We start from the raw sequence: 50,999 nt of genomic DNA on the forward strand, positions 1-50,999 counted from the left end.
TTAAAAAGAAATCTCCCCATCCAGTTTCGCCTTGCCTTCCAGGATATCCAGCATCGAATTTTCAACCGTTACTGTGTTGCCGTCGATTTTGGCATTGGCAATTTTGGTTTTTTTGACGCGGTTGGGCAGGTTGTAAATGGTTTTATATTTGGCGGTGCCCAAAAACATTTTCATCATTTCGAGGTCTTCTGCACCAGGAGCATTCTCAGCTTTTACGGCAGGCAAGCGGGTCAGCGATTTTTTGGCCAACTTGAAAGCAACCGAAGTAGGAGCGAGGCCGTCGGTGGGCATGCCGCCCATGCTTCCAGCGCCTTCTTTCATTACTTTGCTCATGTTTTTGAAGAAAAACTCGATGTCTTCAATTTTGTCAAAGTTGAGCTTCATTTGCACCAGGAGCTTTTTGTCCTTATCGCTCATCTTCATGTTCATTTGCGCTTTTTTCCAAAAATCAGGGTTCCCTGTTTCGGCTTTCAGTTCAGCGGGCATATCTTTGAAGTAAATGGTGGTGTCTTTTTCCATTTTGTCCATGCCCAACTTTTTCTGGGCCTCTGCGTCAGCACCAGCTTGGTTCATCAAGTCCTTGAGTGAACCCAATTGTAGAATGGAACTCATATCGATGGTAAAAGTGTAAATTCCCGAGCCGTTTTTGTTCAGGGTCATTTCTTCTACGATGTCGATGCAACCCGTGAGCAAAACGCAAGAGGACAAGAGCAATCCAAAAATCAGTTTTTTCATGTTGTTTGGTTTGTAGTAGGTGCTTTTTTGTGCAACACCATTTTAATTTCTGCCAATAACGCTTAAAAATAATGTTTTTGATACAGAAATGCCGTTTGTTTAGACCGGAGTCAAAACTATATCGATTTTCATTCGTTTTCTTTTCTTCAAAACGCTTCCACACAGATGAATTCCATTACTACTTTAGGGGCTTTAAAAGCCAGTAATTATCAGCCAAAATCGGTAAAAGAAGAACTCCGCGCCAATTTGATCGACAAAATCAAAAACCGCGAAACCGTTTTTGAAGGAGTATTGGGGTTTGAAGACACTGTTTTGCCCGACATCGAGCGAGCAGTACTTTCCCGTCACAATATCTTGCTTTTGGGTTTGCGCGGTCAGGCCAAAACCCGAATCGCTCGTTTGTTGGTCAATTTATTGGATGAGTACATTCCCGTAGTTGCCGGCAGTGAACTCAACGATGATCCACTCAATCCGATCTCTCGTTTTGCCAAAGACCTGATTGCCGAAATGGGCGATGACACGCCTGTTGAATGGATGCACCGCAGCGAGCGCTACGTTGAAAAACTGGCCACGCCCGATGTAAGTGTTGCCGACTTGATTGGCGATGTTGACCCCATCAAGGCTGCCACCCTCAAGATGGCTTACTCTGATGAGCGCGTGATCCACTTTGGCTTGGTGCCGCGGGCACACCGCAGCATTTTTGTGATCAACGAATTGCCCGACTTACAGGCGCGGATTCAGGTATCGCTGTTCAATATCTTGCAGGAAGGTGACATCCAGATTCGGGGTTTCAAACTGCGCTTGCCGCTCGACATCCAATTCATGTTTACTGCCAACCCAGAAGATTACACCAACCGGGGCAGCATTATCACGCCGCTGAAAGACCGCATCGAAAGTCAGATCCTGACCCACTACCCAAAGACCATCGAGATTGCCCGCAGGATTACCCAGCAAGAGGCCAAGTTGACTGCCGCTCAGCGCAGCCAGATTGTAGTGCCTGATTTGTTGCAAATCGTGCTGGAAACAGTTGCTTTTGAAGCGCGGGACAGCGAGTTCGTCGATTCCAAAAGTGGGGTTTCGGCCCGTTTGACCATCTCGGGTTATGAAAACCTGGTGAGTACCGCCGAGCGCCGCTTGCTGATCAACGGCGAGAAAAATACAACCGCACGCCTAACCGATTTTTGGGGCGTGGTTCCTGCTATCACGGGCAAAGTGGAGTTGGTATACGAGGGCGAGCAAGAAGGGCCATACCTGGTGGCCATCAATTTGATGGGCAAGGCATTCAAAAAGCTTTTCTTAGATCATTTTCCTGACCCTGACAAACTGCGCAAAGGCCGCGACCGCGATCCATACGGTGTGATTCGTGCCTGGTTCAGCGGCGGACAGGCAGTGAATCTGATCAATGACATGAGCAACAAGGATTTTCATGCTGCATTGGAAAGTGTAGCAGGTTTGCGCAAATTCGTAGAAGCGACGTTGCCACAGCTCACAGGCGATGAAATTTATACGTACATGGAACTGGTGCTACACGGTTTGGCCGAGTTTCAGGTTGTCAGCAAGGATATGGTGGAGTCAAAAATGACTTTCCGCGATACCCTGGCAGATATGCTCAACGCGGACGATCTGTTCGATGAGGATGACAATTGAAAAACAGATATCGAAAGGCATTCCAGGGTTGGATGCCTTTCGATATCTGCATTTATTTAGATTTCGAGCAAATTCAACGATTAAATCCAATCCCCAATCTCCCATCCAAACTCCGGCGCCACCAACTCCGGCGCATGATGTGGCTTTTTGCGCGCATCGATGATCAGTGACCCTCGGCAGCCCCAATGCTTGTGTTCGGTAAAACTACCGACGCCGTAGAGGTCGTGCGATGGATTGGCACGCGTGAAAGTCACCCAAAGGAAATTGTTGAGGGTAGCGGCTACAAACTGCGGATCGTCGCACAATACCACCAAGGGAAAGCCTTCCAAGCCCTGCTGATTTTCCAGCGCTTTTGCCAGCAAATCCACTTCAGCATAAGATTCTGCTCCATTGAATTTAGGGCCACTGATGGCCAGTACTCCGGGCAGTGCCACTTGTGGACCATTGAAACCCCTTGGTAAATCTAAACCATTAGAGGGTAGGGTAGTGGCCAATTCGCGGCGTTTGTCGCCTCGACAAGCCATCACGACTTTGGAGCCAGCATTCCAGCCTGAGCCCGAGTAATCCAGCGTATCAATGGTCGTTTTGGTATGAAAATGCAAATCCCGGGTCCAATCTACCCGTTCCAGTACATGTCGGAAAAATGCGGCGATGTCGTGGCTGTCCAGTTCAGGATTGTCTTCTGCGGCTGCAATGATCAGGAATTTGGCCAAACTGGTTTGTCCAGAGCCCAGAATGTGGTTGGCTTGGGCCAGAATTTCTTCAGGTACGCGCTCGCGGAAGGGCATGTAGCGCTCGTTGCCGATGGCCAAAAGGAGTGGGTGTACCCCAGACGCATCCACTGCATGAATTTGTTTGATGCCCGGAAACTCTTGCGGAGTGAGCAGTTTGACAATCTTGTGGATGAGGTAACCAAAACTACTGTCTTCCATCGGTGGCCGGCCTACTACGCTGAAATGCCAAAGCGCATCCTTGCGGTGGTAAACCTTGTGGACGTCCATCACCGGAAAATCGTGGGTGAGGCTGTAATAGCCCAGGTGGTCGCCAAAAGGGCCTTCGGGCTTTTTCTCTCCCTTGCGGATGGTACCTGTGATCACAAAATCTGCATCCCCAGATAAGACGTATCCATCCTGCCAGGCATACCGAAAGCGCCGGCCAGCCAACATACCTGCAAAAGTCAGTTCTGACAAGCCCTCTGGCAAAGGCATAATCGCCGAAAATGCATGCGAAGGCGGACCGCCCACAAAAATCGAACAACGGAAATCCTCTTTGCTCTCATTGTATAAGGTGTGGTGCACGCCAATACCGCGGTGCAATTGATAATGCAGGCCAATTTCCTGGTTGGTGATGTATTCGTTGCCGTCCAACTGGATGCGGTACATCCCCAGATTGGATTCCATGATGTTGCGCGAGCCAGGTGGAAGACTAAAAACCTGGGGCATGGTCACAAAGGCTCCGCCATCCATGGGCCAGGATTTGATCAGGGGCAACTGATCAATGGTGGTTTCGCCCCATTGCACCGGAGTTTTACCCAGGCTGCGCATGGGCAAGGCACTCAATGCCGTGAAAGGAGCGGAAAGATAACGGGTCGGGTTTTTGAAAAAATTGGCCGGATCTGCCTTCAATTCAATGACCCGTTTGACCCTTTCAAGGGTATGCCGAAAAACGAAATCGGTACGCTCGTAGGTACCATATATATTGCTTACCGCTTGAAAGGGACTGCCCTTTACTTTTTCGAACAAGATAGCAGGCCCGCCCTGCTCAAAGATGCGCCGGTGGATCTCGGCCATTTCTAGGTTGGGGTCAACTTCTTTTTTAATGCGCAAAAGCTGACCGTGTTTTTCAAGGTCATTTACACAGGCACGCAGGCTGGAGTAACTCATGGATGCTTTGGTTTAAAATCTTTCGGGGAAACAAAAATAAGCAGGAAGAGTTTTGAAGCAATGCAAAGTGAGGATTAATCCAAAACCAAGCCAGAATAACGCAGGGATAACCAAGATTTGGATTCATATTGAAAAAAATTATTGACATGTGTAAATTACTTATTGGGTATGACGTTTTTTTCATAATTCCTTTTTACCTTTCGCCTTCCAAACAAGAATAAACAAAAACAACGATATGCAGCAGTACCATACACTGCTTCATCACATCCTGAAAAATGGATCGCGAAAGCATGACCGTACGGGTACAGGCACCATCAGTGTTTTTGGTTATCAAATGAGGTTTGACCTCAACCAAGGATTCCCACTCATCACCACGAAGAAAGTCCACGTCAAGTCGATTATCCACGAGCTATTGTGGTTTCTCAAAGGAGATACCAATATTCAATACCTTGTGCGCAATGGCGTAGGCATTTGGAACGAATGGCCTTTTCAGTTTTGGTTGCAAAACCATTTTCCTGATTTGGCCAAAGAAAAGTACAGCCCAGCCTGGAAAGACAAGTTGGGTGAATTTGTGGAGCGCATCAAAACGGATGATGACTTTGCTGCCCAATGGGGAAACCTGGGGCCGGTATATGGCCAGCAATGGCGCAATTTTGAAGGAGTGGATCAAATTGTACAAGTAGTAAATGACATTCGCATCAACCCAGACTCCCGGCGTTTGCTGGTCTCAGCCTGGAACCCCAAAGACATCCCCGTGATGGTCAAGTCGGGCTTGCCGCCATGTCATGCTTTGTTTCAATTTTATGTTGCAGACGGCAAACTCTCCTGCCAACTGTACCAGCGTTCTGCCGATGTGTTTCTCGGCGTTCCTTTCAATATTGCTTCCTATGCCTTGCTCACGTTGATGATGGCACAAGTTTGTGGCCTTCAGCCAGGAGAATTCATCCACTCTTTTGGCGATGCCCATTTGTACCTCAATCACCAGGAGCAAGCAGCGATTCAACTTTCCCGTGAACCGCGCCCACTTCCCAAAATGACACTCAATCCTCAGGTTTTGGAAATCTTTGATTTTCAATTTGAAGATTTCACCCTCAGCGATTACAATCCATACCCCGCAATAAAAGCAGAGGTATCTGTCTGATTCAAGGGGAAATTGATTTATTTAGAGCTGATCTAAATAGCTTACAGTTTCCTCAAAAGTTTGTTAAAAAGATATAGCTAATCATATCTTTGCGCTGACTGAAAAATGACAGTTTAGACAATCTTGTTATACTAGGTTATAAAACGCAAGTACGATGATATTTAAGTCTCTGACTAGCCGAGTACTGCTCATTGCAACTCTGATGTTTGGCACTGTGGCCATGTTCGGCCAAGGTGCAGCAAAGGGCGATGACAAGGCGGGGAAAACCCTCTTTCAAAATAATTGTGCTTCTTGTCACAACAAGAACATGAAACAAGACCTCACCGGTCCAGCTCTGGGTGGGGTTGAAGAACGTTGGGCCGCTTATCCACGCACAGATTTGTACAAGTGGATACGCAACTCTCAATCCATGGTCAACAGCCACCCACGCGCCAAAGAATTGTGGGCCAAGTGGCAACCAACCGTGATGAACAGCTTCAATGCCTTGAGCGATCAAGACATTGACAACATTCTTACCTACATCCAGTGTATGTACGATGGTTCTTGTGACCCTGCTGCCGCTGGTGTTGTCGGTATTGCTGCCGCGGGACCAGAGAAGCCAAAGAGCAACACGCTGCTGTTTATTTTACTGGCAGGCATTTTGGGTATTTTCGCGGTAGTGCTTGCGCGGATCCTTTCCAACCTCAACTACATGTTGGCTGTAAAAGATGGCCAAGCTGCCCAGCGTCAATCCATGAAGCAAATTTTGCTCAGCAAAGGGGTAATCGCTTTTGTATTGTTTGCTGCGGTTGTTTTAGGTGGCTACACTACGGTCAACAAAGCCGTTGCACTAGGACGCCAACAAGGTTACCAGCCAGAACAGCCCATCAAATTCTCGCATGTTACGCACGCAGGAGTTCACAAGATCAATTGCAACTATTGTCACGATAGCGCACGCCGCAGCAAACATTCCTCGATTCCTGGGGGTAATACTTGTATGAACTGCCACCGTGCCATCAAAGTTGGTTCAAAATATGGTACTGCTGAATTGACAAAAATCTACGCATCGGTAGGTTACGATCCTAAAGCAGACAAATACATTGAGAATTACGAGAATCTTTCTGAAGCTCAGATTCAGTCCAAGTTTACAGCCTGGATTGAAGACAATGCGATCCAAGCCGGAAAATCTCCTGATGCGGCCATCAAAGAAGGTGCAGAACAATGGGAAGCCATCAAAGAATCCCTGACTGATGCCAAAACTGGCGACAGCAAGATTCAAGGCCCAGTAGAATGGGTGCGTATTCACAACCTGCCTGACCACGTTTACTTCAACCACTCCCAGCACGTTTCAGTGGGTAAGGTAGAATGCCAAACTTGCCATGGTAAGGTCGAAGAAATGGAATTGCTACAGCAGCATGCGCCACTGTCTATGGGTTGGTGTATCAACTGTCACCGTCAAACGGAGGTTAAATTTGCAGACAATGGCTACTACAACAGCTACTACGCTAAGTACCACCGGGAACTGCAAGAAGGCACCCGTAAGAAAGTCACAGTTGAAGACGTTGGTGGCCTGGAATGCCAAAAATGTCATTATTAACCCGCGACTTTTGTCGTGGATTTATGCGATAACGCCCACGCCAGCATAGTGGGAATTCGGATAACCATACGCATCAACTCAGATGAAAAATCAAAATAATGAAATCTGGATCGGTACTGATCAAATTGCCAACGATCCGATTTACAACGAAATAACCAGTCAGGAGTTTTACGAGCGGCCATTATCTGAACATTTGGTCGAAGATAAAGCGATGGAACTGAATGCCAATCGCCGTGACTTTTTGAAGTACATGGGTTTTGGTTTGGGAGCAGCCACCATTGCTGCTAGTTGCGATATTCCAATCAGAAAGGCTATTTCGTATGTAACCAAGCCTGACGAAATCGTTCCAGGAGTAGCTACCTATTATGCTTCTTCTTTTGTAAATGCTGGTGATTATTGCGCAATTTTGGTGAAGACCCGCGAAGGTCGCCCCATCAAAATTGAAGGCAATACGCTTTCCAGCGTTACCAAAGGTGGAACCAGCGCACGTGCTCAAGCCAGTGTATTGAGTTTGTACGATTCAAATCGTTTTGATGGCCCTTACCGCATCAAAGGTGGTAAAGTAGATCGTGCAGATGCGCGCTTCGGCAAAGGCCCTTCTCAAGCAGCCATCGACAAAGAAATCACGGCCAAATTGAACAGCGGTAGCCGCGTTCGCATTGTAGCTCCAACTATCATGAGCCCAATGACGAAGCAGGCCATTGCTGATTTTAAGGCCACTTATGCCAATACAGAAGAAGTAATTTACGATCCATCTTCCAGCTCGGCTTTGTTGCAAGCAAACGAGCAATGTTTTGGAAATGCTACAGTTCCTGCTTACCGCTTCGACAAAGCCGAAGTGATTGTAGGTTTCGATTGCGACTTTTTGGGTACCTGGGTTTCGCCAACCGAGTTTGCAAGCCAGTACATCCAAAACCGCAAAATCAAAGATTTAAAGCAAACCAAAATGTCTCGCCATTATCAGGTAGAGGCACATTTGAGTTTGACCGGCTCTAACGCTGATAACCGGATTTTGGTTAAACCATCTCACCAGGGCGCTGCGATCGTTGCATTGTACAACGAAGTTGCTGGTTTGACTGGCGGAACCAAAGTATCTGGCCCTGCGCTTCCTGCTGAAACTGCGGCCAAGTTCAAGGCAGTTGCCAAAGAACTGGTAGCTGCCAATGGCAAAGCACTGGTGGTTTCGGGTTCCAACAATACCGGAGAGCAAGTACTGGTAAACGCACTGAATGCGATGTTGGATTCGTATGGCAATACCATTTCATTTGCCAATGCTTCTAACCAACGCCAAGGACAGGACAAAAACATCCAGAAGCTGATCCGCGAAATGGCAGGTGGCCAAGTGGATGCAGTGTTCTTCTTCGACGGTGTTAACCCTGCTTACGACCTTCCCAACAGCGACAAGTTCCTTGCAGCGGTAGCGAAAGTGAAACTCAAGGTTTCTCTGGCGCTTTCTCCTAACGAAACAGTATTGGCTTGCGATTATGTCGTACCAACCAATCATTACCTCGAAAGCTGGGGCGATGTGGAGCCTAAGCAAGGCCATTTCAGCTTGATTCAGCCTACTATTTCTCCTTTGTTCAAAACCCGTCAGGCAGAAGAATCTCTGTTGACCTGGGCGAAGAGCGAGAAATTGAGCAAGGATTCTGAGCATCCAATTTACGAATACCTGGCGGCTACATGGGAAGCCAACATCTTCCCAAAACAAAGCCGCTTCAATATTTTCCAAAACTTTTGGGACAGCACGTTGCACGATGGTATTTTTGAAGTCCCATCTGCTGAAGTTCCTGAATTTGGTTTCGGTGGCGATGTAAGTGCCGCTGCTGCCAAAGTACGCAAGCCTGCTGCTGAAGGTTTGGAAATCGCCTTCTTTGAAACAGTCAACCTGGGAGATGGCCGTTATGCCAACAACCCCTGGTTGCAGGAAATGCCAGATCCAGTTGCGCGCACCGTATGGGGCAACAACCTGGCTGTTCCACTTAAGTACGAAGGTGGCATTCGCTTCACTGCCCTGAACGACCTCAACCAACGCGAAATGTACGGTTCTGCCGATTTCGTAGAAGTGGAGGCCAAAGGCCAAAAAGTGAGCACTACTGCGGTACGTCAGTTTGGACAAATGTGGGATACAGTTGGTATGGCCATTGGTTATGGCCGTGAGTGCACTGGTTATCCAGGTCGCGCCATTGCCGACAAAGTTGGCGCCAACGTTTATCCAATGATGAGCATTGATGCGGATGGCAATACCCAGTACTACGCTGTAAGTGTCAAAGTATCAGAGTCGATTGGAAAAGACGAAGATTTTGCTTGCGTACAATACCACCACGGTATGGGTATGACGGGCAAAGACAAAGACGGCAAGCAAATCAAAGCAAGCAACGGCAAGGATTTGAACCTTGACGAACATACTTCTATGACCTTGGGCCCTGGTTACCAGGGCGGTATAGTTGATCGTTCCATCATCTACAAGGGCAATATCAAAGAATTGGCTGAGCTGGGTGAACACATCACTGAGAAGCGTACCGAGGCTCAATATTTGAATGAGCAAACCCTTTACCCATTTGACAAGTACGTAGCTGACCGCTACAGCCAGTCACAATGGTGGGCAATGCACGTTGACCTCAACGCCTGTATTGGTTGTGGCGCGTGTCAGATAGCTTGTGTAGCTGAAAACAACGTTCCTGTAGTTGGTAAATTTGAGGTGTCTCGTCACCACGAGATGTCCTGGCTGCGGATCGACCGTTACTTCTTTGGTGATTACGAAACACCAAACGTGGTATACCAACCGATGATGTGCCAGCACTGCGACAACGCACCTTGTGAAAACGTTTGTCCAGTAAACGCAACGAATCACAGTTCTGAAGGTTTGAACCAAATGTCTTACAACCGTTGTATCGGTACGCGCTATTGTGCAAACAACTGCCCTTATAAAGTGCGCCGGTTCAACTGGCTTGATTATACCGCTGCCGATCTTTTCCCAATCAACGAAAACCACCTCAACGCAGAAGAGCTGCCTTACACCGCAGACAACCTGATGCGGATGGTATTGAACCCGGATGTAACGGTTCGTTCTCGTGGGGTAATCGAAAAGTGTAGCTTCTGCGTACAGCGCATCCAGGAAGGTAAGCTGACTGCAAAGCGCGAAGGCCGCAAACTGAAGGAAAATGACATCAAGTCGGCTTGTCAAACCGCTTGTCCTACGGGAGCCATCATTTTTGGTGACCGCAACGACAAAACGGCTGAAGTAAGCAAGCGGATGGAGCATCCGTTGAATTACCTCGCATTGGAGGAAATCAACGTACAATCTTCAGTAAGCTACCAGGCAAGAGTGGTTAACCGCAACGAAGGACTTGACGCATAAAGTTGTTGAGCAGCTGGGGATTTATTCACTAGCTGCTCAACTTCTTAATTCAAATATAAGTAAGAACCTACAAGCCGCGATTTAAATCGTGGGATAAAAATAACATCATGAGTGGACACATTTCTCCAATACGGGAACCCTTAATCACGGGTGCAAAGACGTACCACCAAATTACGGAGGACATCTGCGGGCCTACCGAACGTACGCCTTCCTTTGCCTGGATGATTGCTTTCATTCTGGCCGTACTTGGGCTTGCTGTATACGTATTCTGCGTAACCTGGACCATTTGGGTAGGTATCGGTTCCTGGAACCTTAACCGTACAATCAACTGGGGTTGGGACATTACCAACTTCGTGTGGTGGGTCGGTATCGGTCACGCGGGTACGCTGATTTCAGCGATCTTGTTGCTGTTCCGTCAAAAATGGCGGACTGGTGTAAACCGTGCAGCAGAAGCGATGACCATCTTCGCGGTAATTTGCGCTGGCCAGTTTCCTTTGATCCACATGGGTCGCCTCTGGTTGGGCTTCTTTATCTTCCCTTATCCAAATACGCGTGGCCCGTTGTGGGTCAACTTCAACTCTCCACTGTTGTGGGACGTATTTGCGATCTCGACTTACTTTACGGTTTCTTTGTTGTTCTGGTATACGGGTTTGGTGCCTGACTTTGCCACGGTTCGTGACCGTGCATCGGGTTTCCGCCGCAAAATGTACGACTTTCTGGCCTTTGGCTGGACGGGTTCTGCCAAGCACTGGCAACGTTGGGAAAGTTTGTCGCTGATTTTGGCGGGTTTGTCCACTCCGCTGGTATTGTCGGTACACACCATCGTATCCTTTGACTTTGCTACTTCGGTTATTCCTGGATGGCACACCACCATCTTTCCTCCATACTTCGTTGCGGGTGCGATCTTCTCTGGTTTTGCCATGGTGCAAACCTTGATGATCATTACCCGTAAAGTGTTGAATCTGCAGGATTACATTACCCTGGAGCACATTGACAGTATGAACAAGGTGATCCTGGCAACGGGTAACATCGTAGGTGTTGCTTACCTCACCGAGTTGTTCATCTCCTGGTATTCTGGGTACATCTATGAACAATTTGCCTTTTACAACCGTTTGATGGGGCCTTACTATTGGTCATACATCGGGATGATGGCTTGTAATGTGATTTCTCCACAGATTTTCTGGAGCAAAAAACTGCGCAAAAACATTTCGATCACTTTTGCGATGTCGATTTTCATCAACATCGGGATGTGGTTTGAGCGTTTTGTAATCATCTCTACTACGTTGGCTCGTGATTATTTGCCATCTTCCTGGAGCTATTATTCTGCTAGCTGGGTAGAGGTTGGTCTTTTCGTTGGTACTTTGGGCTTGTTCTCTACATGTTTCCTTGCGTTCACCCGCCTGGCACCAGTAGTGGCCATTGCCGAAATCAAGAGTATCCTGAAAAACGCCGGCGACCAATATGTAGGTATGAAAAATGCGCAAAAGCATCATGTGCATGAATCTGTTGGCACTGATGGCGTTGCTGACGTTCATTAATTCAAACTCCAGGACATCTAAAAAAAGAAGTGTAATGACAAGATCTCCAAATAAAGATGTACTCTTTGGTCTTTATGATGACGAGACCAAGATTCTAGGTGCAGTAAATCAGGCCCGCGCTGCGCACTTGGACATATACGATGTGTTCACTCCATTTCCGGTTCACGGAATGGAAGATGCAATGGGTTTCACGGAAAGCCGGATTCACCAAGCGGGTTTCATATACGGTTTGATTGGTACACTTACCGCATTTCTGGGCATGACCTGGGTATTCACCAGCGATTGGCCCATCATTTTCGGTGGTAAACCTTACTGGGCTGTACCTGCATTCATTCCGGTTACTTTTGAGTTGACCGTACTTTTTGCCAGTATCGGTATGGTGGTTACTTTTTACACCATTTGTGGATTGGGGCCTGGGGTTTCAAACCCAACCCTGCACGACCGCATCACTGACGATAAGTTTTGTTTGGCTTTTGATATAACGGATGTTTCGGAAGATGAGAAATCCAAATTCAAGGCTTTCTTGCAAGCATCTGGTGCGGAAGAAATTGACCAAAAGCACATTTAACCCGGACTACCGGTCAATGTCTGAACCAAGGAAAATCAAGCAATGATGAAAAACTTTAAATATATTCTTTATTCAGTGGTGGCTGTTGGTTTGCTTTACTCGTGCACACCTGCGGGAGGTAACTTTGCTGGTACAGAATACATGCCAGATATGGCGCACTCTGTTGGTTACGAATCTCAATCTTTTGCCAATTACAAGCGCAACAACTGGGACAGTGCAAGCGTAATCAGTCGCAAGTTTTTGTCTCGCCCTTTGGATCCAGCAGAAGGAACCATTCCACGTGGATATGCTGGTTTCAGCTTTTCGGGCCCAGAAGCTTATGATTCAATCATGAACATCCTGAGAGGTGGCAATAAACTCAACGCGATTGCGGTACCCGTAAATGGCAAAGTGCCTTATCACTACACGGATACTGAAGAAGAACGCATCCGGGCCAGCAAAGCCATCGTGGGCAATCCATTCCCGATTACGGAGGCTGGTTTGGCCAAAGGCAAGGAACTTTACGAAATTTACTGCGGTATTTGCCATGGTGAAAATGGTGGAGGCCAAGGTTATTTGGTGCGTGATGCCAACCCTGCCAAGGGCGATTTGGGCGGCGTTTATCCCGCTGCTCCAGCCAATTTTTTACTGGATACCTTTTACATCTCTAACAACGGGCGGTTTTACCATGCCATCATGTACGGCAAAAACGTAATGGGAGGGTATATAGAGAAGTTGAGCTTTGAGGAGAGATGGCAAGTGATTCACCACATCCGTTCTTTGCAGGCAACTGCCAAGGGCTTGGTGTACAATGCCAGTGCGAATACACTGAATCCAAACTTTGGAATCCCTGCTGTATTGGTCAAAAAATCTGCGCCTGCTCCAAAATTGCTTTCTGCACCTGCTCCGGCGAGTGAAGTTGGCAAAACCAAGAGTGGTAAGTAATTGATGAAAACCCTTTTGAAGAAAACATAAATAACCGACGAGCAATGAACCAATTTACCTTTGAAGCCAAGCAAAAGACTTTCTTGCTCGGGTTTATCATACTCGGTCTGCTATGCCTGGTGTTGTCTTATTTTATTGACTCCGAACCCATGCATGTGCGTTTTTGGACTAACTACCTGCACAATACCGTGTTTTTCGCGGGAATTGCTGGTATCTCGATGTTCATTCTTGCCGCCTTTACCACTGCATGGGCAGGTTGGCATACGGGAATGAAACGCGTTTGGGAAGCATTTTCTTTGTTTTTGATACCAGCAATGGTTCTTTTCCTCCCCATCATCATCGGTATGTGGGGACAATTTCACCATTTGTACCACTGGGCTGATCCCCATGCGGTAGAAACGGATGCAATTCTTAAAGGAAAATCTAGTTTCTTGAACAAGTACTGGTATACCTTCGGAACCTTTATCATTTTGGGTGGCTGGGCTTACTTCGCATACAAAAACCGCAGTTTGTCGGTTGCTGAAGATGAAGATGGCCAGGGCGTAGCCGACAATTACTGGCACCACCGCAAAATGCGCATTTATGCCGCTATTTTCTTGCCCGTATTTGGTTTCACCAGTGCAGCAGTGTTGTGGCAGTGGGTTATGTCTGTCGATGCACATTGGTATTCTACCTTGTTTGCGTGGTACAGTGGCGCAAGCTTGTTCATTGCAGCAATGGCCATCACCATCTTGATGATGATTTACCTGAAGGGCCAGGGGTACTTTGAGCACATCACGTCCAACCACGTGCATGATTTGGGCAAGTACCTTTTTGCCATTAGTATTTTCTGGACTTACATGTGGTTCTCTCAGTATATGTTGATTTGGTACGCAAACATAGGGGAGGAAACCATCTATTATCGGATGCGTTTGGACAACTATCGGCCATTGTTTTTCGCCAATTTGATCATCAACTTTGTGTTGCCTTTCTTCATTCTGATGCGCAACGACAATAAGCGCAAATACGGGCCGATGGCTATTGCCGCTATTTTGACTTTGTTTGGCCACTGGTTGGATTTCTTCCTGATGATCAAACCAGGTGCTCGCCTTACTGCGATTGAAGCTGCTGCTGAACACGCTGCTGCCGGACATCATGGTGGAGAAGCTGCGCATGCAAGCGAGAAATTCCTGAGCTTTGCCATGGGATTCAGTATACCTGGACTATTGGAACTGGGGATTTTCCTCGGATTCCTGGCCGGATTTGTATATTTTGTATTCACTCGGCTTGGAAAAGCCAATTTGGTTCCACAGAATGATCCATACCTCGATGAGGCAATGCACCACTCTGTATGGCCATTTCCTGAAGATGGGCATGGTGCCCATGATGCACACCACTAATTTAGATCTATTCTAAAAAAGTAAAATGCATCCTTGAAGTGAGGTTCATCTTTGAATCTTAGTTGTAAATTTGATCTCGAAAAAAATCTGAAGGATAATGACTGCTTTGCTAGTATTTTTAAGTCTCATTTTGATCGTAGTAATTGCTATCCAAATTGGTAAAGTTACCGAATTGGCTGCAAAAATCCGAGGTGAGGAAGAAATGCAGGAGATCAACAATGGTAGGCAAGGCCTATACATGGTTGTATTTTTAGTTGCCTTTTTGGCAATTACAGCCTACACTGGGGCATTTTATAAAAACTATTATTTGGGCTACGGCCCAATGAAAGCAGCTTCCGCGCATGGTGGCAAGATTGACGATATGTTCAATCTTACTTTGATTGTATGCGGAATTGTTTTTGTGATCACCCAAATTTTGCTGTTTTACTTCGCCTGGAGATATTCCGGACGTCGCAACGCCAAGGCAAAATTTATCGCCCACGACAACAAACTTGAAATCATCTGGACAGCGATTCCTGCAGTAGTAATGGCGTTTCTGGTAATTCGCGGTTTGGATGCATGGAACTCCATCATGGCAGATATCCAGCCAGGCGATGATTATATGGAAATTGAAGCTACTGGCTTTCAGTTTGGTTGGGCACTGCGTTATCCGGGCCCCGACGGAAAGCTGGGAACCAAAAACTACAAACTGATCACTGGTGTAAACCCATTGGGTCAGGATTGGACCGACGAAAAAAACGTCGACGATTTCCATGCAGATGAATTGGTATTGCCTAAAGGCAAGAAAATTCGCGTGCGGATTACCTCCAAGGATGTATTGCACAACTTTTATCTGCCTCATTTCCGGGTGAAAATGGATGCCATTCCTGGTATTCCGACTTACTTCGTATTTGAGCCACAAAAAACCAATGAGGAGTTTCGCGAGGCTTTGCGCGACTACCCAGAATACCAGGTGCCTTCTGATCCAAAGGATCCCAATTCCAAGCCAAAATGGGAAGTATTCGATTATGAATTGGCTTGTGCAGAATTGTGTGGAAATAGCCACTTTGCGATGCGCAAAACGGTGAAAATCGTAGAGCCAGAAGCATATGAAATGTGGGCTGCCCAGCAAAAATCGTATTACTTGTCCAACATCCGCTTTAAGGATGAAGATCCAAACAAAGACAAGCTGTTTGGTGCTGAAATCGAAGCGCGCAAAGAAGAATTTACCGAAGCATTGGATAGCGCCTTGATGACTTCCAAAAAAACGGTTCAATTCAGCTATGTAACTTTCGCAACTGGTTCTGAAAAACTGACTGGTGTATCTCGCTATGAGCTGGACAACCTTATTGCGGCGATGAAGGAAAAGAAAGGACTGAAAGTACAATTGGCCGGACATACCGACGATGTAGGCGAAGATACTCAAAACCAGACGCTTTCCCAAAGAAGAGCTGATGCCGTCTTGAAGTACTTTGTTAGCAAAGGCGTTGATGTAAGCCGTTTGAATGCTAAAGGCTTTGGGGAAGCACAGCCTGTAGCAGCGAATGACAGTGATGATAACCGTGCCAAAAACCGCCGTACGGAGTTCCGTATTGTAGGTCAATAATAGCTTGATAATATTTGACTGGATAACTGGTTAAATAAAAAGAAGTGAATATGCTTAAATATTGAACCAAGTTGGTTCAATTGAGTTGTTATGGAAAAGTAACTCAAATTAAAATTTAGCATTGTAAACGTTTTTAAAACATTCAGCCGATGGCTCAAGTAGCAAACCATCCAACGACGCAAGAAGAAGAGCTGATTGAACAGCTGGGATATGATGATCATTTTCACGAGCATCATGAAGGTGACCGTTATCAGTCCAACTTCATCAATACTTATGTATTCAGCATGGACCACAAAATGATTGCCAAGCAATTCCTGATTACCGGGATGGTCTGGGCTGTGATTGGTGCGGGCATGTCTTTGATTTTTCGTTTGCAATTGGGTTTTCCAGAAGAAAGCATGGCATGGTTGAAACCACTGCTGGGCAAATGGATCATCATCAATGCAGAAACTGGAATGGGTACGCTTTCGCAAGATTTCTATTATGCGTTGGTAACCATGCACGGAACCATCCTGGTGTTTTTTGTATTGACAGCCGGCTTGTCTGGTACCTTTAGTAACCTGTTGATTCCATTACAGGTGGGAGCACGAGATATGGCTTCACCCTTTTTGAATATGCTTTCGTACTGGTTCTTTTTCATGTCAGGGATGATCATGTTTTTCTCCCTGTTTGTGAGCACTGGCCCATTTGCGGGTGGTTGGACCGCTTATCCACCCTTGAGCGCCTTGCCACAAGCTTCTGCTGGCTCTGGTGCCGGGATGACCTTGTGGTTGCTCAGCTTGGTGTTCTTCGTCGTATCGGTTTTATTGGGTGGTATCAACTACATCACTACAGTACTGAACATGCGTACCAAAGGGATGACCATGTGGCGCATGCCACTAACCATCTGGGCGTTCTTTGTAACGGCTATCATTGGTCTGTTGTCTTTCCCCGTATTGGTATCTGCTTTTATGCTGCTGATGTTTGACCGTGGCATGGGTACCAGCTTTTACTTGAGCGAGATTTATGTAGGTGGACAGGCGCTTGATCACGTAGGTGGCAGCCCGGTATTGTACCAACACTTGTTCTGGTTTCTGGGGCACCCTGAGGTATACATCATCATCTTGCCTGCGATGGGTTTGGTATCGGAAGTCCTTTCGGTACATGCACGTAAACCTATCTTTGGTTACAAAGCGATGGTATTCTCGATTTTGGCGATTGCATTCCTTTCCTTTATCGTGTGGGCACACCACATGTTTATGTCTGGTGTGAACCCCTTTATCTCAAACTTCTTCGTGGTCTTTACCTTGATCATTGCGGTACCCTCTGCAGTAAAAGTATTCAACTGGATTTCGACCATTTATGGTAGTAATTTCCGGTTCACTGCGGCGAGTATGTTTGCAATTGGTTTTGTATCCATGTTCATTTCGGGTGGTTTGACAGGTATCTTCCTGGGCAACTCGGCCATCGATATCCAACAGCACGATACTTATTTCGTAGTAGCGCACTTTCACATTGTAATGGGGGTTGCCGCCTTCTTCGGAATGTTTGCGGGTATCTACAACTGGTTTCCAAAAATGTATGGTCGTTTCATGAACGAAACCCTGGGTAAGATTCACTTCTGGGGTACGATGATTGGCGCTTATGCGATCTTTTGGCCCATGCACTACATTGGTATGGCTGGTGTACCTCGTCGTTACTACCGTTTTGATACTTTCGCTTCTTTCTCGCACTTCGATGATTTGAACAAATTCATTACGGTTGCTGCGATTGCTACTTTTGCATTTCAGATATTGTTTGTAGTCAATTTCTTCTACAGCATCTGGAAAGGCAAAAAAATGACTACACTTAACCCTTGGGGTGCATCAACTTTGGAGTGGACAACAGCGATTCATCCAGTACACGGAAACTGGTCTGGTAAAATTCCTACTGTACACCGTTGGGCATATGACTATGGCAAGGATGGCAAGGAGTTTGTATCTCAGATTACTCCTCTGGCAGAAGGCGAAGTTGCTGGAGACCACTAAGTACAGTCAATTGAAAGCGGCAAATGCGCCGGTTTTTACGATAATTTGATCTTTTCAAAATGAAGAAAGTACCAGAAAAGAAATTGACTGGTACTTTCTTGAATTTAATTTAAGATATTCCTGTGGCGGTAGAAACAGCAGTGGTAAAACCTTTGTCTGCTTTTTGGCAAAAGGTTGAAGATTTTAAATTACTGGTAAAATTGCGTTTGACCCTGACCGTGGTTTTTTCCTCAGTCATGGCTTATCTGATTGCCGTACCAGGCCCAGCTTCTGGGTTGAGTATTGGTATCCTTTGTTTGGGCGGATTTTTGGTGACTGCTGCGGCTAATATTCTCAATCAGGTTTTGGAGAAAGATTTCGACCGATTGATGAAACGTACAGCCAATCGCCCATTGGCTACTGGCAGGATGAAAGTGGCGGATGCCGTGTTGATGGCAGGATTAATGAGTATGGTAGGGATTACTGCACTGGCACTTTTTAATCCCTGGACTGCTTTCTTTGGAACATTGGCTTTGGTATCGTATGCCTTTTTGTACACCCCATTGAAGCGCATTTCCCCGATTGCAGTAGCAGTTGGCGCTATACCAGGAGCATTGCCTACTTTGATTGGTGCGGCGGCTGCTGAAGGGTACATTTCTGCTTTAGGGTTGACCTTGTTTACGATTCAATTCTTCTGGCAATTTCCCCATTTTTGGTCAATTGCCTGGTTGGGAAAAGAAGATTACGAACGTGCAGGATACAAATTGCTTCCTGGCCCTGAAGGGCAGAAAGAAAAATACACTGCGCTTCAGTCTTTTCTATATGCCCTGGTGCTTATTCCGGTAAGTTTTTTACCACTAAGTTTGGGCGTAGCAGATTGGATTGCGACGGTCTGTATAGTGGTTTCGAGCATCTTTTTTACGTGGTTGGGCTGGCGCCTGTACCGCAATAATGACCGCAAATCGGCTTTGCACTTGATGTTTTTCTCATTTGTGTATATTCCGCTTGTTTTAGGAGTTTTATTGGTGGATCAACTTTAATTTAAAAAATGATGGAAGGAGCCTTTTCCAATGTTTACGGTCGGAATAAGATACATCCTCAGTCTTTTGCACTGCTGGTTGCGTGCGGAAGTATTATGATGATGTTTGCTGCTTGGACGAGTGCCTATCTGGTGCGCCAAGCTGCTGGCAATTGGCTTGAATTCAGTTTGCCACAAGTATTTACGCTCAGTACGGTGATTATCCTGGCGAGCAGCATTACTTTGCACCTGTCTTATCGGGCTTTTTTGAATGGCAATGAGAAAGTATACCAATATGGTCTGGCAGCAACGTTGCTGTTAGGGATCACGTTTTTATTCACTCAATACCTGGGATGGTTGGCATTGTCGGGCATTGGTATCGAACTCAGTACGAACCCTTCCGGATCATTTGTATATGTGTTTTCATATGTGCATGCTGCTCACGTAGTTGGGGGTGTTACAGCCCTTGCCCTTGCAGTCATACATGCATTTTCGCTGGGTTTAAAGGTTACTCCAAAACGAAAACTTCGCTTTGAACTGACTTTAATCTATTGGCATTTTGTAGATTTGCTCTGGGTTTATCTATTTTTCTTTTTGATGACCCAAATGTAACAAAAACTAATTGTTGGAAATAAGCAAAATTCAGCTATCTAATGGCGAATACTGATACCGCACTTGAACATCATGTTCATGAACTTGACCACCAAGGTGATGATGCCTGGTCTGGAGCACAGTCTCCTTTTAAGGTAAGCTATGGCAAAATAATGATGTGGTACTTCCTTTTATCGGATGCCTTTACTTTTGCCGGCTTTTTGATTACTTATGGTGCCCTCCGCTTTAGTAGTCCTACCTGGCCTGTACCAGATTTTGTATTCTCTACCGACCCATTTGGCATATCAGACTATTTCGGAAAGGCACCATTGATTTTTGTAACCTTTATGTCTTTTTTGCTGATCATAAGTTCCGTAACCATGGTTCGTGGAGTACAGGAAGGGCACCGTGAAAACAAAAACGGAGTGTTGATTTGGATGGTTTTAACCATTTTTGGTGGTCTTGGCTTCTTGGGTTGCCAAGCTTGGGAGTGGACCAACCTGATTGGAAAAGAAAACATGTCTTTGACCCGCAATACCTTTGGTACACACACTGCTGAAGGCTATTATTTGGATCACGAAGGCAAAAAAAGTGCAGAAACCTTCCGTGAAGGCGAGAGTTATCTGATTCACCGCCATGCTCCAGGAGGTCACAGCGCCGAACATGGTGCTCAGCACGAATATAAGCAAGGTGATCAGGCTGGATACCTGTTGGATGAAAAAAGCTTTGTACACCGCAAATTTGTGTACACCGCTGGTGCTAAAAAAGGGGTAACACAGACAGAACAATTTGGTCCAGCAGCATTTGGTGCCTTGTTTTTCTTTATTACGGGTTTCCACGGTTTCCACGTATTTTCTGGGGTGGTATTTTTGACCATCATTGCGCTGAATGTAGCGAGTGGTGTATATGTTACCCGCAAGAATGGCTACGAAATGGTAGAAAAGATAGGTTTGTACTGGCACTTTGTAGACTTGGTATGGGTCTTTGTGTTTTTGGTATTCTATCTCCTTTAGAACTTTATGGTTGAACCTTTATAACTCTCGATAGATGTCAAATTTATCTTACGAAGAAAGCAAAAAACGCGTGCGTTACGGTCTGGTTCTCCTGGCAGTAGTCACGGGTATTGAAGTACTGATCTCCCTTTTTGGCAAAGGCTACATGATCAGCAGCTTGCAGGGAAACATTATTGTACTGGCAACCTGTGGTTTGCTGATTGCAGTATTGTCTTTGTACAAGGCATACTTCATCGTATACGAGTTCATGCACATGAAATACGAAGTAAAAGGATTAGCGATGAGTGTCGTTCTTCCAATGCTTTTGCTGGTTTGGGCAGTAATTGCTTTCTTTCAGGAAGGTAATGCCTGGAAAAGCCGTCGAGATGAAATTCAGCGACGAAATGCTTTGCCCGCAACTCCTGCCAAGCAAGGTAGCCTGTTGCCTCCACATACTTATCAAATGGATTGGAAAGGTTAATCTTTTCAAGGATGAACACAAAAGGCGGGTCAAAACCCGCCTTTTGTGTTTAGATGAAGCTTGTTTTGAAATACAAATGACAATGGCTTCCAAAACAATTCGCACTTTTGAATGTTTTGATAGCACAATTGAAAAACAGGATTGAATGAAAAAGTGGATTCAACCGCTGGTGCTTTTTGCGATGTTGATCGTAATGCCGGCACTGAGTTGGTACTACCTGAAAAAAGGCGAGCAGTACCAGGTCAAAATGCGCGCCGAATTAAAAGATTACGGCAAATTACCTTCCTTTACCCTTCCCAAACTATTGGATACAAACTCCATCAACCTTGCTACTGATCTGAGCAATAAGGTTGTCATTGCCAAAGTTTTGGATGCAAATGAACTGGAGTCTGACGATGATTTGCGTTTTGCGCTGGGCAGCCTACATACTCAATTTGACGAAAGAAGTGACCTTGTCTTTTTGCTGCACACCACCATACAAGATACAGGTAAGATAGGGGCTTTCCTTCGACAGAACAAAATGTCTGATCCTACTCAAGTTTTGGTTACAGGCAGCGATCCGAAACTGGTACAGGCTTACCATTTCCCAAAACCAGGCATGATGGCCATTGTTGACACCTTAGGTGTTATTCGCAGGTATTACAACTACCGGGATGGCAACGAAGTGCGTCGTTTGACGGAACACGTAACCGTATTGATGCACCGCGACAAGAACAATGACCCTTACTTGAACCGTGAAAAAGAGAAATAGCCATGGAAGCAAACGTACTATTGGAGAAAAAACTCAACAGAGTAGCTTGGGTAATTACTGTAGCCGTGCTGGGATTGGTGGTCATGATGCGGAGAGTAAAAATTCCGATGCCTGAAGGGGTTGATTTAGGCTTTCTGCCACCCTTTTATGCGACTTTGAATGCTTTGACGGCAATTGTATTGCTGGTCGCTTTGTATTTCATCAAGCAAAAAAAGATACAGCAGCACCGCAATGCTATTTATGTAGCGATTGCCTTGTCGTCACTTTTTTTGCTGTCCTATGTGGCCTACCATTTTACCACCCCGGAAACCTTGTTTGGCGATGCCAATCGTGATGGAGCGTTGAGTGAATTGGAAAAAGTAGCCATAGGCGGAACCCGCACCTTTTATTTGGTACTATTGCTCAGTCATGTTGCCTTGGCAGCAGGGATCTTTCCTTTTATCTTGTTTACCTTTATTCGGGCATACACCAACCAAATTGATCGCCACCGGAAGATGGCGCGTTGGGTATTCCCACTTTGGCTTTATGTGGCCATTACTGGCCCTATTTGCTACTTTATGCTGGTTCCTTATTACTAGCCTGACGCAAAAAATTACTTCCCGATTTTTTGAGAGGGTTTTGAATAGGAAGCTCACTTGAAATGAACCGTTCGACTTCCTATTCAAAACCCAAAATCGGGAAGTAAATTTTTCTGCTTTACTTAATTTCCTTAAATTTGAATAAAAATTGCCGATATGAACGCAAAACAATGCTTTAGAATTGGCTTGATCATAGCCATCTTGTTAGTGATCTGCTCCCCTTACCTGGATGCCCAATGCCCCATGTGCAAAATGGCCGTTGAAAGCAACCTGAAAGGTGGAGGAAATGCAGGAAGAGGCCTGAATGCGGGCATTCTTTACATGTTGGCTACCCCTTACTTATTGGTAGGTGGCTTGGCCTTTGTATGGTGGCGCAATCGCCGCAAAAACGCAGATCAGGAATAGAAGACGTAGAGACGCGAGACCTCGCATTCTTTGTATTAGCAGAGACGCGATTCATCGCGTCTCTGCAATTATTCTTTTTCTGGCTTTTCAGAACGATCGTAATGTAAAAAGCTGGAGTAAAACAGGGTTCCCCAACCCGTCAAAAGGCACAATCCTCCCAACGGAGTAATCGGACCAAGCCAACTGACAGATAGGTGATGCAATTCTTGGGTACTCAAGGCATACAGGGAACCAGAAAACACCGCCACTCCGACAGTAAAGGCCCAAGCGGATAAGCGAAGTATTTTCTTTCTACCAAAATGGCTTAAAATGGCAATCATTACGATCGCTATGGCATGGTAGAATTGATACCGAACCGCTGTTTCAAAGGTATCAAAACGCTGAGGGCTGAGATGGGGGCGAAGGCCGTGGGCGGCAAATGCACCCAGTGCCACGGCCAAAAAACCGAGCAGGCTCCCAATTCGAAGAAAAACATTTCTCATAGGAATAATCAGGAATTGTTGTGTCCGTAAAGATAAGTCAAAAACTGGGATTGCCAACGCTTTACGTTCACTCCTTCCTTCGGCTAATTTCAGGGCTAATCGTTCTATTTGTATGTAATGGATGTCAAGGTCCTTCACGCATTGAAGACTGTATCCCTGCAAATACTCTGGCAATTGTTCCTTTTGTTGATGTTCAGGGAAAAATGCCCTTCGATGATCAGGGTTGGCACAAGGCTTTGTTGCCATTGACAAAACAACAAACTGGCATTTTGTACCTCAATCGTGCTGCTGAAAACCTTCAAATAGTCCAGCTTGAAAATTATACTTTAACATCTACTACGGAATTAAGGGGTATTTCCATTCAACATTTTCGCCAGCGGAAAGACTCGGAAGAATGGTCTTTGGCGCAACTCAATGGCATTAATCTGCTGTCCAATCAAGCCTCTTTGGTGGAAGAAGCCATTTTGGATCTAAAAAATAGAAGATGCGCGGATTGGGTTGAGCCTTTTGCTCCCCATCAACTGCAATTCTTTTATCCCAAATTGGCCACTTTTTTAGGACTAAGCAAGAATGGATTAAGTGAAATAAGCGATAAGGTAGTTGTACAATTTGAACCTGTGGCAAAACAGCTTTCGGGGGAATTCTTTTTCAACCAGCACATTGCCGTCTATTCAACTTCCATCTTATCCTTCATTCCAGAAGATGTTTGTTCCTTTGAACCCTGGTGGTCTATTTCCCCAAAGTATGCATGGATCAACGCCTTATCGAAACAACAGCCTTTTCTCGCACAGATGGGGGACATTCAAGATCCTGAAACCTCCTGTATATTGCCCTTTGACAATGCTTATTTAGCTCAAAAAGCGCTCAAAATCCTTGCAGAACGCTTTGGTGCATTGCCCGCTATCCCTTACCAAACGTATACCATTCAGCCCGTATTGGATTTGGGTTTGAACGACTTAGGGATTCATCAAGCTGCATTGATGGCGATGGATCGATACCTAGTCATTGCTCCTTCTGCAAATATCCTGGAACGCTGGATTGATGCACTGTTGGTAGGCAATACGGTGCAGCAACACTTGAAAACTCCTGTCAAAGGATTATGGGTTCGCGTGAATCGGGATCGTGGTTTGGGGAAAGCAATAGCAACCCTTGACCAAAAATTGAGCCTTGGCCTTAATGTCCCAATCGTGTTTGAGCTCCAGGGAAATCTGCATCACGGCAAGTGGGATTTTTCGACAACCCATCCAATTTCTGAGCGTGGGAAAAAGGTACAAATGCTCTGGCAAACTGATCTTCCCACCGAAGAAGTTGTTCAAATTGCTGCCTTGGATCAATGGAACGGATGGTGCATGGAAACTCCTGATCATGCTTTGGTACTATTGGATCATCAAGGGAAAATGCGTTGGTCCAAAAAACTGGATGGCGCAATTAAAGGAAAAATTATTGAACAACCCTGGTTGAATCAACCCCAAAGTCATCTGTTTTTTGCCACTTCCACTTCCATTTACGGCTTGCAATCTACCGCAGAATCCCTTCCAGGATACCCCCTTTCTTTGCAGGTGTCGACCAGTTCTGGGATCACCATTGGCGGTCGGGATCAATTCCTGTTTTATGCATGTGCCGATGGTCGCATTTATGGTTTAAATGCCGATGGTAGCCCATTGAGTGGCTGGAATCCTGGCCCGAGAATCGGTAAGGTGACCCAGTCCCTGGAGTTTTTTCAATCTGCCACAGCAGATTATTTACTTGCGTTGACGGAGGAAGGCCAATTGCACGTATTGAATAGGGGAGGGCAGCCCCATTTTTCTCCCATCAAAATTAATGGGTCTAGCCCAAGCCCAGTCTATTGGCAATGGGATCAGCACAGCAAACGAATAGTCGTTGTAGATGGCGCCGGAAGAGCACGGGTTGTGGATGCCGATGGAGCAGGTTTTCCATTGGCCTTAACTTCTGGATTACAAGGTGAAACTCAGCTTTTTATGGTAGACCTGGTTGGAGATGCACGGAAGGATTATCTAGCTGCTGCTGAAAACCAACTGTTTCTACACGCTTATCAACAGAAGGATTACAAGTTGGTGTTTCAAAAGAAATTTGATTCCAAAATTGGAGAAATTGAAATCCATAGCCGAGGTGGAAATGCCTTGATTTTCTTGAGCATCCCTGCCAAACATGAAGTGTGGGCCTTGGATGTCAATGGCAAAATTTTGCCCGGTTTTCCGGTAGCTGGAGATAAATTTACTTACTTGAATTCAGCCGAAATCTTGATCACGACGATCGACAATCGTGCTTTCGGTTATGCTAAGTCTGACGCAAAAAATTACTAATTGGTAACTACTCTGCCCACTCTCTTTTTGATGGTTTCGAACAACACATAGGGATTGAAGGGTTTGGGTATAAAGTCATCCATTCCACAGTTTTTGATGTCAACCTGGGTCTCATAGGAGGATGACGCAGTAAGCGCAATAATCGGAATTACCGAATTGAAACGCCTGATCCGGGTAGTAGCGGTTATGCCATCCATGACCGGCATTTGCAAATCCATCAGAATAATGTCATACTCATTTTGTTCGCACATTTCAATGGCGATTTTGCCATTTTCAGCCAAATCCACTTCCGCTTTCCAGTTGGTCAGCATGGTTTTGGCCATAATGCTGTTGATGTACATGTCTTCTACCAACAAGATTTTTATGCCCGACAAGTCATGAGAAAGTTTGGGTTTTGAACCTAAAAGGACGGTTTCTTCTTCTGGACATTTCCCAAAATCGATAGAAAAGGTAAATTCTGAACCTTTACCCAATTCACTTTCAACGGAAATCGTTTTGCCTTGCAGTTCCAATAATTTACTCACGATTGAAAGCCCTAGGCCTGATCCACCATATTGGCGGTCAATTTCGGAATTGGCTTGAGTAAAACGTTCAAAAATAATCTGCTTGGCATCTGGAGCAATACCGATTCCAGAATCTTTGACCGTAAACTGAATAGTGTGAAAATCTTCGCTTTCGCTGAGCTTATTGATCTCAATTTTTATTTGTCCGCGATGCGTAAATTTAATGGCATTGGAAATCAGGTTGTTCAGAATTTGGCTTAAACGAACTTCATCCCCCAAAACCATTTCTGGCAATTCATCATCCAACATGACGCTGATTTTGTTTTCGCGCTCATTGGCCTTAAACATATTGGCCAGCTTGATCTCATGGATGAGGGTTTTGATGTTGATCTTGTTGTGCAAAAAGTCGATTTTGCCTTCTTCAATTTTTGAGAAATCCAGGATGTCGTTGACTAGGTTCAACAGATTTTGAGAAGAAACATTGACTGCTTGAATGTATTCCTCTTGACCAGGCAAGTGCTCTTCTGTTGTCAAAAGGTGAATAAAACCGATAATTGCATTCAGCGGAGTTCGAATCTCATGACTCATTACCGAAAGGAAATTGCTTTTTGCCTTTGACGAAGATTCGGCAATTTCTTTGGCTTTTAGCAGCTCTTCTTCCAAAATTTTGGTCTTGACAATCTGTTGCTCCAAAAATTGAATTACATCCAGCAATTCTTCACCATGATCTTCACTTTGGGTATTCGCATCAAGTGCCAAAGTGACTGCTTTGATTTTTGAAATGGACTGTTGCTTTAGTTCATTTTCCCTGCGCAGATCATTCAATAGCTCTTGGTATTCTTTTTCGCTGACTTCAAAGGCATGCTCCGTTAGCCGCTTATCTCGTTCCATCGAGTAATAATGGCTGGAGATAGCTTGTAAAAAAACATCAAAATTAGGGTCAACAGGTGCTGGACCATTGAAATGTTTTTGGAGCTGGGCTGCTAACGTAAGATGCATGTCCATGGTTAAAATGGCGAATTAGAGATTTTCATAAAATCCAGTAATCGTCATGGTTTGATTGTGCAATTCACAACGGCCACTGGGGTTGTAAGGGGATAGCTCTCCATAAGAATAAAATCCAGTGATGGCAGTGGTTTCCCCCAGGATTGATCGGGCTGCCCAAACTTCTTCCTCGGTTCGGGTTTGCAAAACCAATTTGCGGCCTACACAACTCACCAGAATGGCCAAATCTATTTGATTGTGAACCGCCTTATTCATCACCTGACGAGCTGATTCAGCCGATGCCTCAGTTAATTTATCAAAGTTGGCTTTCATCAACCTCACGGTTGCTGCTTCGGGCATGTTTCCTGCAAAGGTCATGCTTTTTTGATCCTCATCAATGGTCAAAATAGTTCGAACGAGCTTTTGATCGCTATCCGTTGTTTTGATGGAAATAGGAAAGAGAAGTGCAGATCCCGGCAGTTCATTTGAAAAGGGACCCAGGTATTCTTTGTACAAATCTAAGGCATTTTTTCCATCAATTTCATATAGTACGTTTTTGTCTGATTTGGTGATGATCCGATCCCGACCAAATTCATCCCACCCCCCCAAAGAACTATGATAAACTTCAAGTGCATCGCCGTAAAAACCAACAGCGATTATATTTCCTTCTCCAACCGCATCATTTAACCCGGTGAGGGTACTCCCAAAATTACTGCCATCGCCGGCAAGTCCTCCACTAATGGTTACACCTATGTTGTTTTCGGAATTCAAGCCGGCAATCAAGTCACTGCCGTTCACTAAAGTACCATCCGAAACGAGGAAAATACTTTTTAATCCTAGATTGTTCAATGAATTAAACAAATGCTTGCCTGCTTCAAAACTATTGGGGTATTCTTGGATTTTGATCAATTTGCTTTGCGTACGCGTAGAAGCAAACGAAATGGCGGTAATGCAAAGCGAATCATCCAATACCTGATTCTCCATGATTTCACCTGCTGTAGAAGCATAAACGATATCCGCATCTGGATACTTTTGTCGGATCTTTAAGCGCATGACATCATCCGCAATCAAATGTTTAGCACCAAAGACGAGCGCCATGCCAACATTGGTTACATCGGCATTTGAATTTCCATTAATGGGAATCCATTCGTTGGAAGCAAGAATGAACTGTTGCGTTTTCATAATTTTAGGTAGTAAGTACAGTGTTTGAAATATAAGCTATAATAAGTCCTTAAGATACGATACAATTGGTAGAATGACAAATATAGAGGATTTTTTTTGAATGTGTAATTACTCCTTTTTCATTTAAATGTGGCGTAATTATTGTTTATTCACAAAAAAAGCTGGACAATGTTCAATCGCCCAGCTTTTTTATGATGATTTAGAATCCATTAAGCAGGCACAGCCTGAATGGCCTCTATCTTCATAGTCCGTTGTTTCATCAATTCGACAATCTCTTCTTTCGACTTGAAGGTGCCGTTGAAGTTGACCACATGATCGGCCAGTTTATCGTACTTTTTCTGCATCAACAGGATGAAAACACGGAGGAAATCCAGGTTTTCAAACACCAAAGCCTTGTTTTCTGCATACTCATTTTGATGTTGCAACAAGTGATTGGGGTGCTCCGTCCAGTGCATGTGCGGGAAAATGTGGTGGCTGATGTGATAGCCATCGTTCCAACATTTGTGGTTGTAGAAGTGGTTGATACAAGTTCCACTGTTTTTGTAAGGATTTTCTGGATCCTCAGCATCTACAAAACAGTGCTGTGACCAGTTGCCCAACATGGCTACTACCCGAAATACGATCAATGGGAAAATAAACGCAAAGAAGGTAGCAGTGAAGTTGACAAAGCAAAGTACAATCACCATCGTATAAAACGCAATTTCACCAGCAAGGATGCGGTTCATGAAAAACTTGCGGTTCTTGGTACGGTGGTAGAGGTACAATTCGTATACGCCAAACAGTAGGAAGCGAGTCACGTATTTGCGGAAATCGCGCATGTCATCTCGTTGGAATTGCAGCGTGGAGCTACCATCGGTTTCCATGTTATTTTCGGCGTGGTGCATGCCAATGTGGTGTGCGCGGTAGGTCTCTGGCGTATGACCAAACAAGGGCGCCAGACACCAGGGCAAATAGTTGTTCAACGCCTCGTATTCCTTTTTGAACAAAGGCCGGTGGATGGCGCAATGCAACATTAAACCAAATGGCCCTTTGAAATACAGGTGGTTGAGGTAAAAATGAGCCACAAAAACCAGTCCCCAAACCCAACCATGCGTAAAAAACAGCAAGACAGTCAGTGGAAGCAAAGTCAATGTGATTTTGGCGGTAAGCTGCATGAGTGGTAAATCCCTAGAATCCTTAAGCAAGCTTACCCAGAAGCGATCCAGAAAATTCAATGGCTTTACTGCGCTCATTGGATCCTGAATGGTAATTTGTGCAAAATCTCTCATTAAAATACTGATTTTTAGACGTAAGTGGAAGTTCATTAAAAGAGCATGAAGTAGAATTTCAAACACACTCTTGGGGAATCATTACCAAATTAAAAGCCGAAAGATAAACATAAACAACGGCTTCCCCTACTTAAATCCCACCAAACCGCTGGTACACGTCATTTGGATTAAAGTCGCTCATCTGAACGTAGAAATTTGGTTTTGGGGCTTTGCTTTTCGAATACCTGAATCAATTTGAACACTGCTGGAATTTGAAGGTTTAGCCGTTCGGCAATACTTGCCGGGATGTTTTGCCGGCTGAATGGCGCAGTAAGGGTGTATTGCACGCCTTGGCCAATCTGGCGACCGTACTTGTAATCGTAGGTAAAGCGGGTGCCATCGGGTTCAAGCCCAACTCCGGGCAGGCTGGTGTTGGGTACGCTGATGAAAAATTCGCTGTTTTGCAGACTCCCCGCTGAATTGGTCAATTTTTCAGCCTGGAGATGGGCATACAATTCCCGAGCTGTATTGACCGAAGGATCAACCAGCGTGATTTCTTTGGCCAACAATTTGCGGTAGCGGTATCTGCCTTTTTCTTTGTACTCCCGGAGTTCTGAGAGTACCTGCTGGATGGTTTGCGTCATGTAAGGATAGTGGGTACAGCCCAGGATCATGGCTTTCATGGGCTCAACTTCGGGGTTGCTTAGCATTTGTTCCAGCAGGGTTACGAGGTGGTACCGTACATAGTTTTCAGCAGAGTTGATTTGCAGGTCGCCACAATCATCTACCCGTTTGGCATCGCACAGCATTTTATAGGCACTGAAATCGAAATTGTAAATTTTCATCAATTGCCGGTCAATTTTCAGGCTGGCTTCGGTTTTAACATTCGGCCCGCGGTAAATGGGGCGTACTGCAACCGCCTTTTTATCAATATAATTCAATTCTTCATCAATGGCCTCGGCCAAACCCACGCCTCCTTGACTGAACACCTGGATGTTGCCGCTATAGCCCAATTCTTTTTTGTAACGTTCAATGGCGCGCTTGTAGCCACCTGATGCAACCGTGCCTGCAGTAGCAAACACGCCGATGGTACCATTTTCGTCCTTTTTAAACAACTCCAACGCCCCGCGAGATCCTGCATCGATGACCCCAATCACTTTGATGTCTGATTTGGCTTCGCGCAGCATTTCTTCAATGTATTCTTTGCCGTAAGCGGTTGCGGTATTGCACGCAATCACCAGCGCCTTAATGGGTTTTTTATCTGTTGAGAGGGTGGTATTCTGGTAGTATTTGTTGCCCAACATGAATTGGGCATCTTTGAGAATGAGTTCTTTCAAAAAATCGGTTTTGCCCACCGAAGAATAATTCCCGTAAGGCATGTTGGCCTGATCTGCGAGGTAGATGAAATCTTCGGTAGAAAAATCTTTGACTCCATCTTGTCCTTTTGCGCCAGTCTGGTTGTTGTATTCGTCAAAACGCACAATGGCATCAAATACAGTCAACCCACCTGTGCCTGAATCAAATACGCCGATGGGGAGTGCAGCATCCTTGCGCGGATAATTTGCAAAATCGATGTAGTGGTAATCAGCAGGATCGCGTAAGATGCTGTTTTTGATGTCTTTTTGGGCGTGTGCTACAAAACAAAACAGAATACTCGTGATAAGCAAATAAAAATATTTCATGGTTTAGACAGGTTTGGTACTTTTGTAAAATTAATTCTTTTTAAGAAAAGAACAGATTATTTGTTTTTCTTGATTGTTTGTTTTAAGTTTGAAATTAGATTTAGATTGTCCTTGTATAATCAATTATTTGTTTTAAATTGCACTATGTTAGGGTTTAATTATAAAAAAGCGGTACAGATTCTTAACTACTTTGCCAAAAACGAGGGAGGTCAAATCAATAAAATGAAAGCCCTTAAATTGATTTGGCTTGCCGATCGTTTGCATATACGAAAATATGGCCGACCAATAGTCAATGATGTATATTTTGCAATGAGATTTGGCCCCGTACCTTCAAACACCAAAGACCTTATTGAAGCTTCTGAATTCCTTTCTGATGAGGAGTTGTCATATCGGAATAATTTTATAGAGTTGATTGATCAGCAACAACGATTTTATAAATCAATTAATAATATTGATGCAAATGTTTTTTCAAAATCTGATTGTGAGTGTATTAAAAATGTAGCACTTCAATTTGCAAAAAAAGAGCCTTTTCAATTATCAGATATCTCTCATCATTATCCTGAATGGACAAAATTTGAAAGTATGCTCAATAATGGAGAGAGTTCTAGGTTTCAAATGGAATATGAAGACTTTTTCGGAAACCCAATAAATTCGAATGATTCTATATTTGAAGAGGAAGAAGGTTTATTGGATCTTGCTAAAGAAATTTATTTGGAAAATAAATACATTGCTCAAGCTTTATGAAATTACCCTTACCTTTATTTCAACAAGGAATACAGGCAGGGAAAATATATTACTTCTCTTCTGCTGAAATTTCTCCAATCCCCCATTTCTTTATTTGTATCGCTCGAAGTGAGAACGAAGTGGTGTTTTTAGTGTGCTGTACTTCTCAGTTTGAAAAAAGGCGTAAGTTTATAGAAATGCGAAATTTACCTTATTCAACTTTGGTATGGGTTAAGCCAAACGAAGAAAATGGCCTTGAAAAGGATACTTTTGTAGATTGCAATTCAGCTCCATTGGAGTATTCTATTGAAAATTTATCTCATCGATATGATTCTGGAAACTTGGAATTTAAAGGTGAAGTTACGGCTTCAGTTTTGGAACAAATAAAAATTGGCCTCCTTGATAGCCCTTTGATTGAAGAAAATCTCAAGGAGGCTCTTAAATATCTTATTCCTTAAATCCAGGTCCTTTTACAAATCTCCCGGCTGCTTTGCCCGTGGGTTCGCCCTTGTCCAAAACCTGAATGCCATTGACAAATACATGCTGCACACCCACTGAATACTGGTGCGGTTTGTCAAAAGTGGCCTTGTCGCCAATGGTTTTGGGGTCAAAAACCACAATGTCTGCAAAATAACCTGGTGCCAGCATGCCGCGTTTTTTGATTTTGAGGTTGCTACAAGGCAACGCACTCAGGCGACGGACTGCTTCTTGCAGGGTGATCACCTTTTCTTCCCGCACGTATTTGCCCAGCAAACGGGCAAAATTGCCATAAGCACGTGGGTGCGTGCTTGATTTGAGAAAATCACCTTCAGCCGCCAGTGCCCCTGCATCTGAACCAAACGAAACATAGGGCAGCTCAATTTGTTTTTTGACATTGTCTTCCGACATCAGGAAATACACCGTTCCTACCCGGCTGCCATCCTGAATGACCAGGTCACAAGCGGTTTCTTCGGGGCTGGTGCCTCGAATTTTGCTGACAGCACCCAGCGTCATTCCAGTAAATTTTTTCAAAGAATCCGCCCGAAACTCTACCAGGAGAATGTTTTCAGGCGATCCAGCTGCGTAGTACAGGTTTTCCCAGTCCTGGGCGTTGGTTTTCATTTCGGCAATGACGCGTTTGCGTGAAACCGGGTCTTTCAGGCGTTTTACCCAGGCTTCGTAGCCGCCTTCTTGTGCCCAGGTGGGCATCGAGGCATCCAATCCCGTTGCGCCAGCCACATAATTGTACATGTCTGCGCTGATTTTCAAACCAGCTTTTTGAGCGCTGTCTATTTTGGCAATCACCCGATCCATTTTAGGCCAGTTGCTTTTGCCCGCCGCTTTGAGGTGGTAAATTTCTGCGGGGATCTTGGCTTCTTTCGCAATTTGCAATACTTCATCTACAGCTTCCAAAAGCTTGTTGCCTTCGCTGCGCATGTGGGTGATGTACATGCCGCCATATTGTGCGGCAACCCGACTCAGGGTGATCAGTTCTTCGGTAGAAGCATAAGCCGCAGGAGCATAAATCATGGATGAACCGATGCCTAAGGCCCCTTCTTCCATGGCTTCGCGAGCCAGCATTTGCATTTTGGTCAGTTCTTCAGGGGTAGGAGGGCGGTTTTCATAACCAATTTCATGGATGCGCAGGGTGGTTGCGCCTACAAAAGATGCCACATTGGGGGCTACTCCTTTTTTCTCCAAACCTTGCAGGTATTCGCCCAAGGTTGTCCAATCTACTTTGAATTTGACGTCGCCCTGGTAATCCCGGGCATCTTTTTTCATTTTGTCATTGAGCGGCCCCATCGACTCGCCTTCTCCCATCACTTCCAGGGTGATTCCTTGTTTGATGTCGCTTAAGCCTCGGCCATCTTTGATCAGACTGATTGTACCCCAACTCAACATGTTGACAAAGCCTGGACTAACTGCCATACCTTTGGCATCGACTTCGGTTTTGCCTTTGCCACTCACGGTTCCAATGGCAGCGATGGTATCGGCATTTACGGCAATATCGGCTTTGATGGGCGCTTTACCACTGCCGTCGTAAAGGGTGGCGTTGCGGATGACGAGGTCGTAAGTTGGCCCCGTTTGGCAGGAAAAAACCAGGCTAAGTAGGCAGACAAAACAGACAATTGAATATTTGATGGACATTGGCGAACGTTTTTGATTCACCAAAGTAGACAATTATCCAGGATTGGCAAAATTCAACTCACAAAGCTTTTGTCATCAAATAATTCACAAATACCAATCCTTTCCATTCTTTGCGGTTCTCTTTCTCCGTCAGGAAGCCATGCTGGTCAAAAAAAGGTTTGGCGGTAATGCTCACTTCGGAGTCGATTTTTGTAATCCCCAGTTCGCGGGCTTTTGCTTCCAGGATCGCCAAGAGGTCGGTGGCAATGCCTTCGTTTTGGTGCTTATCGTGTACGTAAAGATGATCCAGGTACCCTTCCGTAGTTAAGGAAATGAACCCCAACAATTCGGAGTCTTCGGTATCTGCTACCCAAAAATGCAAGCTTGAGATTTTGTCGAGCCAAAACTCTTGATCAAACGCAGCCTCTGCCCAGGCCTGGATGTGTTCTGGGCTGTAATCTTTGGCGTTTACATTGTTTACGGTGGAAAAAAACAAGCGGGTAATGCCCTCTAAATCGGCAGGAGTGGCTGGACGAATTTGCATGAAACCTAGTTTAGGCAACAAATATAAAAAAATAGCGGGGCCAATTCAGCCCCGCCCGATACTATTCGCTTATCTGCTCTGATAACTGAGCGCAGATTTATATTTTCCAGTATTTTCCCATTCTTTGATCTCATCCGCATGAAAGCGGTACATGTCAAAAAAAGTAGGAATGCACGAGCTAGCAATGGGGCTAGGTGCATTGAACAACACACAAATGGCTACTTTTTCTTTGCGGTCAAACGCCAACTCACTGCGATAGCCGTTGACGTAGCCGCCGTGGTAAATGAGGGTATCGGCCCCACAATCCAGCACCCGCCAGCCCAGGGCGTAGTAGGCATCGCGCATGGGCGACCAATGCGGGAAAACCCGGCGCTCGTTGCTGGTAGTAATCAATGGCGTAAAAACGTGATCCAGCGTAGAACTTTTGATGATGTCGGGGCGATTGCCCAGCAATACCTGTAGCCATTTGCCCATATCGTTGATGCTGGCATTGACTCCACCTGCGGCAGCCGTATTGTAGTACTTAGCGGTAATGTCCATGCGCCCACCCAGGTTATCGTGTGGGAACGCTTTGTCTTTGGTTTGCAACATTTCCCGGTAAGTGACCGAAGCGGTTTCCATCCCAGCAGGTTCAAAAATGCGGTCGCGCAACAGTTGTTGGTAAGTATGGTGCGTCGTGGTTTGCATCACTTCCTCGATCAGACTAAATACTGCATTTTGATAGTTGTACATTTTGCCCAATGGAGCCGCAGGGCGCACCCGGCGCAGTCTGGCCGCAATGTTGCGCAAAGTCCAGCCACCTTCCACTAAATCAGAATACGTATGATAAGGCATGCCAGTGGTGTGCGACAACAAATGCGTTATTGTGGCATTTTCGGTATGGTCTACTGTAGACAATTGAAAATCCGGATAGTACTTTTTTACGCGGTCATTCCAGCCAAAACGGCCTTCTTCCACCATAATACCACTCAATACACCTGCAAATCCTTTGGACAAGGATCCAATGCGGAAAACGGTGTTGACATCAACGGAATCGCGTACCCGAGCGTTTTTGATCCCCAGTCCACGCATGTACAAAATGGAAGTATCCTTAATAATTACCACCGCCGCACCCGGGGTTCGTGACCCTTTCATTGCAGATTTAAAAAATTGATCAAAACTGTTGATCAATTCTCGCGTGTGTGGATTCTCAAGATTTTCTGGTAGGTACTTGAGTTCGCGTTTTACTTCTGATACCTCTTTTTTTGCCCAAAAATAAGGGATTGCTAGCATTGCCACCAACGCCAAAAGCGTTTTACCACTCCATCGCATAATTGTATATTTTTTTGGTATTCATGGAATTAAAAAGAACAAAAAGGACTTTGAGGTTCAATTCCTCATTGGGTTTAAGGCTTATTTAACCTTATGGCGGTATAGATAGCTTTTACAGTAATGCTTACATAATGCAGCACAATCTAAAGGTTACAGCATATTGAACTTTTTTTTATAAGTTAGTTAAACGATCCGTTCAACACTTTATTGTCGATCCATCGAGTACTTTTGGCAAATTACCGACTGGAATAGTGATTCATTTGGTCGTACCAAGATTAGTACCTATTTTGACGCTTGCAACAGATTACAACCACTCACATGAGCCACAAATTTTACTTACCCTTACTATTGATATGTATCGGATTGTTTCTTTATGTTCAAGTTGAAGCCCAAGATACCGGAAAGAAGCAAAATTTCACCTTTTATGGTACTGTAAGCGATTCTGTAACACAGGAACCCATCACTGGCGCCGCCGTATTTATTCAAGAAAACCGAATCGGGACTTACACGGATAAAAAAGGATTCTATGGCATCCCTTCCCCTCCGGGAAAATACACCATCAGGATCAGTTACCTTGGGTACAAAGCCAAAATTTTGGAGATCAACATAGATAAAAACATCATTCTAGATATTCCCTTGTCTGTGGACGCTCAATTTTTGGAAGAGGTGACCGTAACCAGCAATAGACCCGAAGAAAACATCAAAAATACCGAATCGGGTATTGCCAAACTCAGCATCCGTAGCATCCGCAAAATTCCTGCCTTTATGGGGGAAATCGATGTGATACGCAGTTTGCAAATGTTGCCAGGCGTGAGCACTGTTGGCGAAGGCGCAACCGGAATCAACGTGCGGGGTGGCAGCATTGATCAAAACCTGGTGCTGATGGACGACGCACCAGTATACAACAGTTCGCACTTGTTTGGTTTCTTTTCCATTTTTAACCCCGATGCGGTGCGTGATGTCACCCTTTCTCGTGGGGGCATTTCCGCAGAGTACGGTGGTCGAATTTCTTCGGTGCTGGATGTAAAACTCAAAGACCCGGATCTCGAAAAATCGACCTTCTATGGCGGAATAGGCTTGATCTCCAGTCGCCTGGGGATAGAAACTCCTTTGATCAAAAATAAACTGGCAATTCTGCTTTCCACCCGAGCTTCGTTTAATGATTTTTTGTTCAAACTGGGGCCGGATAAAATAAAGAATACGGTGGCCAATTTTTATGACCTCACCGGTAAAATCTTGTTTAAACCTTCAGAGAAAACGCGACTTTCCTATACTTCTTATTACAGTTTCGATGCCTTTAAATTGCCTTCCGATTCCTTGAATACGGTCAATGTAAATGCTACATCGAGCACCTACAAGTATCGGACGTACAACCAATCTTTGCGGTTTAACTGGTTTTTTACAACCAAAACTTCCCTGACGCTTTCTGCGGTGCAAAGTGTATACAAAGCCAATACCAGTGTGCCAGATTCCAGTATTGCCTTCAACCTCAACTCCGGAATCCGCATGAGAGGGCTCAAGGCGAGATTCGTGTACGTTGGCGAAAAACATACTTCCTCGTTTGGATTGGAAAATAACCATTACCAAATCAACCCCAATCAACTGGAACCCGGGCCTTTTTCCAATGTTCTGCCAGTAAGTATTCCCAATGAGTTTGCCAATGAATCTGCAGCTTATGTGGAAAACGAATGGAAAATCAATCCTAATTTCTCGGTTTTGGCAGGATTGCGGTATTCCATTTTTCAGCGCATGGGGCCAGATAGTGTGTACACTTATGCACCGGGCGCTTTGCGCACAGAAGAGAACATCACGGGTTCGCAATATTTCAGCGACAAAGAAGTCTCCAAATCCTATTCGGGATTTGAACCCCGCTTGTCTTTGCGTTTTGGACTTGATGAAAACACCTCGATCAAAGCGAGCTACAACCGCATGCGGCAGTACGTTCAATTGATCTCAAATACCACTGCCGCCTTGCCTACTGCCCGTTGGACTACCAGTGATGTTAATATTCAACCGCAGATTGCCGATCAGGTTGCTTTGGGGATCTTCAAAAACCTACAACAGAACAAATGGGAGACTTCGGCAGAAATTTACTACCGCAAGTCACAGCAATTTCCAGATTACCGGGATTTGGCAGATCTGATTTTCTCAAAAGACCTGGAGCAACAGATTATTCAGGGCAATGGCCGGGCCTATGGCATCGAACTGATGGCCCGCAAGAATAGCGGATTTTTAACCGGTTGGATGACGTATACCTATGCCCGAACTCAAATCCAGATTGATCCCAAGTACAGCTCGATCCACAACTACACTGGCGCCTGGTATCCTGCCAATTACGACAAACCCCATACCTTCAATATGATGCTGAATTACCGTACCGCCATCAACGTTACTTTATCCGGCAACTTTACCTTGAGTACTGGGCGGCCTTCTACGTTCCCCTATGGCAGTTTTACGGTGAATGGCAATACCGTGCCCATTTTCCCCAATCGAAATTTGCAGCGCATTCCGAATTACCACCGCCTGGATTTGGCGTTGATTGTTGAGCCCAATCCCAATGTGATCCGCAAATGGAAAGGCACCTGGATTCTTTCGATCTACAATCTATACAGTAGGAAAAATGCCTATTCCATCTATTTTGATTTGAATCCGGCATTACAAACCAATTCCTACAAACTGTCCATCTTTGGATCTGCGTTTCCATCCCTTACTTATAATTTCAAATTTTAATCAGCTCATGAAATTGTTTACCCGTTTTTTGATAGTATGCCTGGGGCTTAGCATGTGCACTTGTATCAGTCCCTTTGTGGCTGATGTGCCCGAATCAGTGGATGGAATTTCGATTACTGCCAACCTGACCACCCAGAAAGGATTGCAAGAAGTACGCCTTTACCGTCCTGCTCCATTTACCAATAAAGGCCTTAATGTGCCCATTCCCAAGGCCCAGGTCTGGGTAATGGACAATCAGGGTCAGCGCTATGATTACGTCGACGATGCCATCAACAAGGGTTGGTACGTGCCCAAAGACCGAAATTTTGTAGCGCAGATTGGCAAAACCTATGTCTTGCATATCCTGACACCCGACCAGCAGAAATACGAATCCAACCCTGAAACGGTCAAAGAGGTTGCTTCAATTACCAAAGTATACAGCGAAGAAATCATTACCGATGATATTAAAATAGGAGCAGCGATTAGCGGCTATACGGTGCTTTTGGATACCAAAGACCCTGCGACCAAAGGCGATTATTACCGGTGGACTTATCTGCATTTTGAAGATTTGGTGTATTGTACTCAATTTTTTGGTGTACCCTATGGCCAACGCAGAGAAACCTTGGTTGGGCTTACCTGTTGCGAATTACCTTGCTGGGACATTGAGCGCTGCTTCATCAATTGTACCAACATTATGTCAGATGCCCTGATCAATGGAAAAAGCATTACCCGGCATCCCATCGTATCGATTCCCAATTGCGCCAAAGATTACTACATCGAAATCCAACAACGCTCCCTATCCAAGGAAGCATATGAATACTGGCGCACCGTGGATCAACTTTCCTCCAACAACGGTAGCCTTTTTGATACCGCTCCAGCAGCAGTGCGTGGTAATTTGAAATGTACGAGTGATCCAAAGGAAGCCGTGTTTGGCTTTTTTGAAGTATCAGATGTAAAAGAAAACGGCTTTTTCATCAATCGGACTCAAACCACTAAACCTGCCGTGTTTACCTGTGCTCCATACCCTGCCAACGCCAACCCCTTGGCTTGTGCGCCTTGTGTGGAAAGCGCAACCCGAACCAAAGTAAAACCAAAATACTGGATCAAATAAACCTGGCATAGCCCACTTTCTTGCTCATGATTCGTATCCAAACCTATCAATCCGAACATTGTCAGGGGATTATTGATTTGATACTGCCCATTCAGCAGATTGAATTTCAAGTGCCGATAACCCTGGAAGACCAACCCGATCTCTTGGAAATTCCTGCGGTGTACATGCATGGGAACGGCAATTTTTGGGTAGCCACCAATGGTGAAAATCAAATCGTCGGAACCATTGCCTTTATCGGTTTCGGTGGCAATCGGGTCGCCTTGCGCAAAATGTTTGTGGCCGCAGCTTACCGCGGAAAAACCTATGGCCTGGCACAACAATTGATGGATATGGGGATTGAATGGTGTCAGGAAAGACAAATCGAGAGCATGTGGTTGGGTACGGTTCCTAAATTGGAAGCCGCAGTCCGGTTTTACGAAAAAAATGGATTTGATAAAGTTGCCGCTGAAAATTTACCCCCTGAATTTCCTAGAATGGCGGTGGACACCCTCTTTTTCTGCAAATTCGTTTGAGTCGATTATCTTTGTAAGCGTTCGCACTTCTAAAAACTACCGCGAAAGCCCCGCAGCGTATGAAAGAAATTATTATTTTGGCCTTCATGATACTGACCACATCGTTTCTTGAAGCACAAACTCCTTCTATCAACAGCATTAGTCCACTGAGCAGCAGGGTGGGCAAATACCAGAAATTTGAAGCGATTGTAGACCTGAGTGCAGCTTTTTCCAATCCTTATGACTACGATCAAGTAGTGCTGAGTTGTGCATTTCTTTCTCCAAGCGGCAAAGTGGATACCGTGGACGGCTTTTTCATGCAGGACTTTTCCCTCAATACATACAATGGCAGTTTAAATCCAAACGAGAACGGCGCTTTTCGCATCCGGTTTTCGCCAACGGAAACAGGTGACTGGACTTTTAATCTACAAGTAAAAACGCCCACTGGAGAAAGTACCCTCAAATCGAGCAGTTTTGAATGCATTGACTCCCCAAATCCTGGATTCATTCGCAAAAACAACACCAATTATCTGTCCTTTGACAATGGCATGGGGTATATTCCTGTAGGCCAAAACCTCTGCTGGCAAAAAGAGAACCCGTACCTGGACTACAAAAAATGGCTGGGTTCGATGGCTGCGGCCAAAGCCAATTTCATGCGCTTGTGGTTGGCGCATTGGGGCTTGGGTCTGGAATGGCGAAATGGAAATGGGTTTGAAGGTTTGAAAAAATACCAGCAAAACAATGCGTTTTACATCGACTGGATGCTGGAAGAATGTGCCAATCAAGGCATCTACATGATGTTTTGTATGAATCACCACGGCCAGGTCTCGTCCAATGTAAATCCGAACTGGAGTGAAAACCCCTACAATGCCATCAACGGTGGCCCCTGCGTCCAAACCTGGAACTTCTTTGACCAGGATGCCGCCAAGGCACTTCACAAAAATCGCCTGCGCTACATCGTGGCTCGTTGGGGCTACAGTACCCAGATCATGGCCTGGGAGTTGTTCAACGAAGTGAGTTTTACAGATCAGTTTGCTACGCCTTCTGTACGCTCTGCCGTGCGCAACTGGCACGATGAAATGGCGCAATACCTCAAAAAACTGGATGCCCGCAAGCACCTGGTCAGTACCAGCTACGGCAATGAAGAAGATCCTGAATTGTGGGGGCTGCCCGCGCTCGATTTTACCCAAAATCACTTGTACGCTGATATTGACAACGTTGAAAAAGCGGTTGCCAGCAAAGGGCTAAACAACCTGAGTGCCTTTGGAAAACCAACCTTCGGCGGGGAGTTTGGCATTAGTGTGGGTGGGGAGGGATTGTCCGATATTGATCCGGCAGGAATTCATGTACACAATACCTTGTGGGCTTCGGCCTTTTCGGGGGCATTGGGTGCTGCGGCTACCTGGTGGTGGGATTCTTATGTGGAACCCCGCAATTTGTATGGGCTATTTTCTCCGTTGAACAACCTACTGGCAAAAATTCCCTTTTTGCAAGCCAACTTCAAACCCGCCAATGCCAAATCCATCGGGGGTGGGGGAGCGGCACTAGCGCTGGTGCCTATTTCCGATTGGGGACAAGCCACCGACTCCAAAATCACCATTGACGATACCGGAGCAGTTGCCCCTGCAAATGCCCGCTTGAGTAGGTATTTGTTTGGAACACAATGGAATCCACAACTGCGCAACCCTCCAACTTTTGAGGTACTCTTTCCCGTTGCTGGCAAATTCAAGGTAACTACGGGTAGCGAAAAGGGGGAAGCGCCTATCGTCGCCATTTACTTGGACAACAAATTGGTGATCAACAAGGCCGCCGCACCAAAAACAACTTACGCCATAAACGTGCCAGCCGGATTGCACCGCATCAAGGTAGACAACCTGGGCGCCGACTGGATTTCGATTGCTTCGTATCAAATTGACGGAATTGCGGTTGCCCCACATGCCGTTTATGCCGTTCGTGCTGCCAATGGTGATATGGCCGCTGGCTGGGTACACAACACCAAATACAACTGGCGGCAGCTGCGGGATCAGGGGATTCCAGCGCCCGTTGTCGGTGGCAGCATCGCCTTGAGTGATCTGCAAAATGGACTGTACAAAGTGAGTTTTTACGATTGTGTCACGGGTGCGGTTTTATCCAGCTCAACCGGATTAAACGCCCAAAACGGTAGTCTGAAATTTGATGTACCCGCTTTTTTATGGGATCTCGCATTTATTTTGGAAAAAGAGTAATCTGGCCAGTCAAAAGTCAAGTTTTGAGTATTTTTTTGTTTATTCGGGCAGCTTCGCTGCTGTTTATTTTCACCACCTTAGACACTTCAGAGACCTGAGAAGCACCTGAGTCAGTATGTCGGTTATTTTGTCTCTAGGTGTGTCTTAGGTGCCTCAGGTGTCTAAGGTGGTGGGAAAAAGAGCAGCGAAGCTGCACAAAATAAGCCTTGCTCAATGTATCGATCAATTAATACCAAAATCCACAGTGATTGTTAACTGAATAAATGAACAATCTCCCTCGACCTTCAGGAGAGTTCAGGAAGGCCACTTGTTTTCATTTGCCTATCTTTGAGCAGTGAAAGCTCATTCAAAACTATTTCAACATGTCCATCACCGCTGCATTCCAACACGTAAGCTACCTATGGGACGATGCTTACGCCACCTCTCTTGCTGGCAATGAGGTAGACTTATTCATCTACCGCTCCAATCTGCTCGGCGCGGATTTGCGCCTCACCAATTACGCCGGGGGCAATACTTCTGTCAAAATTCAGGAAACCGATCCACTGACGGGCGAAAGTGTAGAAGTGATGTGGGTGAAGGGATCTGGTGGCGACATCGGCACACTCACCAAAGCGGGTTGTGCCAACCTATATATAGAAAAACTGCATACCCTCAAGCGCCGCTACCGTGGCCTGGAATTTGAAGACGAGATGGTAGAGCTCTTCAACCATTGCCTTTTTGACCCCAAATGCGCAACACCATCCATCGATACACCTTTGCACGGGCTTCTTCCCTTCAAACACATCGATCACCTGCACCCGGATGCATTAATTGCCCTGGCCGCCAGCAAAGACGGTGAGGCCATCATGAAAGAAATTTGGGGCAGCACCATGACTTGGATCCCCTGGCAACGCCCAGGCTTTGATTTGGGGCTTAAACTGGAAGCAGCACTCAAAGAAAACCCCAATTTGCGCGGGTTGATCCTGGGTGGGCATGGTTTGTTTACCTGGGGAGATACTTCTTACGCAGCTTATGTAAATACCCTGGAAGTCATCGAAGCGGCTTCGGTGTATTTGGAAAAAAATTATGGCAAAACCCGCCCAGTGTTTGGTGGCGCCAAAATGGAGTCATTTCCAGCAGCAGAACGCGCCCAAAAAGCAGCGGCAGTGATGCCTACCCTACGTGGTCTGGCTTCAAGCTACCGCCGCATGGTGGGACATTTTACCGACGATGCTCGGGTGCTGGAGTTCATCAATTCCAATGATTTGGAACACCTGGCCCCACTGGGAACAAGTTGCCCCGATCACTTTTTGCGTACCAAAATTCGCCCACTGGTATTGGACGTTCCCAGCGAAGGAACCGATCTGAAGGCGCACATTTTGCAGCAATTTGAGACCTACCGCGCCGATTATGCGGCATATTACGAGCGTTGCAAACATCCAGATAGCCCGGCCATGCGAGACCCCAACCCCGTGGTGATTTTGTACCCTGGAGTGGGGCTGTTTACTTTTGCCAAAGACAAACAAACCGCCCGGGTAGCTGCCGAGTTTTACACCAATGCCATCAACGTGATGAAGGGTGCCGAGGCGGTTTCGAAATACGTGGGGTTGTCAGAGCAAGAAGCGTTCAATATCGAATACTGGCTCCTTGAAGAAGCCAAACTCCAGCGCATGCCCAAACCCAAAAACTTGTCAGGCAAAGTCGCTTATGTTACCGGCGGAACCGGCGGCATTGGGAAAGCCATTGCGGAAATCCTGATTCAAAACGGTGCAGTTGCCGTATTGGCCGACCGCGACCGTCTGGAAGAAACCGAAGCGGAATTCAAAAAGAAATACGGCAAAGACTCTACCATCACTGTGGCCATCGACGTAACCCAACCAGAAGCGATAGCAGATTCGCTCCAAAAATCAATCCTGGCTTTCGGCGGCGTTGACATCGTGGTGAATTGCGCTGGCTTGTCGATCTCCAAACCCCTGGAAGACCACGAGCTCAAAGATTGGGATATTCTCCAGGACGTGTTGGTCAAAGGCCAATTCTTGGTCAGTCAGCAAACGGTAGCCATCATGCGGGCGCAAGGCCAGGATGGCGACATCGTGAACATCGCCAGCAAAAACGGCCTTTTCGCTGGCCCCAACAACGTGGGTTATGGCACGGCAAAAGCTGCCCAGCAGCACATGACGCGCCTGTTGGCTGCCGAATTGGGTAAAGACAAAATACGAGTCAATACCGTCAACCCCGATGCCGTGTTGCGCGGCAGCAAAATTTGGGAAGGCGATTGGGCGCAAGGTCGTGCCAAAGCTTACGGCATCGCCGTAGAAGATCTGCCCAAAATGTACGCTGCACGCACCCTGCTCAACGAAGAAATCCTGCCAGAAGACATCGCCAAAGCAGTACTGGTTTTCGTAGATGGAAGCCTGGCCAAATCTACCGGAAACGTACTGAATGTAGATGGAGGAGTAGCCGTAGCATTTGTAAGATAATTTAGCGGTCAGCTGTGAGCCATCAGCAGTCAGCTTTCAGCAAATTTTCGGCTGACAGTTGATGGCTGATAGCTGATGGCTGATAGCTCACAGCTGATCAAATGCACAACCTCAACCACAAATCCAAAACCCCCAAATACAAGCAGATCGTAGAAGCGGTGATCACAGACATTGAGCGGGGCATCCTGAAAAAAAACAGCCAATTGCCTTCGATCAGTGAAATGAGTGCCCACCACGATCTGGCCAGGGATACCGTTGAAAAAGCTTACCGCGAGTTGCGCGAACGAGGCTATATCCTCTCTGTGCAGGGAAAAGGGTATTACGTGTCGGGAGGAAGCGATGGGAAAATGCGCATCTTGCTCATCGCCAACAAACTCAGCTCTTACAAGCGCTTGATTTACTATTCGTTTTTGCAAACCCTGGGCGATAGGGCTCAGGTAGACCTGCAAGTACACCACTACAACGCCAAACTGTTTGCCGACATCATCGAGCGCAACCTGGGCAAGTACAACTATTATGTGGTGATGCCCCATTTTGTACACGATCTGGATAAAGTCAATTTGGACGAGGTGCTAAAAAGCATTCCCCCAGAAGAATTGGTTTTTCTGGACAAGGATTATCCCCACTTGCCTACCAAACACCTGGCGGTTTTTCAGGATTTTCAACGCGACATTTTCAATGCGTTGTTGTCGGCCAATGAGCTGCTGCAAAAATACACCCAAATGGTGCTCGTCATGCCCAGCGACGGCAATTACCCCACCGAAATCGCCAGAGGCTTTCACAACTACTGTGTCAATTACCAAAAGACCTACAAAATCATCGAAACAGCCAGCGAGGAATTTGTTCAGGCAGGTACCGCGTATTGCGTGATCGAAGAAACCGACCTGGCGGAATTGATCAAAAAAATCCGCCAAACGGACTTGCAATTGGGGCAGGATATTGGCCTGATTTCCTTCAATGATACCACACTCAAAGAGGTACTGGACATCACGGTGATCACTACCGATTTTGAAGCCATGGGGCGCACCGCAGCGCAAATGCTGTTGGAAGGGAAGCAGGAGAAGGTGAAAAATCCGTTTTATTTGGTGCGGAGGGGAAGTTTGTGAGGGAAGAATATCGAAAAAATTTCGCAGTCCACCTTCGGTGGAGTGTTTTTTGATTTTAGCCACAAATAGCACAAATTTTCACAAATTTAAGCATGAACTTCGTTCGTATAGGGAGCAAAAACGTAAGTTTTTGCCCTGATTTGTGAAAATTTGTGCAATTTGTGGCTGAAAAAATCTGATTTAGCACCGCCGAAGGCGTGTGCTAAATCGTTACGATTTTTGTAAAAAACAGCATAAAATGGCGGTTCAAGCCCAACGCAAATTATTTACTGTTGACGATTATTACAAAATGGCCGAGGTGGGTATCCTCGCGCCCGAAGACCGAGTTGAACTGATCCACGGTGAAATTATCAAGATGAGCCCGATAAAAAGTTTCCACTCCAGTATGGTGGATCACCTGCATGAAATGTTACTCCTGCTGCTGCACGGCAAAGCAATCATCAAAGGTCAAAATCCGATTCGCATCGATGACTATTCTGAGCCCGAACCAGACCTGACCATTGCCAAATTTCAAGCACACAAATACCGCCATCAACATCCGCGACCAGAAGATGTCCATTTTTTAATTGAAGTAGCCGATACCACCCTCCAAAAAGACCGCAAGATCAAATTGCCATTGTACGCCGAAGCAGGCATTCCCGAAGTGTGGATCGTCAATTTGAAAAACAATAGTGTGGAAGTGTATACGAATCCACTGGATGGGGCATATCAGGAGTTGAATACCTTAAAAGTTGGAGAGGTATTGCATTTTGAAAGTTTGGGGCTGGAGTTGGAGTTGGAGCGGGTTTTTGGGTGAGTATATTTGGGATGTGGGAACAAAAGCTATTACTCTTTAGAATGTTTATCAATTAGCATTTGGATATAATTCTCACTAGTATTCGCAATTCGTGAAATCTCCGCTATGGACAATTGTTGACTTTGAAAAAGGTATAGAATGGCCTTATTCAGCCCGAGCCAAATCTTCTCAACTTTCAAGCTCATATTGGCATTTCTGATGTAGGCTTCTTCCGCAAGGATATCTTCTTGCTCTGCTTGAAGGAATTCTTCGGCCTTTTTGATTTTCTTTTTTTCCTCAATCAACCATTTTTCACCTTGGCTCAACTGCACTTTTTTATCCAGCAAAAGCTTTTCTCTTTGTTTGATCCAAGCATCTTTGAAGGTTAGGAATTCTTGGGTGATCTTTAAACGTTCCAATTCCTGTAATTCAGGAGTCATGTTTCGCGCTATTTCAATGCCCTCTTCCACGATCATGTCATAAGTGCTCATTGGCGATTGATTTAAAGTTTTGGGTAGTGTTTATTTTCAATCACACTCTCTCAACTGCATCCACGTGCAGAAACCTCCTAAAAAGCCCGCATATTTGCAACATCTGCTTCAAAATGATCTCCTTGCACCTCAAGCACAATGATCCCCGCCGCCTTGGCACTGGCTTTAACGGATTCGTTTTCAAAGGTAAAGCCTCCGATGCCCAAATAAATTTTGGCGGTGGCGTATTCGGGATTCAGGGTTCTGAAGTTTTGCAGTTTGGTCTGGAGCAATTGGTTGACGTTGGCAGCTTTGACTGTATTTTTGATTTCGAGCAATCCTACACTATCGCCATTGTACAGTACTATATCAAATTCGTCTGTCAGATTGCGTATCCTACTTTTGACATTGCGTTCGATGTAATCGAATTTTATTCCTCCCAGTTGCATTTTGTTAGACAGAGATGAAAAAAAGAAGTTTTCTGCAAATTCACCATTAGTGTTGCCAATACCTCCCAACTGACGTTGCATTTCTTTTTGCGATTCGGCAAGTTCGGCCGATTGGATGCCCATCGATTTGCGCATTTCTTTTTGCGACTCGGCAAGTTCGGCTGATTGGATGCCCATCGATTTGCGCATTTCTTTTTGCGACTCGGCAAGTTCAGTAAACTTGATGTCCACCATTTTACGCGATTCACTTAACTCAGCCAATTGTGCATCCGTTTTCTTTTGCGAGGCTACTAGCTCTTCTATCGCTTTTTCAATTCGATCTATTCGCTCCATATATAATGTTTGAACAAATTTACGAAAAATTTTGAATCAAAGTCAAGGCAATTATTTGTTTTAATTTTTGCAATCAGACTATTGCAGAATAGCTTGTAAGTCGGCCAACGCCACATGGCGCAGGGCGGATTCGTGCGTAGCCTCCAATACTACTGGTGGTGCCACCCCAGCCTCGTAAGCCTCCTTCCAGCGCAGCACGCAGAGGCACCAGCGGTCGCCTGCTTTTAGCCCTGGAAAGCGCCACTGCGGCTGGGGCGTAATGAGGTCATTGCCCTGGCTGAGCGAATAAGCCAGGAAGGTTGAGGTCATTATGGCGCAGACCAGGTGGCGACCGGAGTCTTCCGGGCCGCTGTTGCAGCAGCCGTCGCGGTAAAAGCCCGTCAAGGGATCTAGACTACATGGCTGGAGCGGATTGCCCAGCACGTTGCGTGCAGCTTGGCTCATGGTTGTTGTATTTATAATCAGAACAATGCCGTTTGGCCTGAAATTGTTGCGAAGAGGGGGGCGGGGAAAACTTAAACCAGCTAGTGAAGAATCACTGGCTTACTTCAAAACTCAATGTTGTTCCATTTTAATAGGTCGATTGTAGCGCAAACGATTATTTTATCCAAAAAATAGGAATGCGGAGAAAAAGTCAATTAATCTCCGCAGATTTTGCGGAGATTAATTGATTGAGCGGTGAATTTGGTTTATTTGGTGCAGCAGGAAAGTTTATGAGTTATAATAAGCCAAAGTCCATCTCACTTATCAAAATTAGGGTTGCCGCTTATTTCTTTGGCTTTTTCAAATGGAATTCTGGTGTAAATTCCAAATGGCAATTCAATTTCGTCTTTTCCCAATATAAAAAGTTGCCCTGTAATTCTGGGTTTTGAAGAATTGTGTTCATTGTAATATATGTTGATTCCCGTTTTGGTGAGTTCAAAACCACCAGCATAGTATTTCTTTTGTTTCCCCTCATCACCAGCGCCAGCTAAATCAACAGCCCCAAAAAAACCTTTGGTGGTATTGTTATCGTTGAGGGCATATCCAAAAAGTAGATAGTCGTTTTTATCGTCAATATTTTGCCAAAACCCAGTAAAATAGGATATGTCTACATTATTTGAATTGTATTGATTTTCATAAATATTCAAGCAGCTTGTGGTAAAGCATGTCAAAAAGAATAGCATGGGTACCAAGGAATAGACTGATTTTTTGACTAAATAGTAGAATGGTAGTCGGGACACGAATGGGATGCGAATCAAAGTGCTTTTGAATAAATCAATCTCCGCTCTACCGGATTTGAGCAGGCGGTAAGCGCGATTGAGGGTCTTTTTGAAGCTTATAGTTTGCAGTTGCATAGGGGCGATAAAAAAATGAGTGATCATTTTGCCAGAGGATTAGATGAGTAAACGTTTCATTTTAAGTGTCTTATCTAATCCTCTGGCTCAGGAAAAATGATCACTCATTTTTGCCCCACTACATAGCTGGAACAAGGGCGTTGTGGGAGGGAAGGTAGACATTTTGGTAATAATATTGCGGATAAAATCGGATACTATGCTGCTTGGTTTAACAAATGAGGTTGAGCAATCGATAACTTTGTCTAAATGCTACCGACGCTTGGCGACTTTGCCGCTGATCGATGACCCTATGCTTGCAACTTGATGATTATCAATTTATTTAAAGTTTATTTGAAAAAGTAATTCAATCCAATTCCTAACACCCCGCTCGTAGAAAAATCAGCAGAAATGGAAGATGCTGAGTTATTGTTCGATTTGGGCTCTACCTGTAAGTTCAACCCTCCCAAACCAAAACGTGGGCTCAAAAAATAGATCAAACCCGGGCTAAGTTTAAGCGAATAATATTGCCTTTAAATGGCCCAATTCCGACCTTATAAAAATGGTACCGGACAGGGAATTGTCTATATTGAAAAGGTAAACTTAAACCCAGACTCCATCGAGGGGAAAGCATTAACCCTATTTCGGGTTGAAGGGTGGTGGAAAAATAGCGCTGACTTTGTTGTTGCTGAGTTCCGAACTAAAACTGCCCGCCCATGTGGAATTGACCGCCCTGAACTTGTTCAACCAATTGATTGGATAAATATAAACAAATCAGCAAAAGTGCGACAATGCGCCAAGGCGGAGCTTTACATCCAGGCCTTCGATACAATGTTAAAATGGGAATCATGGTTTGAGTTTGAAAGGTGTAAAGCAAAAATACTTTCTTTCAGACGAGCTTAGCAATACAATTGCGGCTTGGGAGATGCTAATGTTTTGTTAAAATTTACTTTAAATAATAGAACAAGCCAATGTTTAATGAGCCAGTTTCACTAAATCTGCCAGATAATTCGGCCGGTGTACCATACTTCGATTTAGGGGCATAATCTAAAGAAAACCCCTGTAAAAAAGCTTCCAGGCCAAATCGTTTATTCAACAAATAGCATAACCCGGGGTCGATCACAATGGAATAAATATTTTTGCTGGGGTTAATCTTTTCATAACCATTGTCAATTGACTTACTTCGATTGGCATTCCAATTTAATCGACCATGGATTAGAGCTAAGAGTTTTTTATCGATCGGGAAATAACGCCTAATTCCAATTGCAAAATTGAGGTTTCCTAAGAGCATGTCTAAAAAATAAAGTTTGAAAAAGGGAGTCAGCCACTATCTTT

General features: G+C 45.3%; 43 protein-coding genes. 28 read left to right on the plus strand and 15 right to left on the minus strand.

What is annotated here, in order from left to right; translation table 11 throughout:
* Positions 1-735: a hypothetical protein gene (locus tag ABW391_RS14645; protein ID WP_353482633.1), complete on the minus strand. Its 735-nt coding sequence runs from the start codon at positions 733-735 to the stop codon at positions 1-3.
* Between the two features lie 165 nt (positions 736-900).
* Here ABW391_RS14645 and ABW391_RS14650 point away from each other — a divergent pair, with 165 nt between their 5' ends.
* Positions 901-2,382: a P-loop NTPase family protein gene (locus ABW391_RS14650; RefSeq protein WP_353482634.1), complete on the plus strand. Its 1,482-nt coding sequence runs from the start codon at positions 901-903 to the stop codon at positions 2,380-2,382.
* 80 nt (positions 2,383-2,462) lie between these two features.
* On the opposite strand, the gene ABW391_RS14655 is transcribed toward ABW391_RS14650, so the two are convergent.
* Positions 2,463-4,265: a UbiD family decarboxylase gene (locus ABW391_RS14655; RefSeq protein ID WP_353482635.1), complete on the minus strand. Its 1,803-nt coding sequence runs from the start codon at positions 4,263-4,265 to the stop codon at positions 2,463-2,465.
* Between the two features lie 235 nt (positions 4,266-4,500).
* Here ABW391_RS14655 and thyA point away from each other — a divergent pair, with 235 nt between their 5' ends.
* From thyA to ABW391_RS14735, 16 genes are all read left to right on the plus strand, one after another.
* The gene (thyA, locus tag ABW391_RS14660; protein WP_353482636.1) at positions 4,501-5,406 is read left to right on the plus strand and encodes a thymidylate synthase; all 906 of its coding nucleotides are present in this window, start codon (positions 4,501-4,503) and stop codon (positions 5,404-5,406) included.
* A gap of 154 nt (positions 5,407-5,560) precedes the next feature.
* Entirely contained in the window at positions 5,561-6,982 is a 1,422-nt protein-coding gene (locus ABW391_RS14665) for a c-type cytochrome (protein ID WP_353482637.1), read from the plus strand.
* An 82-nt stretch (positions 6,983-7,064) separates the two neighbouring features.
* Positions 7,065-10,340, plus strand: coding sequence for a TAT-variant-translocated molybdopterin oxidoreductase (locus ABW391_RS14670; RefSeq protein WP_353482638.1), 3,276 nt, complete (start codon positions 7,065-7,067; stop codon positions 10,338-10,340).
* A gap of 107 nt (positions 10,341-10,447) precedes the next feature.
* The gene (nrfD, locus tag ABW391_RS14675) at positions 10,448-11,878 is read left to right on the plus strand and encodes an NrfD/PsrC family molybdoenzyme membrane anchor subunit (RefSeq protein WP_353482639.1); all 1,431 of its coding nucleotides are present in this window, start codon (positions 10,448-10,450) and stop codon (positions 11,876-11,878) included.
* A gap of 34 nt (positions 11,879-11,912) precedes the next feature.
* Positions 11,913-12,446 (plus strand): DUF3341 domain-containing protein, encoded by a 534-nt coding sequence (locus ABW391_RS14680; RefSeq protein WP_353482640.1) that lies wholly within the window; start codon positions 11,913-11,915, stop codon positions 12,444-12,446.
* A gap of 45 nt (positions 12,447-12,491) precedes the next feature.
* A complete protein-coding gene (locus tag ABW391_RS14685; protein ID WP_353482641.1) occupies positions 12,492-13,370 on the plus strand; it encodes a c-type cytochrome in 879 nt (292 codons plus the stop codon).
* A 44-nt stretch (positions 13,371-13,414) separates the two neighbouring features.
* Positions 13,415-14,749, plus strand: coding sequence for a hypothetical protein (locus ABW391_RS14690; protein ID WP_353482642.1), 1,335 nt, complete (start codon positions 13,415-13,417; stop codon positions 14,747-14,749).
* Positions 14,750-14,846: 97 nt separating this feature from the next.
* A complete protein-coding gene (locus ABW391_RS14695; protein WP_353482643.1) occupies positions 14,847-16,334 on the plus strand; it encodes an OmpA family protein in 1,488 nt (495 codons plus the stop codon).
* Between the two features lie 149 nt (positions 16,335-16,483).
* Positions 16,484-18,340, plus strand: a complete 1,857-nt coding sequence (locus ABW391_RS14700) for a cytochrome c oxidase subunit I (protein WP_353482644.1) — start codon at positions 16,484-16,486, stop codon at positions 18,338-18,340.
* A gap of 122 nt (positions 18,341-18,462) precedes the next feature.
* On the plus strand, positions 18,463-19,359 hold the full coding sequence (cyoE, locus tag ABW391_RS14705) for a heme o synthase (protein ID WP_353482645.1): 897 nt from the start codon (positions 18,463-18,465) through the stop codon (positions 19,357-19,359).
* 8 nt (positions 19,360-19,367) lie between these two features.
* Complete coding sequence (locus ABW391_RS14710) at positions 19,368-19,949, plus strand: cytochrome c oxidase subunit 3 (RefSeq protein ID WP_353482646.1); 582 nt, start codon at positions 19,368-19,370, stop codon at positions 19,947-19,949.
* A 41-nt stretch (positions 19,950-19,990) separates the two neighbouring features.
* The gene (locus tag ABW391_RS14715) at positions 19,991-20,941 is read left to right on the plus strand and encodes a cytochrome c oxidase subunit 3 (RefSeq protein ID WP_353482647.1); all 951 of its coding nucleotides are present in this window, start codon (positions 19,991-19,993) and stop codon (positions 20,939-20,941) included.
* Between the two features lie 34 nt (positions 20,942-20,975).
* Positions 20,976-21,401 (plus strand): cytochrome C oxidase subunit IV family protein, encoded by a 426-nt coding sequence (locus tag ABW391_RS14720; RefSeq protein ID WP_353482648.1) that lies wholly within the window; start codon positions 20,976-20,978, stop codon positions 21,399-21,401.
* A 145-nt stretch (positions 21,402-21,546) separates the two neighbouring features.
* Positions 21,547-22,152 (plus strand): hypothetical protein, encoded by a 606-nt coding sequence (locus ABW391_RS14725; RefSeq protein ID WP_353482649.1) that lies wholly within the window; start codon positions 21,547-21,549, stop codon positions 22,150-22,152.
* Between the two features lie 2 nt (positions 22,153-22,154).
* The gene (locus ABW391_RS14730) at positions 22,155-22,730 is read left to right on the plus strand and encodes a DUF420 domain-containing protein (RefSeq protein WP_353482650.1); all 576 of its coding nucleotides are present in this window, start codon (positions 22,155-22,157) and stop codon (positions 22,728-22,730) included.
* A 156-nt stretch (positions 22,731-22,886) separates the two neighbouring features.
* Complete coding sequence (locus ABW391_RS14735) at positions 22,887-23,135, plus strand: CAMCR motif-containing small membrane protein (protein WP_353482651.1); 249 nt, start codon at positions 22,887-22,889, stop codon at positions 23,133-23,135.
* Positions 23,136-23,203: 68 nt separating this feature from the next.
* On the opposite strand, the gene ABW391_RS14740 is transcribed toward ABW391_RS14735, so the two are convergent.
* Complete coding sequence (locus tag ABW391_RS14740; RefSeq protein ID WP_353482675.1) at positions 23,204-23,863, minus strand: DUF423 domain-containing protein; 660 nt, start codon at positions 23,861-23,863, stop codon at positions 23,204-23,206.
* Here ABW391_RS14740 and ABW391_RS14745 point away from each other — a divergent pair.
* Positions 23,863-25,941, plus strand: a complete 2,079-nt coding sequence (locus ABW391_RS14745) for a hypothetical protein (RefSeq protein WP_353482652.1) — start codon at positions 23,863-23,865, stop codon at positions 25,939-25,941. The genes ABW391_RS14740 and ABW391_RS14745 overlap by 1 nt on opposite strands.
* On the opposite strand, the gene ABW391_RS14750 is transcribed toward ABW391_RS14745, so the two are convergent.
* The 4 genes from ABW391_RS14750 to ABW391_RS14765 form a co-directional block, all read right to left on the minus strand.
* On the minus strand, positions 25,938-27,443 hold the full coding sequence (locus tag ABW391_RS14750; RefSeq protein WP_353482653.1) for an ATP-binding protein: 1,506 nt from the start codon (positions 27,441-27,443) through the stop codon (positions 25,938-25,940). The genes ABW391_RS14745 and ABW391_RS14750 overlap by 4 nt on opposite strands.
* 21 nt (positions 27,444-27,464) lie before the next feature.
* Complete coding sequence (locus ABW391_RS14755) at positions 27,465-28,610, minus strand: FIST signal transduction protein (RefSeq protein WP_353482654.1); 1,146 nt, start codon at positions 28,608-28,610, stop codon at positions 27,465-27,467.
* Positions 28,611-28,819: 209 nt separating this feature from the next.
* On the minus strand, positions 28,820-29,878 hold the full coding sequence (locus tag ABW391_RS14760; RefSeq protein WP_353482655.1) for a fatty acid desaturase family protein: 1,059 nt from the start codon (positions 29,876-29,878) through the stop codon (positions 28,820-28,822).
* Positions 29,879-30,045: 167 nt separating this feature from the next.
* Positions 30,046-31,539: a glutamate racemase gene (locus tag ABW391_RS14765; protein WP_353482656.1), complete on the minus strand. Its 1,494-nt coding sequence runs from the start codon at positions 31,537-31,539 to the stop codon at positions 30,046-30,048.
* Positions 31,540-31,683: 144 nt separating this feature from the next.
* Here ABW391_RS14765 and ABW391_RS14770 point away from each other — a divergent pair, with 144 nt between their 5' ends.
* Both ABW391_RS14770 and ABW391_RS14775 read left to right on the plus strand, forming a co-directional pair.
* Positions 31,684-32,283 carry a Panacea domain-containing protein gene (locus ABW391_RS14770; protein ID WP_353482657.1) on the plus strand — a complete coding sequence of 200 codons (600 nt, stop codon included), beginning with the start codon at positions 31,684-31,686 and terminating at the stop codon, positions 32,281-32,283.
* A complete protein-coding gene (locus ABW391_RS14775) occupies positions 32,280-32,720 on the plus strand; it encodes a hypothetical protein (RefSeq protein WP_353482658.1) in 441 nt (146 codons plus the stop codon). Before ABW391_RS14770 ends, ABW391_RS14775 begins: the two co-directional genes overlap by 4 nt.
* On the opposite strand, the gene ABW391_RS14780 is transcribed toward ABW391_RS14775, so the two are convergent.
* The 3 genes from ABW391_RS14780 to ABW391_RS14790 form a co-directional block, all read right to left on the minus strand.
* Positions 32,710-34,389, minus strand: a complete 1,680-nt coding sequence (locus ABW391_RS14780; RefSeq protein ID WP_353482659.1) for an N-acyl-D-amino-acid deacylase family protein — start codon at positions 34,387-34,389, stop codon at positions 32,710-32,712. The two genes, ABW391_RS14775 and ABW391_RS14780, sit on opposite strands and share 11 nt — an antisense overlap.
* 58 nt (positions 34,390-34,447) lie before the next feature.
* Positions 34,448-34,912 carry a GNAT family N-acetyltransferase gene (locus tag ABW391_RS14785; RefSeq protein ID WP_353482660.1) on the minus strand — a complete coding sequence of 155 codons (465 nt, stop codon included), beginning with the start codon at positions 34,910-34,912 and terminating at the stop codon, positions 34,448-34,450.
* A 69-nt stretch (positions 34,913-34,981) separates the two neighbouring features.
* Complete coding sequence (locus tag ABW391_RS14790; RefSeq protein ID WP_353482661.1) at positions 34,982-36,223, minus strand: serine hydrolase domain-containing protein; 1,242 nt, start codon at positions 36,221-36,223, stop codon at positions 34,982-34,984.
* A 318-nt stretch (positions 36,224-36,541) separates the two neighbouring features.
* Here ABW391_RS14790 and ABW391_RS14795 point away from each other — a divergent pair, with 318 nt between their 5' ends.
* The 7 genes from ABW391_RS14795 (at position 36,542) to ABW391_RS14825 (ending at position 47,120) form a co-directional block, all read left to right on the plus strand.
* Positions 36,542-38,953, plus strand: a complete 2,412-nt coding sequence (locus ABW391_RS14795) for a TonB-dependent receptor (RefSeq protein ID WP_353482662.1) — start codon at positions 36,542-36,544, stop codon at positions 38,951-38,953.
* Between the two features lie 7 nt (positions 38,954-38,960).
* Positions 38,961-40,043, plus strand: coding sequence for a DUF4249 domain-containing protein (locus ABW391_RS14800; protein WP_353482663.1), 1,083 nt, complete (start codon positions 38,961-38,963; stop codon positions 40,041-40,043).
* A 26-nt stretch (positions 40,044-40,069) separates the two neighbouring features.
* The gene (locus tag ABW391_RS14805; protein WP_353482664.1) at positions 40,070-40,555 is read left to right on the plus strand and encodes a GNAT family N-acetyltransferase; all 486 of its coding nucleotides are present in this window, start codon (positions 40,070-40,072) and stop codon (positions 40,553-40,555) included.
* A gap of 59 nt (positions 40,556-40,614) precedes the next feature.
* Positions 40,615-42,759, plus strand: coding sequence for a DUF5060 domain-containing protein (locus ABW391_RS14810; protein ID WP_353482665.1), 2,145 nt, complete (start codon positions 40,615-40,617; stop codon positions 42,757-42,759).
* Between the two features lie 362 nt (positions 42,760-43,121).
* The gene (locus ABW391_RS14815) at positions 43,122-45,218 is read left to right on the plus strand and encodes a bifunctional aldolase/short-chain dehydrogenase (RefSeq protein ID WP_353482666.1); all 2,097 of its coding nucleotides are present in this window, start codon (positions 43,122-43,124) and stop codon (positions 45,216-45,218) included.
* 101 nt (positions 45,219-45,319) lie between these two features.
* On the plus strand, positions 45,320-46,324 hold the full coding sequence (locus ABW391_RS14820) for a GntR family transcriptional regulator (protein ID WP_353482667.1): 1,005 nt from the start codon (positions 45,320-45,322) through the stop codon (positions 46,322-46,324).
* A 238-nt stretch (positions 46,325-46,562) separates the two neighbouring features.
* Complete coding sequence (locus ABW391_RS14825) at positions 46,563-47,120, plus strand: Uma2 family endonuclease (protein WP_353482668.1); 558 nt, start codon at positions 46,563-46,565, stop codon at positions 47,118-47,120.
* A gap of 29 nt (positions 47,121-47,149) precedes the next feature.
* On the opposite strand, the gene ABW391_RS14830 is transcribed toward ABW391_RS14825, so the two are convergent.
* The 4 genes from ABW391_RS14830 to ABW391_RS14845 form a co-directional block, all read right to left on the minus strand.
* Positions 47,150-47,590 (minus strand): hypothetical protein, encoded by a 441-nt coding sequence (locus tag ABW391_RS14830; protein WP_353482669.1) that lies wholly within the window; start codon positions 47,588-47,590, stop codon positions 47,150-47,152.
* Positions 47,591-47,667: 77 nt separating this feature from the next.
* Positions 47,668-48,351, minus strand: a complete 684-nt coding sequence (locus ABW391_RS14835) for a hypothetical protein (RefSeq protein ID WP_353482670.1) — start codon at positions 48,349-48,351, stop codon at positions 47,668-47,670.
* Positions 48,352-48,429: 78 nt separating this feature from the next.
* Positions 48,430-48,795 (minus strand): DUF2237 family protein, encoded by a 366-nt coding sequence (locus tag ABW391_RS14840; protein ID WP_353482671.1) that lies wholly within the window; start codon positions 48,793-48,795, stop codon positions 48,430-48,432.
* A gap of 296 nt (positions 48,796-49,091) precedes the next feature.
* A complete protein-coding gene (locus ABW391_RS14845; RefSeq protein ID WP_353482672.1) occupies positions 49,092-49,481 on the minus strand; it encodes a hypothetical protein in 390 nt (129 codons plus the stop codon).
* A gap of 720 nt (positions 49,482-50,201) precedes the next feature.
* Here ABW391_RS14845 and ABW391_RS14850 point away from each other — a divergent pair.
* Positions 50,202-50,567, plus strand: a complete 366-nt coding sequence (locus ABW391_RS14850) for a hypothetical protein (protein ID WP_353482673.1) — start codon at positions 50,202-50,204, stop codon at positions 50,565-50,567.
* Positions 50,568-50,610: 43 nt separating this feature from the next.
* Here ABW391_RS14850 and ABW391_RS14855 read toward each other — a convergent pair whose 3' ends face one another.
* Complete coding sequence (locus ABW391_RS14855; protein ID WP_353482674.1) at positions 50,611-50,955, minus strand: hypothetical protein; 345 nt, start codon at positions 50,953-50,955, stop codon at positions 50,611-50,613.
* Positions 50,956-50,999: the final 44 nt, after the last annotated feature.

It is taken from the genome of Haliscomenobacter sp., assembly GCF_040403615.1.
In the GTDB taxonomy this organism is placed as follows: domain Bacteria; phylum Bacteroidota; class Bacteroidia; order Chitinophagales; family Saprospiraceae; genus Haliscomenobacter.

Coding starts and splice junctions, on each gene's coding strand:
- ABW391_RS14825 (WP_353482668.1), top strand. CDS start 46,563: ATGGCGGTTCAAGCCCAACGCAAATTATTTACTGTTGACGATTATTAC.
- ABW391_RS14835 (WP_353482670.1), bottom strand. CDS start 48,351: ATGGAGCGAATAGATCGAATTGAAAAAGCGATAGAAGAGCTAGTAGCC.
- ABW391_RS14785 (WP_353482660.1), bottom strand. CDS start 34,912: ATGCAAATTCGTCCAGCCACTCCTGCCGATTTAGAGGGCATTACCCGC.
- ABW391_RS14680 (WP_353482640.1), top strand. CDS start 11,913: ATGACAAGATCTCCAAATAAAGATGTACTCTTTGGTCTTTATGATGAC.
- ABW391_RS14700 (WP_353482644.1), top strand. CDS start 16,484: ATGGCTCAAGTAGCAAACCATCCAACGACGCAAGAAGAAGAGCTGATT.
- ABW391_RS14715 (WP_353482647.1), top strand. CDS start 19,991: ATGGCGAATACTGATACCGCACTTGAACATCATGTTCATGAACTTGAC.
- ABW391_RS14670 (WP_353482638.1), top strand. CDS start 7,065: ATGAAAAATCAAAATAATGAAATCTGGATCGGTACTGATCAAATTGCC.
- ABW391_RS14740 (WP_353482675.1), bottom strand. CDS start 23,863: ATGGCAACAAAGCCTTGTGCCAACCCTGATCATCGAAGGGCATTTTTC.
- ABW391_RS14850 (WP_353482673.1), top strand. CDS start 50,202: ATGGCCCAATTCCGACCTTATAAAAATGGTACCGGACAGGGAATTGTC.
- ABW391_RS14720 (WP_353482648.1), top strand. CDS start 20,976: ATGTCAAATTTATCTTACGAAGAAAGCAAAAAACGCGTGCGTTACGGT.
- ABW391_RS14840 (WP_353482671.1), bottom strand. CDS start 48,795: ATGAGCCAAGCTGCACGCAACGTGCTGGGCAATCCGCTCCAGCCATGT.
- ABW391_RS14655 (WP_353482635.1), bottom strand. CDS start 4,265: ATGAGTTACTCCAGCCTGCGTGCCTGTGTAAATGACCTTGAAAAACAC.
- ABW391_RS14810 (WP_353482665.1), top strand. CDS start 40,615: ATGAAAGAAATTATTATTTTGGCCTTCATGATACTGACCACATCGTTT.
- ABW391_RS14805 (WP_353482664.1), top strand. CDS start 40,070: ATGATTCGTATCCAAACCTATCAATCCGAACATTGTCAGGGGATTATT.
- ABW391_RS14795 (WP_353482662.1), top strand. CDS start 36,542: ATGAGCCACAAATTTTACTTACCCTTACTATTGATATGTATCGGATTG.
- ABW391_RS14735 (WP_353482651.1), top strand. CDS start 22,887: ATGAACGCAAAACAATGCTTTAGAATTGGCTTGATCATAGCCATCTTG.
- nrfD (WP_353482639.1), top strand. CDS start 10,448: ATGAGTGGACACATTTCTCCAATACGGGAACCCTTAATCACGGGTGCA.
- ABW391_RS14775 (WP_353482658.1), top strand. CDS start 32,280: ATGAAATTACCCTTACCTTTATTTCAACAAGGAATACAGGCAGGGAAA.
- ABW391_RS14815 (WP_353482666.1), top strand. CDS start 43,122: ATGTCCATCACCGCTGCATTCCAACACGTAAGCTACCTATGGGACGAT.
- ABW391_RS14710 (WP_353482646.1), top strand. CDS start 19,368: ATGATGGAAGGAGCCTTTTCCAATGTTTACGGTCGGAATAAGATACAT.
- ABW391_RS14800 (WP_353482663.1), top strand. CDS start 38,961: ATGAAATTGTTTACCCGTTTTTTGATAGTATGCCTGGGGCTTAGCATG.
- ABW391_RS14750 (WP_353482653.1), bottom strand. CDS start 27,443: ATGCATCTTACGTTAGCAGCCCAGCTCCAAAAACATTTCAATGGTCCA.
- ABW391_RS14830 (WP_353482669.1), bottom strand. CDS start 47,590: ATGAGCACTTATGACATGATCGTGGAAGAGGGCATTGAAATAGCGCGA.
- thyA (WP_353482636.1), top strand. CDS start 4,501: ATGCAGCAGTACCATACACTGCTTCATCACATCCTGAAAAATGGATCG.
- ABW391_RS14855 (WP_353482674.1), bottom strand. CDS start 50,955: ATGCTCTTAGGAAACCTCAATTTTGCAATTGGAATTAGGCGTTATTTC.
- ABW391_RS14690 (WP_353482642.1), top strand. CDS start 13,415: ATGAACCAATTTACCTTTGAAGCCAAGCAAAAGACTTTCTTGCTCGGG.
- ABW391_RS14780 (WP_353482659.1), bottom strand. CDS start 34,389: ATGTCCATCAAATATTCAATTGTCTGTTTTGTCTGCCTACTTAGCCTG.
- ABW391_RS14645 (WP_353482633.1), bottom strand. CDS start 735: ATGAAAAAACTGATTTTTGGATTGCTCTTGTCCTCTTGCGTTTTGCTC.
- ABW391_RS14755 (WP_353482654.1), bottom strand. CDS start 28,610: ATGAAAACGCAACAGTTCATTCTTGCTTCCAACGAATGGATTCCCATT.
- ABW391_RS14695 (WP_353482643.1), top strand. CDS start 14,847: ATGACTGCTTTGCTAGTATTTTTAAGTCTCATTTTGATCGTAGTAATT.
- ABW391_RS14820 (WP_353482667.1), top strand. CDS start 45,320: ATGCACAACCTCAACCACAAATCCAAAACCCCCAAATACAAGCAGATC.
- ABW391_RS14730 (WP_353482650.1), top strand. CDS start 22,155: ATGGAAGCAAACGTACTATTGGAGAAAAAACTCAACAGAGTAGCTTGG.
- ABW391_RS14790 (WP_353482661.1), bottom strand. CDS start 36,223: ATGCGATGGAGTGGTAAAACGCTTTTGGCGTTGGTGGCAATGCTAGCA.
- ABW391_RS14665 (WP_353482637.1), top strand. CDS start 5,561: ATGATATTTAAGTCTCTGACTAGCCGAGTACTGCTCATTGCAACTCTG.
- ABW391_RS14760 (WP_353482655.1), bottom strand. CDS start 29,878: ATGAGAGATTTTGCACAAATTACCATTCAGGATCCAATGAGCGCAGTA.
- ABW391_RS14770 (WP_353482657.1), top strand. CDS start 31,684: ATGTTAGGGTTTAATTATAAAAAAGCGGTACAGATTCTTAACTACTTT.
- ABW391_RS14650 (WP_353482634.1), top strand. CDS start 901: ATGAATTCCATTACTACTTTAGGGGCTTTAAAAGCCAGTAATTATCAG.
- ABW391_RS14765 (WP_353482656.1), bottom strand. CDS start 31,539: ATGAAATATTTTTATTTGCTTATCACGAGTATTCTGTTTTGTTTTGTA.
- ABW391_RS14725 (WP_353482649.1), top strand. CDS start 21,547: ATGAAAAAGTGGATTCAACCGCTGGTGCTTTTTGCGATGTTGATCGTA.
- ABW391_RS14685 (WP_353482641.1), top strand. CDS start 12,492: ATGAAAAACTTTAAATATATTCTTTATTCAGTGGTGGCTGTTGGTTTG.